General features: G+C 62.3%; 49 protein-coding genes, 4 tRNA genes and 3 pseudogenes (2 of these 56 running past the window's edge). 36 read left to right on the top strand and 20 right to left on the bottom strand.

The genetic code is table 11. The features are described from left to right. The 10 genes from E1B25_RS01290 to E1B25_RS01245 form a co-directional block, all read left to right on the top strand. A protein-coding gene (locus E1B25_RS01290) for an NADH:flavin oxidoreductase/NADH oxidase (protein WP_165937522.1) crosses the window boundary here: on the top strand, window positions 1–76 show its 3' end. 1088 nt of this gene lie to the left of the window's left edge; only the last 76 of its 1164 coding nucleotides appear in the window; its start codon lies off the left edge, out of view; it ends in the stop codon at window positions 74–76. A gap of 117 nt (window positions 77–193) precedes the next feature. Next, window positions 194–982 (top strand): ribose-5-phosphate isomerase RpiA, encoded by a 789-nt coding sequence (gene rpiA, locus E1B25_RS01285; protein WP_132826865.1) that lies wholly within the window; start codon window positions 194–196, stop codon window positions 980–982. Between the two features lie 12 nt (window positions 983–994). After that, window positions 995–2356, top strand: coding sequence for a glutathione-disulfide reductase (gene gor / locus E1B25_RS01280; protein ID WP_132826864.1), 1362 nt, complete (start codon window positions 995–997; stop codon window positions 2354–2356). 65 nt (window positions 2357–2421) lie between these two features. Next, complete coding sequence (gene hflK, locus E1B25_RS01275) at window positions 2422–3579, top strand: FtsH protease activity modulator HflK (protein WP_132826863.1); 1158 nt, start codon at window positions 2422–2424, stop codon at window positions 3577–3579. Continuing rightward, window positions 3579–4517, top strand: coding sequence for a protease modulator HflC (gene hflC / locus E1B25_RS01270; RefSeq protein WP_132826862.1), 939 nt, complete (start codon window positions 3579–3581; stop codon window positions 4515–4517). The genes hflK and hflC overlap by 1 nt, the downstream gene beginning before the upstream one ends. Continuing rightward, the gene (locus tag E1B25_RS01265; RefSeq protein WP_132827233.1) at window positions 4517–4726 is read left to right on the top strand and encodes a DUF2065 domain-containing protein; all 210 of its coding nucleotides are present in this window, start codon (window positions 4517–4519) and stop codon (window positions 4724–4726) included. Before hflC ends, E1B25_RS01265 begins: the two co-directional genes overlap by 1 nt. Window positions 4727–4888: 162 nt before the next feature. Next, window positions 4889–5338 carry an HU family DNA-binding protein gene (locus E1B25_RS01260; RefSeq protein WP_132826861.1) on the top strand — a complete coding sequence of 150 codons (450 nt, stop codon included), beginning with the start codon at window positions 4889–4891 and terminating at the stop codon, window positions 5336–5338. An 88-nt stretch (window positions 5339–5426) separates the two neighbouring features. Continuing rightward, window positions 5427–5501 (top strand) — tRNA-Val (locus E1B25_RS01255). A 318-nt stretch (window positions 5502–5819) separates the two neighbouring features. Next, window positions 5820–5895: transfer RNA gene (locus E1B25_RS01250), tRNA-Val, on the top strand. 619 nt (window positions 5896–6514) lie between these two features. Further along, window positions 6515–9058: a sensor histidine kinase gene (locus E1B25_RS01245; protein ID WP_132826860.1), complete on the top strand. Its 2544-nt coding sequence runs from the start codon at window positions 6515–6517 to the stop codon at window positions 9056–9058. A 196-nt stretch (window positions 9059–9254) separates the two neighbouring features. Here E1B25_RS01245 and E1B25_RS01240 read toward each other — a convergent pair whose 3' ends face one another. Both E1B25_RS01240 and E1B25_RS01235 read right to left on the bottom strand, forming a co-directional pair. Next, window positions 9255–9596: a chaperone modulator CbpM gene (locus E1B25_RS01240; RefSeq protein WP_132826859.1), complete on the bottom strand. Its 342-nt coding sequence runs from the start codon at window positions 9594–9596 to the stop codon at window positions 9255–9257. Beyond that, window positions 9593–10540 carry a DnaJ C-terminal domain-containing protein gene (locus E1B25_RS01235; protein WP_132826858.1) on the bottom strand — a complete coding sequence of 316 codons (948 nt, stop codon included), beginning with the start codon at window positions 10538–10540 and terminating at the stop codon, window positions 9593–9595. The genes E1B25_RS01240 and E1B25_RS01235 overlap by 4 nt, the downstream gene beginning before the upstream one ends. A 497-nt stretch (window positions 10541–11037) precedes the next feature. Between E1B25_RS01235 and E1B25_RS01230 the strand changes: the two genes are divergently transcribed. From E1B25_RS01230 to E1B25_RS01215, 4 genes are all read left to right on the top strand, one after another. Continuing rightward, a tRNA-Asp gene (locus E1B25_RS01230) sits at window positions 11038–11114 on the top strand. A gap of 53 nt (window positions 11115–11167) precedes the next feature. Then, a tRNA-Asp gene (locus E1B25_RS01225) sits at window positions 11168–11244 on the top strand. A 26-nt stretch (window positions 11245–11270) separates the two neighbouring features. Further along, window positions 11271–11513, top strand: a complete 243-nt coding sequence (locus E1B25_RS01220) for an RND transporter (protein ID WP_132826857.1) — start codon at window positions 11271–11273, stop codon at window positions 11511–11513. Between the two features lie 188 nt (window positions 11514–11701). Further along, window positions 11702–12445, top strand: coding sequence for a hypothetical protein (locus E1B25_RS01215; protein ID WP_132826856.1), 744 nt, complete (start codon window positions 11702–11704; stop codon window positions 12443–12445). 65 nt (window positions 12446–12510) lie between these two features. Here E1B25_RS01215 and E1B25_RS01210 read toward each other — a convergent pair whose 3' ends face one another. Next, a complete protein-coding gene (locus E1B25_RS01210; RefSeq protein WP_132826855.1) occupies window positions 12511–13905 on the bottom strand; it encodes a M20/M25/M40 family metallo-hydrolase in 1395 nt (464 codons plus the stop codon). 219 nt (window positions 13906–14124) lie between these two features. Between E1B25_RS01210 and hemA the strand changes: the two genes are divergently transcribed. The 4 genes from hemA (at window position 14125) to E1B25_RS01190 (ending at window position 19274) form a co-directional block, all read left to right on the top strand. After that, the gene (gene hemA, locus E1B25_RS01205) at window positions 14125–15348 is read left to right on the top strand and encodes a 5-aminolevulinate synthase (RefSeq protein ID WP_132826854.1); all 1224 of its coding nucleotides are present in this window, start codon (window positions 14125–14127) and stop codon (window positions 15346–15348) included. Between the two features lie 125 nt (window positions 15349–15473). Then, on the top strand, window positions 15474–16649 hold the full coding sequence (locus tag E1B25_RS01200; protein WP_132826853.1) for a helix-turn-helix domain-containing protein: 1176 nt from the start codon (window positions 15474–15476) through the stop codon (window positions 16647–16649). Between the two features lie 125 nt (window positions 16650–16774). Beyond that, window positions 16775–17908: a flavodoxin-dependent (E)-4-hydroxy-3-methylbut-2-enyl-diphosphate synthase gene (ispG, locus tag E1B25_RS01195; RefSeq protein WP_132827232.1), complete on the top strand. Its 1134-nt coding sequence runs from the start codon at window positions 16775–16777 to the stop codon at window positions 17906–17908. 304 nt (window positions 17909–18212) lie between these two features. After that, entirely contained in the window at window positions 18213–19274 is a 1062-nt protein-coding gene (locus E1B25_RS01190; RefSeq protein WP_132826852.1) for an Mrp/NBP35 family ATP-binding protein, read from the top strand. A gap of 91 nt (window positions 19275–19365) precedes the next feature. On the opposite strand, the gene E1B25_RS01185 is transcribed toward E1B25_RS01190, so the two are convergent. The 3 genes from E1B25_RS01185 to acs form a co-directional block, all read right to left on the bottom strand. After that, window positions 19366–19866, bottom strand: coding sequence for a flavin reductase family protein (locus E1B25_RS01185; RefSeq protein WP_132826851.1), 501 nt, complete (start codon window positions 19864–19866; stop codon window positions 19366–19368). 126 nt (window positions 19867–19992) lie between these two features. Continuing rightward, entirely contained in the window at window positions 19993–20712 is a 720-nt protein-coding gene (locus tag E1B25_RS01180; protein ID WP_132826850.1) for an adenylate kinase, read from the bottom strand. Between the two features lie 10 nt (window positions 20713–20722). After that, complete coding sequence (gene acs / locus E1B25_RS01175; RefSeq protein ID WP_132826849.1) at window positions 20723–22687, bottom strand: acetate--CoA ligase; 1965 nt, start codon at window positions 22685–22687, stop codon at window positions 20723–20725. Window positions 22688–23167: 480 nt separating this feature from the next. Between acs and E1B25_RS01170 the strand changes: the two genes are divergently transcribed. From E1B25_RS01170 to E1B25_RS01155, 4 genes are all read left to right on the top strand, one after another. Next, complete coding sequence (locus tag E1B25_RS01170; RefSeq protein ID WP_132826848.1) at window positions 23168–24184, top strand: C4-dicarboxylate TRAP transporter substrate-binding protein; 1017 nt, start codon at window positions 23168–23170, stop codon at window positions 24182–24184. Window positions 24185–24261: 77 nt separating this feature from the next. Beyond that, the gene (locus tag E1B25_RS01165; RefSeq protein WP_132826847.1) at window positions 24262–24891 is read left to right on the top strand and encodes a TRAP transporter small permease subunit; all 630 of its coding nucleotides are present in this window, start codon (window positions 24262–24264) and stop codon (window positions 24889–24891) included. Between the two features lie 4 nt (window positions 24892–24895). Beyond that, the gene (locus tag E1B25_RS01160; protein ID WP_132826846.1) at window positions 24896–26296 is read left to right on the top strand and encodes a TRAP transporter large permease; all 1401 of its coding nucleotides are present in this window, start codon (window positions 24896–24898) and stop codon (window positions 26294–26296) included. Between the two features lie 435 nt (window positions 26297–26731). Further along, entirely contained in the window at window positions 26732–27871 is a 1140-nt protein-coding gene (locus E1B25_RS01155; RefSeq protein WP_132826845.1) for a THUMP domain-containing class I SAM-dependent RNA methyltransferase, read from the top strand. Between the two features lie 37 nt (window positions 27872–27908). On the opposite strand, the gene hemN is transcribed toward E1B25_RS01155, so the two are convergent. Together hemN and E1B25_RS01145 are read right to left on the bottom strand one after the other, a co-directional pair. Beyond that, entirely contained in the window at window positions 27909–29264 is a 1356-nt protein-coding gene (gene hemN, locus E1B25_RS01150) for an oxygen-independent coproporphyrinogen III oxidase (RefSeq protein ID WP_132826844.1), read from the bottom strand. A gap of 51 nt (window positions 29265–29315) precedes the next feature. Continuing rightward, window positions 29316–30008, bottom strand: coding sequence for an NnrU family protein (locus E1B25_RS01145; RefSeq protein WP_132826843.1), 693 nt, complete (start codon window positions 30006–30008; stop codon window positions 29316–29318). Window positions 30009–30248: 240 nt separating this feature from the next. Here E1B25_RS01145 and E1B25_RS01140 point away from each other — a divergent pair, with 240 nt between their 5' ends. After that, the gene (locus E1B25_RS01140) at window positions 30249–30725 is read left to right on the top strand and encodes a hypothetical protein (protein WP_132826842.1); all 477 of its coding nucleotides are present in this window, start codon (window positions 30249–30251) and stop codon (window positions 30723–30725) included. 607 nt (window positions 30726–31332) lie between these two features. On the opposite strand, the gene E1B25_RS01135 is transcribed toward E1B25_RS01140, so the two are convergent. From E1B25_RS01135 to E1B25_RS01100, 8 genes and pseudogenes are all read right to left on the bottom strand, one after another. Then, window positions 31333–32103 (bottom strand): hypothetical protein, encoded by a 771-nt coding sequence (locus E1B25_RS01135; RefSeq protein ID WP_132826841.1) that lies wholly within the window; start codon window positions 32101–32103, stop codon window positions 31333–31335. A 180-nt stretch (window positions 32104–32283) separates the two neighbouring features. Continuing rightward, the gene (locus tag E1B25_RS01130; protein ID WP_132826840.1) at window positions 32284–35466 is read right to left on the bottom strand and encodes a helicase-related protein; all 3183 of its coding nucleotides are present in this window, start codon (window positions 35464–35466) and stop codon (window positions 32284–32286) included. Next, complete coding sequence (locus E1B25_RS01125) at window positions 35459–37303, bottom strand: phospholipase D family protein (RefSeq protein ID WP_132826839.1); 1845 nt, start codon at window positions 37301–37303, stop codon at window positions 35459–35461. The genes E1B25_RS01130 and E1B25_RS01125 overlap by 8 nt, the downstream gene beginning before the upstream one ends. Continuing rightward, window positions 37293–38555, bottom strand: a complete 1263-nt coding sequence (locus tag E1B25_RS01120) for a DUF6361 family protein (RefSeq protein WP_132826838.1) — start codon at window positions 38553–38555, stop codon at window positions 37293–37295. Before E1B25_RS01120 ends, E1B25_RS01125 begins: the two co-directional genes overlap by 11 nt. Then, window positions 38462–41608, bottom strand: a complete 3147-nt coding sequence (locus E1B25_RS01115; protein ID WP_132826837.1) for a UvrD-helicase domain-containing protein — start codon at window positions 41606–41608, stop codon at window positions 38462–38464. Before E1B25_RS01115 ends, E1B25_RS01120 begins: the two co-directional genes overlap by 94 nt. Continuing rightward, entirely contained in the window at window positions 41605–44199 is a 2595-nt protein-coding gene (locus tag E1B25_RS01110; protein ID WP_132826836.1) for a PD-(D/E)XK nuclease family protein, read from the bottom strand. The genes E1B25_RS01115 and E1B25_RS01110 overlap by 4 nt, the downstream gene beginning before the upstream one ends. Window positions 44200–44271: 72 nt before the next feature. Beyond that, window positions 44272–45426: a helix-turn-helix transcriptional regulator gene (locus tag E1B25_RS01105; RefSeq protein ID WP_245510576.1), complete on the bottom strand. Its 1155-nt coding sequence runs from the start codon at window positions 45424–45426 to the stop codon at window positions 44272–44274. An 11-nt stretch (window positions 45427–45437) separates the two neighbouring features. Further along, window positions 45438–45696: pseudogene (locus E1B25_RS01100) on the bottom strand (transposase); the annotation flags it as partial. Between the two features lie 232 nt (window positions 45697–45928). Here E1B25_RS01100 and E1B25_RS01095 point away from each other — a divergent pair. The 7 genes and pseudogenes from E1B25_RS01095 to E1B25_RS01065 all read left to right on the top strand — a co-directional run bounded on the left by E1B25_RS01095 (window position 45929) and on the right by E1B25_RS01065 (window position 48510). Continuing rightward, entirely contained in the window at window positions 45929–46339 is a 411-nt protein-coding gene (locus E1B25_RS01095; RefSeq protein WP_132826834.1) for a GFA family protein, read from the top strand. Between the two features lie 12 nt (window positions 46340–46351). Further along, a complete protein-coding gene (locus tag E1B25_RS01090) occupies window positions 46352–46597 on the top strand; it encodes a hypothetical protein (protein ID WP_132826833.1) in 246 nt (81 codons plus the stop codon). A gap of 191 nt (window positions 46598–46788) precedes the next feature. Then, a pseudogene (locus tag E1B25_RS01085) lies at window positions 46789–47010 on the top strand (transposase); the annotation flags it as partial. Between the two features lie 47 nt (window positions 47011–47057). Then, window positions 47058–47465, top strand: a complete 408-nt coding sequence (tnpA, locus tag E1B25_RS01080; protein ID WP_132826832.1) for an IS66-like element accessory protein TnpA — start codon at window positions 47058–47060, stop codon at window positions 47463–47465. Next, window positions 47462–47812, top strand: coding sequence for an IS66 family insertion sequence element accessory protein TnpB (tnpB, locus tag E1B25_RS01075; protein ID WP_132826831.1), 351 nt, complete (start codon window positions 47462–47464; stop codon window positions 47810–47812). The genes tnpA and tnpB overlap by 4 nt, the downstream gene beginning before the upstream one ends. Before the next feature lie 60 nt (window positions 47813–47872). Beyond that, window positions 47873–48130 (top strand): annotated as a pseudogene (locus tag E1B25_RS01070) (IS66 family transposase); the annotation flags it as partial. A 71-nt stretch (window positions 48131–48201) separates the two neighbouring features. Further along, window positions 48202–48510 (top strand): hypothetical protein, encoded by a 309-nt coding sequence (locus E1B25_RS01065; protein WP_132826830.1) that lies wholly within the window; start codon window positions 48202–48204, stop codon window positions 48508–48510. Between the two features lie 48 nt (window positions 48511–48558). On the opposite strand, the gene E1B25_RS22470 is transcribed toward E1B25_RS01065, so the two are convergent. Further along, window positions 48559–49728: a tyrosine-type recombinase/integrase gene (locus E1B25_RS22470; RefSeq protein WP_165937520.1), complete on the bottom strand. Its 1170-nt coding sequence runs from the start codon at window positions 49726–49728 to the stop codon at window positions 48559–48561. A gap of 250 nt (window positions 49729–49978) precedes the next feature. Between E1B25_RS22470 and dusA the strand changes: the two genes are divergently transcribed. Both dusA and E1B25_RS01050 read left to right on the top strand, forming a co-directional pair. Then, window positions 49979–50977: a tRNA dihydrouridine(20/20a) synthase DusA gene (gene dusA / locus E1B25_RS01055; RefSeq protein WP_132826828.1), complete on the top strand. Its 999-nt coding sequence runs from the start codon at window positions 49979–49981 to the stop codon at window positions 50975–50977. 122 nt (window positions 50978–51099) lie between these two features. Beyond that, window positions 51100–51924: a sulfite exporter TauE/SafE family protein gene (locus tag E1B25_RS01050; RefSeq protein WP_132827231.1), complete on the top strand. Its 825-nt coding sequence runs from the start codon at window positions 51100–51102 to the stop codon at window positions 51922–51924. 179 nt (window positions 51925–52103) lie between these two features. On the opposite strand, the gene E1B25_RS01045 is transcribed toward E1B25_RS01050, so the two are convergent. The 3 genes from E1B25_RS01045 to ccmI are packed head-to-tail and all read right to left on the bottom strand — an operon-like array spanning window position 52104 to window position 54057. Then, a complete protein-coding gene (locus E1B25_RS01045; protein WP_425358914.1) occupies window positions 52104–52343 on the bottom strand; it encodes a DUF1289 domain-containing protein in 240 nt (79 codons plus the stop codon). Then, window positions 52343–52825 carry a Holliday junction resolvase RuvX gene (ruvX, locus tag E1B25_RS01040; RefSeq protein ID WP_132826826.1) on the bottom strand — a complete coding sequence of 161 codons (483 nt, stop codon included), beginning with the start codon at window positions 52823–52825 and terminating at the stop codon, window positions 52343–52345. The genes E1B25_RS01045 and ruvX overlap by 1 nt, the downstream gene beginning before the upstream one ends. Further along, a complete protein-coding gene (gene ccmI, locus E1B25_RS01035) occupies window positions 52822–54057 on the bottom strand; it encodes a c-type cytochrome biogenesis protein CcmI (RefSeq protein ID WP_132826825.1) in 1236 nt (411 codons plus the stop codon). The genes ruvX and ccmI overlap by 4 nt, the downstream gene beginning before the upstream one ends. 169 nt (window positions 54058–54226) lie before the next feature. Here ccmI and E1B25_RS01030 point away from each other — a divergent pair, with 169 nt between their 5' ends. The 4 genes from E1B25_RS01030 to E1B25_RS01015 all read left to right on the top strand — a co-directional run. After that, a complete protein-coding gene (locus E1B25_RS01030; RefSeq protein ID WP_132826824.1) occupies window positions 54227–55471 on the top strand; it encodes a sarcosine oxidase subunit beta family protein in 1245 nt (414 codons plus the stop codon). After that, window positions 55471–55803: a TfoX/Sxy family protein gene (locus E1B25_RS01025; RefSeq protein ID WP_132826823.1), complete on the top strand. Its 333-nt coding sequence runs from the start codon at window positions 55471–55473 to the stop codon at window positions 55801–55803. The genes E1B25_RS01030 and E1B25_RS01025 overlap by 1 nt, the downstream gene beginning before the upstream one ends. A gap of 3 nt (window positions 55804–55806) precedes the next feature. Further along, entirely contained in the window at window positions 55807–56136 is a 330-nt protein-coding gene (locus E1B25_RS01020; protein ID WP_132826822.1) for a sarcosine oxidase subunit delta, read from the top strand. A 61-nt stretch (window positions 56137–56197) separates the two neighbouring features. After that, window positions 56198–57354 carry the beginning of a sarcosine oxidase subunit alpha family protein gene (locus E1B25_RS01015; protein WP_132826821.1) on the top strand. 1855 nt of this gene lie beyond the right edge of the window, so only the first 1157 of its 3012 coding nucleotides appear in the window; the start codon lies at window positions 56198–56200; its stop codon lies off the right edge, out of view.

Raw genomic sequence — 57354 nt, 5'->3', positions numbered from 1 at the left:
ATGGCCGGCACAATCGGGCTGGTGGCTGGCGGGGCGCGACAAGACCTCGGATTTCTATCAGCCGCAGCGCCCTTAGTGGGGCGCGCCCGGTGTCGGATGGGGGCTGGATGGGGGAAGAATGGCGACGAATAGCCCTCGCAGAAGTGGGGCGTATTGCCTATAAGTCGCCAGACCCTGTGACAAAGAGGCTGCCATGACCGGAGAACTGTCCCCCATCGACAAGGCCAAATTCGTCGCCGCCCGGCGGGCCGCCGATTTCGTCGAAGACGGAATGCGCGTGGGCCTTGGTACCGGCAGCACCGCCGCGTGGCTGGTGCGCTGTCTGGGCGAGATGGTGCGCGAAGATGGGCTGAAATTCAAAGGTGTTCCCACCTCCACCCGCACTGCGGACCTTGCCCGCGAGGTCGGCATCGAGGTGATCAGCCTCGACGAGGCACGCTGGCTTGACCTGACCATCGACGGCGCGGATGAATTCGACGGCGATCTGAACCTGATCAAGGGCGGCGGGGGCGCGCTGTTGCAGGAAAAGATCGTCGCCACCGCCTCGGACCGGATGGTGGTGATCACCGATATCGGCAAACAGGTGGAAACGCTGGGCGCCTTCCCGTTGCCGGTCGAGGTGATCCCCTTTGGCTGGCAGACCACGCAGGCGCTGGTGGAAGAGACGCTGATCTCGATGGATGTGCTGGGGCGCGACGCCACGCTGCGGATGAATGGCGAGACGCCGTTTGTCACCGACGAGGGCAATTTCATCCTTGATCTGCATCTGCACCGCATCGGCAATGCGCGCCAGTTGGCGCTGGTGCTGAACCAGATGCCGGGCGTGGTTGAAAACGGGCTCTTCATTGATATCTGTGACACCGTCGTGATCGGCTATGGCGATGGCCGGGTCGAAATGCGCGACATCAACGAGGGCACGATCGAACATGACAGGCTGGACTTTGTCGAAAGCGAGAACCTGTTCACCGATCTTTCTGACTGAGGGCTGGATTACATGAGCTTTGACTACGATCTATTCGTTATCGGTGGCGGTTCGGGCGGCGTGCGCGCCGCGCGTGTGGCGGCGGGAGATACCGGCGCCAAGGTCGCGCTGGCCGAAGAAGATCGCTATGGCGGCACCTGCGTGATCCGTGGCTGCGTGCCCAAAAAGCTGATGGTTTTCGCCAGCGAATATGCCGGTATGGTCGAAGACGCGCAAAGCTATGGTTGGAACATTGCGCCCGGTCGCTTTGACTGGACCGCGTTCCGGGGCAAGCTGGAGGCCGAGCTGGACCGGCTGGAAGGCATCTATCGCAACCTGTTGAAAAACGCCGGGGTGGACAGCTACGATCAGCGTGCGCGGCTGGTCGATCCGCATACGGTGGAACTTGCCGACGGCACCCGCAAGAGCGCCAAGCATATCCTGCTGGCGACCGGTGGGCGCCCGGTGAAACCCGATCTGCCGGGGGCCGATCTGGGCATAACCTCCAATGATATTTTCCATCTGCCAGAGCTGCCAAAATCGATCCTGATCGTTGGCGGCGGCTACATCGCTTGCGAATTCGCCGGCATCCTCAACGGGCTGGGGGTCGAGGTCACGCAATTCTATCGCGGGGCGCAGATCCTGCGCGGGTTCGATGACGAGGCGCGTGGTCTGGTCAGCGAAGAAATGCGCCAGCGCGGCGTGGATCTGCATCTGGGGACCAATATCCTTGAGATGGCCCGCGACGGGGATGGCGGCATTCGCATCAAGGCCACCAATGGCACCGAGCGGGTGTTCGGTCAGGTGATGTTTGCCACCGGTCGCACCCCCAATGCCGACGATATGGGGCTGGAGGCGCTGGGCGTCACGCGCGGCCGCAAGGGCGAAGTCACGGTCGACGACTATAGCCAGACCTCGGTGCCGTCGGTCTATGCGATTGGCGATGTGACCGACCGGGTCAATCTGACTCCGGTGGCGATCCGCGAGGGCATGGCCTTTGTCGAGACGGTGTTCAAGGGCAACCCGACGCCGGTGGATCATGACTTGATCCCGACCGCGATCTTCACCCAACCCGAGATGGGCACCGTGGGGCTGAGCGAGGAAGAGGCCGCGGCGCAGGAACAGATCGACGTCTATTCCACCAGTTTCAAGCCGATGCAGCAAAGCTTTGCCGGTCGCTCCGACCGGGTGCTGATGAAGCTGGTGGTGAGCAAGGCCAGCGGCAAGGTGCTGGGCTGTCACATCGTCGCCCCCGGGGCGGGCGAGATGATCCAATTGGCCGGGATCGCGGTGAAAATGGGCGCGACGAAAGAGGATTTCGACCGGACCGTGGCGGTGCATCCGACCATGTCCGAGGAATTAGTAACGATGAAAGTGCCGGTGCGTAGCGCTTGAATTGAGCGGCGGCGACCACAGGTTAGAGACAAGGCCGCGCAAGCGGCGTCAAAAGGGATAGATGAATGGCTGGCAATAGCGGTGGCCCATGGGGCAGCGGCGGGTCGTCCGGGGGCGGTGGCAACCGGGATGACAACGGAAACAATGGCGGCGGCGGTGGTCGGCGACCCGAGGGGGGCGGCGGACAGATCCCCGAGATCGACGAACTGATGAAAAAGGGTCAGGAGCAATTGCGCGTCCTGATGGGCGGGCGCGGCGGCAAGGGCGGCGGCACCAGCGGCGGCCCGGGCGGCGGCGGTCGGCCGATTTTCACCAAGGGCACCGTCGGGCTGGGCGTGGTTGCGGCCGCGATCCTGTGGGGCATGGCAAGCTTTTATACCGTCAAACCGGAAGAGCAGTCGGTCGAACTGTTTCTGGGCAAATTCTCGAGCATCGGCCAGCCGGGCCTGAACTTTGCCCCTTGGCCGGTTGTCACCGCCGAGGTGATCCCGGTCACCACCGAACAACGTGAAGACATTGGCGTCGGGCGCGGTCAGGATGCCGGTCTGATGCTGACCGGCGACGAGAATGTGGTCGATATCGACTTTCAGGTGGTCTGGAACATCAACGATCCGGCAAAATTCCTGTTCAACCTGCGCGACGCGCAAGCCACGATCCGGGCCGTGTCGGAATCGGCCATGCGCGAGATCATCGCGCAAACCGATCTGGCGCCGATCCTGAACCGGGACCGCGGTGTGATCGCCGACCGTCTGCTTGATCTGATCCAGTCCGCTTTGGACAGCTATGACAGCGGCGTGAACATCGTGCGGGTGAACTTTGACAAGGCCGATCCGCCAGAGCAGGTGATCGACGCCTTCCGCGAGGTCCAAGCCGCCGAGCAGGAACGCGACCGGTTGCAGAACGTTGCCGATGCCTATTCCAACCGGGTGCTGGCCGAGGCGCGCGGCGAAGCTGCGCAGCTTCTGGAAGAAGCCGAAGGCTATCGTGCCAGTGTCGTAAACGAGGCCGAGGGTGAGGCCAGCCGGTTCTCAGCCGTGCTGGAAGAATATTCCAAGGCCCCCGAGGTGACGCGCAAGCGGCTTTACCTTGAGACCATGGAAGAAGTTCTGGGCGGAATCGACAAGATCATCATTGATGAAAGCGTCGCCGGGTCTGGTCAGGGCGTGGTGCCCTATCTGCCTTTGAATGAATTGCGCCGAAGCGGCGATGGGGAGAGCAAGTGATGCGGAAATCAGCCTTCATCCTACCCGCTATCGTGGTTGTGGCGGTCGTGGCCTTGTCGTCGATGTATATCGTGGACGAACGTGAAAAGGCGCTGGTGCTGCAGTTTGGTCGCGTCGTCGCGGTCAAGGAAGACCCCGGTCTGGCGTTCAAGATTCCCTTGATCCAGCAGGTCGTGACATACGACGACCGTATCCTCAGCCGGGATGTGCAGCCATTGGAAGTGACGCCGCTGGATGATCGCCGGCTGGTGGTCGATGCCTTTGCGCGCTATCGCATCGCGGATGTGAACCGCTTCCGTCAGGCCGTTGGTGCTGGCGGTGTCGGTGCCGCGGAAACCCGGCTCGATTCGATCCTGCGCTCGCAAACGCGCGAAATTCTGGGCTCGGTGAGTTCGAATGATATCCTCAGTTCGGATCGCGCGGCGCTGATGCTGCAGATCCGGGACGGTGCGATCGGCGAAGCGCGGGGGCTTGGGGTCGATATCATCGACGTACGTCTGAAATCGACCGAACTGCCGTCGCAGAACCTTTCGGCCACTTTCGATCGGATGCGGGCCGAGCGTGAACGCGAGGCCACCGACGAACGTGCCCGTGGTAACGAGGCGGCGCAGCGTGTGCGCGCCCAGGCCGACCGTACCGTGGTCGAACTGGTCTCGGACGCCAAGCGCCAAGCCGAGATCATTCGCGGTGAGTCTGACGCCAAGCGCAACGCCATCTTTGCCGAGGCGTTCGGTCGCGATCCGGAATTCTTTGAATTCTATCGCTCGTTGACCGCCTATACGCGGGCTTTGAAGGGGGGGAATTCGACCATGGTGATGACGCCGAACTCGGAATTCTTCAACTACCTCAAATCGGCTGAGGGCGCCGGCAAGAGCGCGGTTTCCTCGCAGCCTGCTCAGCAGACCCAAAAGGTGCTGCCGGGCGTCGCGTCGGAGTGATCGCAAACGTCATTCTGGCCCTTGGGCTGGTCTTGATCGTGGAGGGGCTGGCCTGGTGGCTGGCCCCTTCTCTTATCGAACAACTGCTGGAGATGCTGCGTGCCCTGCCCGTGCCCGCACGGCGCCAGATCGGCGCGCTGGCGCTTGTTGCCGGTTTGATCCTGCTGTGGATCGCGCATCAGCTAGGGGCGGGGCAGGCGGCGTTCTGAGGCGCATGTCCCCAGCCCGAATGCGGTACGCAGCGCATCACACCCACGACCGTCTCATCGGACAGGAAAAACCAGCGCGCGGTTTCGGATGTCTGCACCGTCTAGCTTTCACCCCACCCGGGGACTAGGGTCGGACAGGTAAACAGGCGAGAGGGCGACCCCATGACTGAGAGCGATCCCACCGACGTCACCACTGACAGCAGCACCGGCATTGATCCCGTCGTTGACGCCGGGGAAAAGGGCGCCAATCCGGGCAGAACGGCCCCTGACGTGGCACCGCAGACCGCGCCGGTTGAACCCTATCTGGGTCAGACTGTCGAACCAGCCATTGGCGAGCCCGATCTACGCAAGAAAGAGCTGATCGCCGCGGTGCTGGCGCGCTGTGAGGTCAAGCGACGCGATGCCAAGCCGGTGATCGAGGCGATGCTCGCGGTTCTTGGCGAGACGCTGGCCACTGGCCGCGGCCTGAACCTGGAGCCGATGGGCAAGCTCCACATCAACCGCAGTGAGGAAAAACGGGGGCGTCGCATCGTGGTCTGCAAGCTGCGCCAAGGTCTGAACGTGCCCGCGTCGGACGAGCAGGACGACTCGGACGAGTTGGACGAACACTAGAAACGGATCATTTGATCCGGGCGGGGTAAATATTCTGTCGAACAGGGGCTTGCACGCGGCGGCAAGCTTCTGTAAATCCCCGTCGCACGGGTGATTAGCTCAGTGGTAGAGCGCTTCGTTCACATCGAAGATGTCAGGAGTTCAAATCTCTTATCACCCACCATTCCTTCCTTCTTTCTGGCTGTAAGATGTTGCGCACCGAAGTGTCGGATGTAAGCAAACCGGCCCCGAAAGACGCAATTCAGCGATAAGACCCCGGATGACCACAGGCGGCCTAGGCCGCCAACTTTCGTTGCGCCCTGCATGAGGGGGCGTCGAAGGTATGGGGGGACACCAGCGATACGACTGAAATTTATCTGGGTTATACTGCCTCTCTGAGGTGGATCCGCTGATGGCTTTGAACCCGCTGGACGCGCGGACGAAATTGACCCTGATACAGCCCTTGCGCAAGGCCGGAAGCTTCGGTAAACGCTGCCTGCAAGGGTGATTAGCTCAGTTGGTAGAGCGCTTCGTTTACACCGAAGATGTCGGGAGTTCGAGCCTCTCATCACCCACCATTTTCTTGCTACGGTCTGGAAATCTGACGTTCAGGCAGGGTCATTGATCTTGTGAACGTTTCAGCTGCGCCTGTGTAAAGGTCTCGCCTTTGGCTGCGTTCCGGCAAGCGGCTGCGGCAGACGTTGGGCGACGCGCCGCCCACGCGCGCCCTGGCACATCTGGACAAACCTCGCGGTTCCTGTCGGCTTTTCATGTGAGACAACAGGGCGAGCGCGCCACAGGGGCCGAATTTTCAGTTCATTGAGAGTATCCGCTGTGGTGAATTTAAGTCTCATCAGCGTGTTTTCGCCGCAACCTATAATGGATCTGGTGTATTTGAGATTCCCGTAAAGGGAATTTGGATGGGTGCGACACAGGAATTTTCCCTTCGCTCTTCTTTTGTCGAGGACTTTTCCCGGACCGACTTCAAAGAAGAATTTCCGTTTGGGACGCCGCTTTTCCTTTTGGGTCTGCTTCTACCTTACACAAAATAAGGTCGGCGCGGCACATGGCCGCCGCGACTGGACGCGTCGTCGTTCAGGTGGGGTTTGAAAATGATGGCTTTTCAAGGGATTTTCCCTGACATCTGCTGGAATCGGCTGAATTCCGCTCATATAAGTCTCCGTTGATCGGCTAGAAATGTCAGCTATGTTTCGAGCTTGGTTCTGGCCCGTGGGTGGTCAGACATTTTGGGTAGGTGACGTGCGGAATTTGAAAACGACCAACATATTTTACGGCCTGGCCACTTGCGTGGCGCTCGCTCTTTTTTTCTTTTGGCTTGAATCAAGCAGATACAAAAACTTCGTAGACACGGAACGGCACGAGGCGAAATTATTCGCCGAAGATCTGAGCGAAAACCTCGAACATGCGCTATTCGACTTTGAATTGCGGGCGAGGGGCCTGACCACGGCGATCGAGCTGAGCGGGGATATCGGCCAAGATCGATTTTCCCATCTTGCGGAACGATTCAAGGAACTGAACTCCTCGATCATGAATCTTGCCCTTGTCGATCACGGGATCATCAAACTCGTACATCCGCTTGAAGAGAACCGTGACCTGGTCGGGTATAACCTGCGCAACGACGAAAAACAGTGGCCTGCTGTGGCGCATGTCTACCAGACGGGGCAGGTCACCATGCAGGGGCCTGTTCTACTTTTGCAGGGCAAGCGCGGGATGTTGGTACGCACGCCGGTGATGGCATATGGCGCAAGCGCGTCGCAGTCCGGGATCACAAAAATCGTCACGGTCGCCGTGGACGCGGATGCCATATTGCAAGACATATTAAAGTTGAATTCAGAGCCGAACGAACTCCCTAAGAGGTATAACGAACTCTCTAAGGGGTATCAGGTTGCGCTGACGACCACGCAAACCGGCGGCGATATCGTCGGAGACAACGGGGTCTTTGAAAATGATCCCTTGATCGTATACGTTTCCATGCCGGGAACCGAATTGAAACTGGCCGTGGCGCCCAATGCGGGATGGACGACCGGGTATAGGGTCGCATGGCTGACCAACCTTGGGCTTTTGTTCGTTGTCTTTACCGCCGTGTATGTGACGTATGTGTTGCGCCGGCAACGCGCCGAGCACAACAAGGTGCAGCTTCAACTCAACACGGCAATAAAGACGCTCCCCGATGGGTTCGTACTTTATGATTCCGAGGATCGACTGGTCGTCTGCAACGAGAAATACAAGGAAATCTATAAAAAGAGCGCAGACGCTCTGGTGCCCGGGACGCGCCATGAAGATCTTTTGCGGGCCGGACTGAAAGTCGAGCAATACGCTGAAGCCATCGGGCGCGAGAACGAGTGGCTGGCGCAGCGATTGGCATCACATAAAGCCGCCGAGTCGACGATTGAGCAAAAATTGACCGATGGCAGATGGCTGCGTATCTTTGAGCGCAAGACACCGGACGGTGGCCGGGTTGGTATCTGGGTGGATATCACTGAATCGAAGCGACATCAGAGCGAACTTGAAGCCTCGAATGCCAGCCTGCGCCATGCCCTTGCTCAACGTGACATTGCAGAAAAGCGATTTTCCAACGTGGCGATGCTGAGCAAGGACTGGGTTTGGGAAGCGGATAAGGATCTACGCTTCACCTTTTTCTCGAACAGCATCCAAAAGAAAACGGCTGAGTTCTTGATCGGGAAAACGCGCCGAGAAGCTTACAAAGACTTCCCAGAAGTCCTGGAAAGTACGGATTTCAAGCGGCTTGAAGAGAAAGAACAGGCACGGGAGCCGTTCCGGGATGCAATATATCAGGCCATTGGTGCAACCAAGGATGACAAGTGGATTCGCACCAGTGGGGATCCGATATTTGACGAGACTGGAGCGTTTTCAGGCTATCGCGGCGTCAGTTCTGACATTTCGGATGTTTACAATGCCATGCGCGAAGCCGAGGCGGCGAATGCGGCGAAGACTGAATTTCTGAACGTGATGAGTCATGAACTGCGGACCCCCCTCACAGTTATTCTTGGTTTTAACGCCCTATTGGCCAAACCCGAGATATTGCCATCGGTAAAGGCCCTTGATGCCGGGATCAAGGACGGGAGTATGACCACAGAAAACGTGGGTCAGCAGGTTGATCTGATCAAGCAAGATATCGCGAAATATGCGAAGAAAATGGAGATTTCCGGAAAGCATCTTCTAAATCTGATCAACGATATTCTTGACCTTGCCAGGATTGATGCCGGAAAACTACAGATCGATTTGGGTGACGTTGCTCTTGAACCTGTGATTGCGTCTGTGGCCGATCAGTTGTCAGAAACGGCACGACAGAAATCATTGGATCTGAGGGTTGAGGTCGGCGCCGAAGTTGCTGTTGCCGACGAATTGCGTTTGCGCCAGATCCTGATCAATCTTGTGGGAAATGCATTGAAGTTCACCGAGCGTGGTCATGTGTCAATTCGCACGGAATCGCGGGGTGACACCGTCGCTATCCTTGTGGAGGACAGTGGCCGTGGCATTCCGAAAGAGAAGTGGGACTCCATTTTCGGGAAATTCGATCAGGTTGACCCGTCGTCTACGCGGGAAAAAGGCGGTACCGGCCTTGGGCTGTCGATCACACGGCAATTGATCGAATTGCAGGGGGGGGCAGTGTCGGTTGAAAGCGAAGTTGGTGTTGGCAGCACATTTACCTTCACTCTGCCTGCGGCGACGTCCGATGCCGCAAAGCACGCCAGTTGATGACGTCCTAGTCCGGCCGATCCCGGGGAGGCCGCGATGGATCGCCATGGGAATGACGGGAACGGAACGCCACGCTCCTCCAGCAGGGGCGTGCCGCCCCCCCTGGGATAAGCCCGAAGGACCGGGTCTTGGCGTCCTGGGGGAGGGCCGCACTGGCGGGGGCCGCATCAGAGGGGTAGGGCTGCAAGCCGGCGGATCAGTCGGCCGCGCCGATCTCCTGCAATCGCTGCGACAGGCGCATCTTGATCTCGGGGGGCTCTTCGCTGATCGCCTGCACCATCTGCTCAAGTCGGCTTTGCGCGCCGTGGAGTTGATCCAGCAGCGACATGATGATGACCAGCGCATCCTCGTTCACTTCGAAATCGTCCGTCAACTCGCACAGCAGCGTGATTCGGCGCACATCCAGCATGTGATAACGCGGCCCCTCGGAGGTGGTCACGGGGGTTACGATGCACAACCGCTCGAAAAGGCTCAGGCGTTCGGCGGTCAGGGCGGTGACCCTCTCGATCACCTGTTCCGGGGCATAGGCATGGGTCATGATCTCTCCTTTCCGGCGCGGGGATTATAGGCGTGATCTGCCCGCCAGCCTTCCATGAAGTGTTTCAATGCGTCGTCGATCTTTGGCGGGCTGACAATGCGCAGCGTCACCCGCTGGTCCCCCTTGCCGGAGCGTCCCTTGAGCCCGCGACCTTTGAGCCGCAGCACCTGTCCGGAACTTGCGCCGGGTGGCACCGACACATTCACGGCGCCGGTCACTGTGGGGACGGGAACTTTGCCGCCCAGAATCGCCTCGTCGATCGAGATTGGCAAGGTGACAAGAATGTCGTCGCCATCGCGTTCGAAATCGGGGTTAGGGGTCACATCCAACGTGATGAAGGCATCGCCGGGCCGACCGGCGCCAAAGCCCGGCTCCCCTTTGCCGCGCAGACGCAGGGTTTGACCATCGCGCGCGCCTTCGGGGATCGTCACCTCAAGCGCGCTTCCGTCTGGCAGGGTAATCCGGGTCTTGCTGCCCCGCGCGGCATCCAGAAACGGTACCGCAAGGCGATATCGCGTATCCTGCCCCGGCCAGTCGCCGGACGTCCCGCGGCCAAAACCATCGCCACTGCCGCCCCGGCTTCGAGCGAAATTGGCAAAGAAATCATCCGCGTTGACCCCCTCGCCGAACGGGTTTCCCCCGGAAGAGGTGCGGCTTTGCGTATAGGGGTTCTCTGGCCTGCGCGCCTCGTCGCGATAATAGCCGCGTGGCGCCTGTTCGGCGCCGGTAGCGTCAATCTCACCGGCGTCAAAGCGACGGCGCTGCTCGGGGTCTTTAAGCAAGTCATAGGCGCGGCCTGCATCCTTGAACCGTATTTCGGCCGCCGGATCGTCGGGGTTCAGGTCGGGGTGGTTGGTTCGCGCAATCTTGCGATAGGCTTTTTTAATCTCGTCTGGGGTGGCGTCCTTGGACAGGCCCAGAGCGGCATAGGGGTCTTGTGTCATTATTCGCTCCGCATCTGGTGAATAATCTATCGCAGGTGATACCGATTACTACGCCGCGCGACCATTGGAAAATTCTGGAAAGTGTCGCAGGGGCGATGTCACACCCTTTCATGGACCAAGGGCCCCCAACCCGCGCGATATCTGCGGGACACGCGCCGCGCCTTTTTGCGGGCGATCAAAACCCGCACCCTATCAAAACCCGTGTGCCATGCAGGGTGGGTGCGGGCCGTGAGGTCGCGTGGGTTTTGCTCGCCCGGCCTGTGGCCGGGCGAGCCTCCGGCGGGAATATTTGTAGCCAGAAAAAGCACGGATATTGACGCATCGTTTTCAAGGAGGTGTGCAGGCTGGGGCTTTAAGTGGGGCTGCGGTTCGCTCTGCGCGCGCGGGGCTGTCCCCGAGGATTGAAAAATCCTGCATAAATCAGCAAACCCTGCTTGACGGGGCAGGGACGTGGCCATAATACACCCCAACGCCCGGCACACCCGGGCGGGCAGTGAGCGGTTGTAGCTCAGTTGGTTAGAGTACCGGCCTGTCACGCCGGGGGTCGCGGGTTCGAGTCCCGTCAACCGCGCCATCGCTGCCAACCCCGGTTCGGGGGTTATCGAACCGACGACGAAAAGTATATGCGCGGTTGTAGCTCAGTTGGTTAGAGTACCGGCCTGTCACGCCGGGGGTCGCGGGTTCGAGTCCCGTCAACCGCGCCACTTTCGTCTTAAGGAGTTTCCTTGCAATGGGCGGTCTTCTTGACCGGGTGTCTTGGGGGTTGGCCTTCCTGCTGGCGGTCACGCTGGGGCTAGCGCCCTTCCTGCCCGAACCGCATATCCTGCAAAAGCTGCGTATGCTGGCCGACGGCTCGCTTGTGCGTCCGATTGATTTTTTCGATCTGGCGCTGCATGGCGCGCCATGGGGGCTGTTGCTGGCCAAGGCCGGGCGGGCTTGGAGGTTGCGCGCTGCTGCCTCGGATCGCCGTTAACGGTACAGTTAACGGTACGGCGGGCCCGTTTGTGGCCTAAGTACCGTATCACATTGAATAGACTTGACATATTCTGGCCGCATTCACGATTTATCCTTAACTCCGGGTCGGTTCATTCTATGGGCTGGCCGGGCTGGTTCAGAGGATGAGGTGTTCAGATTTTTGACGTAGGGATTAAAACGCGGCGTGTGATCTCTGATATGGCGCGCCTTCTGGGATTGTTTCTTCGGGACGATCTGGCGCGCAGGATGTCGATCGTGATGCTCTGCGCCACTCTGGCCATCATTGCGATCTTTTATGTCTCGGGGTTCTGGGACGCGCAGTCGCGGATCGCCCATGCCCTCCACCGCAATCTCGGGCTCGGCTGGGATGCGGGCCTCGCAGAGAGCTTCAATCACGGTATGGCCTTTGTGGCCGCCTTCCTGCTGCTGCTCTGCTATTTGCAGACGCGGGGGCGGGTCTTTGTGTTTCTGACCGCGCTCTATGCCTATATCTGGGTCGATGACTCCGCGCAGTACCATGAACGCGTGGGGGAAAAGCTGGGCGAGGCTCTGCAGATCCCCGAGATGTTTGGCATTGGCCGGCAGCAATATGGCGAATTTCTGGCCTGGGCCTTTGCGGGTGGGGTTTTGTTGCTGTTGCTGCTGTGGACTTGGCGGCGGCGGCGTCCGGGCGATGCCGGGATCCTGCTGTCGTTCTTCCTGTGTTTTGTCCTGCTGGTCGTTTGTGGCATCGTCGTCGACACGCTGCACGGGCTTGTGCCGGGGCGGTTTGACGAGATCATGCAGGTGTTCGAGGATGGCGGAGAAATGGTCGCGGTCACACTTGGCGCCGCGCTGTCTCTTGGCGTTTCTCGCAATCTTGCAGCCTATTATGCTGGCGCGGCCGGGGCAGATGAGCGGGCCCCCAGCACGGATAGGGGGCACGGATAGAGGGGGCGGCCCGCCCCTGAGGTCCGTTTCCGGGCCAGAGGGCGCGCCGCCGTCGTCCGGGCGTCTTAGCCCGCTTTTGTCAGCGCCTCCAGCACCCGCGCCCAGCTGCGAATGCCCTTGTGAAAGCTTTTCACGTCGTATTTCTCGTTCGGGCTGTGGATCGCGTCGTCATCATTGGCAAACCCGATCAGCATCGCGTCCATATCGAGGACCGATTTGAAGAACCCGGCGATCGGGATCGATCCGCCCATGCCGGTGAACACCGCCTCGCGCTCCCATTCGTCCGAGAGCGCGCCGCGCGCGGCTTCGAATTCCGGGCGTTCAATGTTCATCACCGGCGCGGGCGAGCCCTCCAGATCCTGATCCCAGCTGACCTTGGCGTCGGTGGAAAGATGGTCCTCCACATGCTTGCGGATCCGGCCGCGCAGCGCGTCGGGGTCCATGTCGCCCACCAGTCGGCAGGTGATCTTGCAATGCGCCTGGCTCGGGATCACCGTCTTGGACCCGGCCCCGGTATAGCCGCCCCACATGCCGTTCACTTCCAGCGTCGGGCGCGCCCATTGCTGTTCCAGCGTGGAATAGCCGGTTTCGCCATGCGGCATGCTGTAGCCCACGGAATGAAGATAATCCGCCTCGTCAAACCCGCAGCTCTGCCACTGGCGCAGTTGTTCGGCGGGCACCTCGTGCACACCTTCATAGAACCCCTCGACCGTGACCTTGCCGGTTTCGTCATCATAGAACGAGGCGATGATGCGGGCCATCTCGCGCAGCGGGTTGAGGCCGGGGCCGCCATAGTGACCTGAATGCAGGTCGATGCGCGGGCCGGTGATGGTGAACTCGTCTTTCAACATGCCGCGCAGTTGCGAGGCGATCGAGGGCACGCCGCGCGACACCATCGATGTGTCACAGATCAGCGCCAGATCCGCCTTCAGCTCCTTTGCGTTGGCCTCCATGAACGGAACCAGCGACGGCGACCCGGATTCTTCTTCGCCCTCAAAGAAAAAGGTGATCCGGCAGGGCAGGTTGCCGTGAATTTCTTTCCACGCGCGGCAGGCCTCGACAAAGGTCATCAGCTGGCCCTTGTCGTCGCTCGCGCCGCGACCGCGGATCACCGGGCCGTTGTCGGTGTCTTCGATCTTTGGCTCGAACGGCGGCGCGGTCCACAGATTCAGCGGATCGACCGGCTGCACGTCGTAGTGGCCGTAAAACAGCAGATGTGGCACGTCGCTGTCGGGATCGCCAACATGGCCGACAACCATCGGATGACCGGGCGTCGCGCGCTTTTCCGCTTGGATGCCGATGCTGTTCAGGTCCGCCACCAGCCAATCGGCCGCCTTGTCGCATTCGGACTTGAAGGCAGGATCGGTGGAAATGGACTGAATGCGCAGCAGGGTCATCAGCCGATCGGTGGCTGCCGGCAGGTCGGCATCGATTCGGGCTAGTACGGCATCAAGTGACATCGCATGTCTCCTATAGTGGAATTTGGGGCGAACCTATCAACGCGCGGCCCCCTGTCCAGTGCGATCCGTTGATTCAGATCAAGGTTGCGACAAACTAACCGGGGCTAACAGGTTGATCGAAAGATGCGTGATCTTTATGCATTCTAGAATACGGTTAACATGCAAGTCTATGAATTCGTCCATCCGGGCCCATTCGGACCAGCCAAAGGGGGAAAGCCGGTGACCTACAGCGAGAAGCTAGATGAGGCGCTCAAACGCCTGCATGATGAGGGACGCTACCGGACCTTTATTGATATCGAACGCCGGAACGGTCATTTCCCGCACGCGATCTGGACCCGCCCCGATGGCAGCCAGCGCGATATCACCGTCTGGTGCGGCAATGACTATCTTGGCATGGGGCAGCACCCGGTCGTACTGGAAGCCATGCACGAGGCGATCGACGCCGCCGGTGCCGGGTCGGGCGGAACGCGCAACATCTCGGGCACGACCGTTTTTCACAAGCAACTGGAAGCCGAACTGGCCGATCTGCACGGCAAAGAGGCCGCACTGGTTTTCACCAGCGCCTATATTGCCAACGATGCCACGCTTTCGACCCTGCCAAAGCTGTTCCCCGGCATGATCATCTATTCCGACGCGCTGAACCATGCCTCGATGATCGAAGGCGTGCGCCGCAACGGCGGAGCCAAGCGCATTTTCCGCCACAACGACATGGATCACCTGCGCGAACTGCTGGCGGCTGACGATCCCAAGGCGCCCAAGCTGATCGCCTTTGAATCGGTCTATTCGATGGATGGCGATTTTGGCCCGATCGAGGCGATCTGCGATCTGGCGGACGAGTTCGGCGCGCTGACCTATCTTGACGAGGTGCACGCGGTCGGCATGTACGGCCCCCGTGGTGCCGGTATCGCCGAACGTGACCGGTTGATGCACCGGCTCGACATCATCAACGGCACGCTGGCCAAGGCCTATGGCGTGATGGGCGGCTATATCGCCACCACCGCCAAGATGAGCGACGCCATCCGCTCCTATGCGCCGGGCTTCATCTTCACCACCTCGCTGCCGCCGACGATCGCGGCGGGTGCGGCGGCCAGTGTTGCGCATCTCAAGCACGATCAGGACCTGCGCGATCAGCACCAGACCCAGGCCAAGGTGCTCAAGACCCGGCTCAAGGGGCTGGGCCTGCCGATCATTGATCATGGGTCGCATATCGTGCCGGTGATCGTGGGCGATCCTGTCCACACCAAAAAGCTGTCCGACATGCTGCTGGAAAACTATGGCATCTATGTCCAGCCGATCAATTACCCCACCGTTCCGCGTGGAACCGAACGTCTGCGCTTTACGCCGTCGCCGGTGCATGGCCCGGGCGAGATGGACACATTGGTCCGCGCGATGGACGAGCTTTGGTCGCACTGTGCGCTGAATCGTGCCGAACTGGCCGGGTAAGATTGCGATTTCTATGCAAACAACTTGTGCTGTGGTAAGTTTGTCGCAAGAACAGGCATAGGGGAATCCCATGGCGATTCCCCTATGTGAATGTAAAAAGCGGCAGGCGGTACGGGGCGGCAGTGATGATTAGGCGCAAAACGCAGCGCAAGGCCGGGGCTGAACAGGCCGTCGAGATCAAAGGGTTCGACGACTTCGAACTCAAGCTCGGCGACCTTATGCGCGGCGAACGGGCGACCATGGGCAAATCGCTGCTGGACGTCCAGCGCGAGTTGCGGATCAAGGCGAGCTATATCGCCGCCATCGAGAATACCGATCCCGCCGCATTCGACACGCCCGGTTTCATCGCTGGTTATGTGCGCTCTTACGCGCGCTACCTGAACATGAATCCGGATCAGGCCTTTGGTGCCTTTTGTCTCGAAAGCGGCTTTTCGGTGGCGCACGGCATGTCGGAGCAGGCCTCTGTCGTCAAATCGCCTCGCCTGTCCGGGGTGCCTGTGTCAAAGGGGCCGCGTGATCCCTTTACTGCGCCCAACACGCCCTTTGCGCCTGAAAATGATGGAATATTCAGCCGGATCGAACCGCGCGCCATCGGCTCGTCGCTGGTGTTGCTGTTGCTGATCGGCGGCATCGGATACGGCGGCTGGGCTGTTCTGAAAGAGGTGCAGCAGGTGCAGGTCTCTCCAGTAGAGCAGGTGCCCGTGGTGCTCAGCGATCTTGACCCGCTGGCTGGTGCCGGGGCAGGAGCTTTCGGCGGCGGCATGAGCGCCCCCAGCGCCGAGGCGCTGGACCGGCTGTATCGTCCGCAGGCGTTGGATGTGCCGGTCTTGGTGGCCCGCGATGCGCCGATCTCGACCCTTGATCCGCGCAGCGTCGGCACCCTGCATGCGCCGGAGCTGCCGCAGATACAGACCGCCTCGCTGGCCTTTGGGCCGACCGCAGAATCGGTGCCGCAGGTGGTCGAGAATCTTGCGCCGAACCTGATGATGGTGGCTGTGCGCCCTTCTTGGGTGCGGGTGCGCGCGGCCGATGGGACCGTGATTTTCGAAGGCATCATGGAAAGCGGCCAGACCTACGAAGTGCCCGCCACCGAAGAGCCGCCGACGCTGCGGGCAGGTGAATCCGGTGCAATTTATTTTGCGCTGAATGGCAAGCATTACGGGCCGGTGGGCAACCGGGGTGTGGTCACGTCGAAACTTCCGCTCTCCTCCGAAGAGATCGCGGTGCGCTATCAGGTGGCTGATCTGGAGCAGGATCACGACCTTGCCCGTATGGTAGCCGAGGCGCAAACCACCGACTAATAATCGACTGGTAAAAACTGGGGCGCGACCGCCGATCTGCGGTCGGAGTCTATCGGGCCATTGCGGTGGCGCGACCTGCGGCCTATTTAGACCGTACCGGACAAGATCGAATGGACAGGCCCCTCATGTCGCTGAACCACGTGCGCCCGTGGCGCAATATCTATCGCCGAAAATCGCGCCAGATCATGGTTGGGGATGTGCCCGTCGGGGGTGATGCCCCGATCACGGTCCAGACCATGACCAATACGCCGACCACGGATGTGGCCGCGACCGTGGCACAGGTGCAGGCGGCGGCAGAGGCGGGGGCGGATATCGTCCGGGTCTCGGTACCCGACGAGGCCTCGTCGCGGGCCTTGAGAGAGATCGTCGCGGAAAGCCCGGTGCCAATCGTCGCCGACATCCATTTCCACTATCGTCGGGGGATCGAGGCGGCAGAGGCGGGGGCGGCCTGTCTGCGCATCAATCCGGGTAATATCGGCAACCCCGAGCGGGTGCGCGAGGTAATTGCCGCGGCGCGCGATCATGGCTGTTCGATGCGAATCGGGGTGAATGCCGGAAGTCTCGAAAAACACCTGTTGGAAACATATGGCGAGCCCTGTCCGGAAGCGATGGTTGCCTCGGCGCTTGAGCACATCAGGATATTGGAAGATAACGACTTTCACGAGTTCAAGATCAGCGTGAAAGCCTCTGACGTTTTCCTGTCTGCCGCCGCGTATCAAGGGATTGCCGAGGCGACGGATGCCCCGATTCACCTTGGCATCACCGAGGCGGGGGGGCTGACCTCGGGGACGATCAAATCGGCGATCGGCATGGGCAACCTGCTGTGGATGGGGATCGGGGACACGCTGCGGGTGTCGCTTTCGGCGGATCCGGTCGAAGAGGTCAAGGTCGGCTACGAGATCCTCAAATCGCTGGGGTTGCGCCATCGTGGGGTCAACATCATCTCTTGTCCGTCCTGCGCGCGGCAGGGGTTCGATGTCATCAAAACCGTTGAATCGCTTGAGAAAAGGCTGGAGCACATCAAGACGCCGATGAGCCTGTCGATCATCGGCTGCGTGGTCAACGGGCCGGGCGAGGCGCTGATGACGGATGTCGGGTTCACTGGCGGCGGCGCCGGGTCGGGCATGGTCTATCTGGCGGGCAAGGCGAGCCACAAGATGGGCAATGAGCAGATGATTGAACATATCGTGGAACAGGTCGAGAAGAAGGCTGCGGCGCTGGACGCGGCGGCTGCGGCAGAGGCCGAGGCGGCCGAGTAACCCCCGGACCGGGGAATTCTGGGGCTGTTTCGTACGGTTCAAGACCATCGCAATCCGGCGAAAACGCTGGAATGGTGAGATTTCGGCCTGTTTTGTACAGAGTCCCGGAATTGGCGCTGAAAACCCACCGCGGCGGCGGCCTGCGGCCTTGTTTCGCGCTGGGGGATCGTAGACCGAATGGGCGCGATTCCCTAAAGGCACATATCAGACTCGAAATTTGCCATCTGCGGCATTGCGGGGGCTGGCGGTGCTCGGCCCGCTGGGGCAGAAAGACGCTCAACACAGCGAACCAAGGAGCGGGCGAATGACCACGCGCGAAGCGGTACTGAAAGAGTTGAAGACGATAATCGACCCGGTGAGCGGTCAGGATATCGTCAGCGCGGGTCTGGTGCGGGCGCTGGCGGTCGAGGGCGACACGGTGCGCTTTGTGATGGAGATCGACCCGAAACAGGCCGGGCCGCTGGAGGTGGTGCGCACCGAGGCCGAGGCGCTGGTCGCGGCCATGCCGGGGGTGGCGAAAGCCTCGGTCCTGATGACGGCCCATACCGAGAAGGCACCGCCGGATCTGAAAGCCGCCGCCAAGCCGAAACCGGCCGGCCCGCAGGCGGTGCCCGGCGTCAAGCATATCGTCGCGATTGCCTCGGGCAAGGGCGGGGTGGGCAAATCCACCGTGGCTGCGAATCTGGCCGTTGCGCTGGCTGCCGAGGGCAAGAACGTCGGGCTGTTGGACGCCGATATCTATGGCCCGTCGCAACCGCGCATGATGGGGGTGACCAAACGCCCCGCCAGCCCGGATGGCAAGACGATCATTCCGTTGCAGGCGCATGGGGTCACCATGATGTCGATCGGGTTGATGATGCAGGAAGGGCAGGCGGTGGTCTGGCGCGGTCCGATGCTGATGGGGGCCTTGCAGCAGATGATGACCCAGGTCGCCTGGGGCGAGCTGGACGTGCTGCTGATCGATCTGCCGCCGGGCACCGGCGATGTGCAGCTGACGCTGAGCCAGAAATTTCAGGTCGATGGCGCGGTGATCGTCTGCACCCCGCAGGACGTGGCCCTGCTGGATGCGCGCAAGGGCATCGACATGTTCCGCCAGCTCAAGACTCCGGTGCTGGGCATGATTGAAAACATGTCGACCCATGTCTGTTCCAACTGCGGCCATGAGGAGCATTTGTTCGGTCATGGCGGCGTCAAGGCCGAGGCGGAAAAGCTGGGTGTGCCGTTGTTGGCGGAAATCCCGCTGCATCTGGATATCCGGCTTTCGGGTGATGCGGGCGAGCCGGTCGCGGCCTCCAAGCCTGACAGCGCACAGGCGGCAGCGTTCCGGGACGTGGCGCGCAAGCTGATTGATCAGGGCGTGGTGTAAGTGACTTTGACGGGGTGGGCTGAAGTCGGCCCTGTCGTGTCTGCGATGCTATGATGGACTCCCCGCGCGCGGCTTGCTCTGGTGATCGCCTCTAGTCCAGCCCGAAGAACCCGCCGAACTGGCCGCGTTTATAGATCAGCCCTTGGCCAGGGCGGTGCATGGCGTGCAGCACGCGACCGACAAGGATGCTGTGATCGCCGCCCGGGTGGCAGGCCTCGGCCAGGCAGTCAAAGCGCGCCAGACAGCCGGAAAGAATCGGGACGCCCTCGGCGTCCGGCACCCAGTCGATAGCGGAGAAATCGTTCCCGGTCCGGGCAAAATGGGCCGCGAGCGGCTGTTGCTTTTCACCGATCACATGGATGGCATAGCGGCGTGCGGTGGCAAAGCTGTCGTGGCGCAGAGAGTGTTTGGCGGCGCACCACAGCACGAGGGCCGGGTCGAGCGAGACCGAGGTAAAGGAACTGGCGGTGATCGCCATTGGCCCGGTCGCGGTGGCGGTGGTGACCACGGTGACGCCGGTCGCGAAACAGCCCAGTGCATCGCGAAAGGCGCGGGCGGTGTCGGGGCCGGGGATGAAACGGGTCTCGGTCATCTGCTTGCGCGCCTTTGTCACAGGACATCTGTCACAGGGGAGTCAGCCACGGACCGGCGCGATTGTCCATGCCCCCGGGGGGAGGAGGGGCCGGTCCGCGTTGGTTGCGGCCCGGCCCCGGATTGTTCAGGCGGTTGCGGCCTTGACGATCCCGGCCATGGCGGTGGCGATGGCGTCGATCTCGCCCATGGCGTCGATCTTTTTCAGCACGCCTTTGCCGTCGTAATAGGTGATGAGCGGGGCGGTCTGGTCGTGATAGGCCTCTAGCCGGCTGGCCACGGTTTCGGCGGTGTCGTCGGGGCGACGGGTCATTTCGGTGCCGCCACACTTGTCGCAGACGCCCGCAGTGGCGGGGGTCTTGAAGCTGTCGTGATAGCCTTCGCCGCAATTGGCGCAGGTGTAGCGCCCGGCGACGCGGGCGACCATGGCGTCGTCGTCCACCTCAAGGCTGATGGCGGCGTTGATCTTTTGGCCGCTCTCGGCGAGCAGATCATCCAGCGCCTCGGCCTGCACGGTGGTGCGGGGAAATCCGTCGAGGATCACGCCCTTGGCGCAGTCGGCATCGGCGAGACGGTCGCGCAGGATGGCGATGACGATCTCGTCGCTGACCAGCTGGCCGGCTTCCATCACCGCCTTGGCGGCCTGTCCTGCCTTGGTGCCGGCGGCCACGGCGGCGCGCAGCAGATCCCCGGTGGAGAGCTGCACAAGGCCGAAGCCCTGTTCCAACATGCGGGCCTGGGTGCCCTTGCCGGCGCCCGGAGGCCCCAGCAAGATCAGCACGGCGGGGATGGTGTTTGCGGTGGTGGGTGTCGCGGTGGTGGGTGTCACGGGTGTGGCTCCGTCCATCGAAGGCTCCTTACGTTTTGGCGCGATTGGCGATCAGCTCGTCGACCACCGAAGGGTCGGCAAGCGTCGAGGTGTCGCCAAGGGCGCCGTAGTCATCCTCGGCGATCTTGCGCAGGATGCGGCGCATGATCTTGCCCGAGCGGGTTTTCGGCAGACCGGGGGCCCATTGGATCACATCGGGAGAGGCGATCGGGCCAATCTCGGTGCGGACCCAGGTGCGCAGGGCTTTACGCAGCTCTTCGCTGGGCTCCTGATCGTTCATCAGGGTGACATAGCAATAGATGCCCTGACCCTTGATCGGATGCGGGTAGCCGACGACGGCGGCCTCGGCCACGGCGACATGCGCCACCAGAGCGCTTTCGACCTCGGCGGTGCCCATGCGGTGACCCGAGACGTTGATCACGTCATCGACGCGCCCGGTGATCCAATAGTCGCCATCGCTGTCGCGACGGCAGCCGTCGCCCGAGAAGTAGTAGCCTTTGTAGTCAGAGAAATAGGTCTTCTCGAAGCGGTCATGATCGCCCCAGATGGTGCGCATCTGGCCCGGCCAGCTGTCCTTGAGGCAAAGCACGCCCTCGGTTGGGGTTTCGTGGATTTCCTCGCCCGATTGCGGGTCGAGCACAACGGGTTGCACGCCGAAGAAGGGCTTCATCGCCGCGCCCGGTTTGGTCGCATGCGCCCCGGGCAGCGGGGTGAGCAGATGACCGCCGGTTTCGGTTTGCCACCAGGTGTCGACGATCGGGCATTTGCCCTTGCCGACAACGTCATTGTACCAGGTCCAGGCCTCGGGGTTGATCGGTTCGCCCACGGTGCCAAGCAGGCGCAGGGAGGACAGATCGCATTTTTCGACAAAGCCCTTGCCCTGACCCATCAGCGCGCGGATCGCGGTGGGCGCGGTGTAGAACTGGGTGACCTTGTGCTTTTCACAGACCTGCCAGAAGCGCGAGGCATCGGGATAGGTCGGCACGCCCTCGAACATCACGGTGGTGGCGCCATTGGCGAGCGGGCCATAGACGATATAGCTGTGACCGGTGACCCAGCCGACATCGGCGGTGCACCAGAAGACGTCGCCGTCGTGATAATCAAAGGTGATCTCATGCGTCATGGCGGCATAGACGAGATAGCCGCCCGAGGTATGCACGACGCCCTTGGGCTGCCCGGTCGAGCCGGAAGTGTAGAGGATGAACAGCGGATCTTCGGCGCTCATCTCGACGGGGCGGGAGTAGTCGTTGGCCTCCAGCACCATCTCGTTGTAGTCGTGATCGCGCCCGTCGATCCAGGTGGTCTGTTCGCCGGTGCGCTTGACCACCAGACATTTCACCGACTCCTTGCAATGCAGCAGGGCGGCGTCGGTGTTGGATTTCAGCGGCGAGGTCCGGCCGCCACGCGGGGCATGGTCGGCGGTGATCACCACCTTGGCATCGCAACCGTTGATACGGGCGGCCAGCGCGTCGGGGGAAAACCCGGCGAAGACGATGGAATGGATAGCGCCGATCCGGGCACAGGCCAGCATGGCATAGGCGGCCTCGGGGATCATCGGCAGATAGATCACCACGCGGTCGCCTTTGCGCACGCCCATGGTCTCAAGAATATTGGCCATGCGGCAGACCCGGCGGTGCAACTGGGCATAGCTGATATGCTCGGCCGCCTCGTTGGGGTCGTCGGGTTCAAAGATGATGGCGGTCTGGTCGGCGCGGGTCGCAAGATGGCGGTCGATACAGTTGGCGGCCACGTTCATCGTGCCGTCGCCATACCATTCGATATTGATGTTGCCGGGCTGGAAACTGACATTCCTGACTTGGGAAAACGGCTTGATCCAGTCGATGCGTTTGCCGTGTTCGCCCCAGAATGCCTCCGGGTCCGCGACCGAGGCGGCGTACATCGCGTCATACTTGGCGGCGTCCACATGGGCGTGGGCGGTCATCTCGGGCGAGGGCGGGAATACCGCGGATTCGCTTTGCGCAGGTTTGGTCATGTTGGTCTCCTCCCTGAGACGTTTCGATACGACGGCCTGCGCAATCTAAAACACGCATGGCCGAAGGATTCCACTCCGAGGCATATAATATCGGGGCGTGAAAATAATGGAATAACTTACCGAAAAGAAACGATTTGCTTGTAAATCCATTTCTGGAATTCCGGGATTCTTTGTAAAAAATTGTCGTTAAGGTTTATAAAATCTATTCTATTCCAATATGTTGATTGTCAAGTTTTCGATCCAGACGGCAAGGCGGCCTGCTGGGTTGGTCGGACTTTACGTAACTTTCGAACTGTTGCGTGCAGCCGCTGCGGTGTGACATTTTGTTTCGGCATGCGGTTGTGTACCATTTTCCGTGCGGCGGAAGATTGACCGACTCGGCCCGCGTCACGGGCCGGGGGTTGGCAGATGGCAAGGTTGCAGCTAGCCTTTCCAGTAAGCGGTCCGAAAAACAGACCGCAACTACGGGAGAGAGAATTCATGAGAAAGTTGATGTGCGGCGCTGCCGCCGCGGCGCTTTGCGTTGCCTTTGTGTCCGAAGCTGCGGCGACCGAGTGGAATGCCTCGGTCTGGGGCAAGCGGCGCGCCTTTACCGAAAATGTCGAGAAGATCGCGGAGCTGGTATCGGAAAAGACCGACGGCGCCTTCACCATCAATGTGAGCTATGGCGGGCTGTCCAAACCCAAGGAAAACCTTGATGCCATCTCTATCGGGGCGATCGAGATGGCGCAGTTCTGCGCCGGCTATCACCCGGACAAGAACCGGCTGATCACGGTGCTGGAACTGCCGTTTCTGGGGGTGAGCAATCTGGAGGAGGAGGTTGCGGTCAGCAACGCGGTCTATGCCCATCCGGCGGTGCAGAAAGAGATGGCGCAGTGGAATGCGCGGCTGTTGATGACCTCTCCGATGCCGCAATATAATATTGTGGGCACCGGCGAGCCGCGCGACGAACTGGCCGAATTTGACGGTATGCGCGTGCGCGCCACCGGTGGGTTGGGCGAGGCGTTCCGGGCCGTGGGCGGGGTTCCCACCTCGGTGCCTGCGACCGAGGCCTATAACGCGATGGAATCGGGGGTGGTCGATACCGTGGCCTTTGCCCAGCACGCGCATCTGTCGTTCGGCACCATCAACCGGGCCGACTGGTGGACTGCCAATCTCAACCCCGGCACGGTGAACTGTCCCATCGTCGTCAATACCGATGCCTATGACGCGCTGAGCGATGACGAGCGCGCGGCGCTTGACGGATCGGTCGATGAGGCGATTGCCCATTATCTGGCCAACTATGGGGAGCTGCTGAAGCGCTGGGACACCGTGTTGGAAGAAAAGGGCGTACAGAAGGTGATGATCTCGGACGAGGTACTGGCCCAGTTCCGCGACAAGGCCGCTGTGCCGGCGCGCGACAAGTGGATCGCCGAGATGGCGGCGCAGGGCCTGCCGGGGCAGGAGCTGTATGATCTGGTCGTGAGCACGCTTGAAAAGACCCGCGCGGGGAACTGACCCTGTAAGGGGGCCGGGGTCCGTGATCGGGCCCCGGCCATGTTCCATGATTTTCTGAAAAAACAAGGATCTGAACCATGGCCGGACATTCCCCGGTACTGGAGGACGGCTCTCTGCTGAGCCGGCTGGACCGGAAATTGCTGCGACTGGAACGGGTCTTTGGCCTGTTGAGTGGGCTGGCGGTGTTTTCACTGATGGTGCTGGCGGTGATTTCGGTGGGCGGGCGCAATTTGTTCAACGCGCCGCTGCCCGGCTATGTCGACTGGATCGAGCAGGCGATGCCGCTGATCGCCTTCATGGGGATCTCCTTTGTCCAGCGTGACGGCGGGCATATCCGGATGGATATCCTGATCGGGCAGTTGCGGGGCCGGGCGCTTTGGGCGGCCGAGCTGATCTCGGTGCTGATGATGCTGGCGCTGATGCTGGCGTTAGTTTGGGGCAGTTGGGCGCACTTCCAGCGCAGTTTCGATTTTGCAGCACCTTGGTGGAGCCGCGACAGCTCGATCGACATCGGGTTGCCGATCTGGCCGGCGAAACTGTTGGCGCCGGTGGCGTTTTCGGTGCTGTGCCTGCGGCTGTGCCTGCAGGCGTTTGGCTATGGCCGCGCGATGGTGCTGGGGCTGCGCAATCCGGTGGCGGTGCCGCTGATCCAGAACACGGCCGATCAGGCCGCGGCCGAGGCCGAACAACTCGACGGGCGGGGATAGGTTTATGGATTCGATCACAATCGGGCTTTGGGTGACGGCGGGCATGTTGGTGCTGGTGGTGCTGGGGATGCGGGTCGCCTTTGCAGCCGGTCTGGCCGGGCTGGTGGGGCTGGTGCTGGTCTTCTGGGCCAAGCGTGATTTCGGCGGCGAGCATCTGGGATGGGCGCTGACCGTGGCGATCAAGACCGCCGGGCAGGTGCCCCATTCCAAGGTCGCCAGTCAGGCGCTGAGCCTGATCCCGACCTTTATCCTGATCGGCTATCTGGCCTATTACGCCGGGCTGACGCGGGCGCTGTTCGAGGCGGCGAAACGCTGGATCGCCTGGATGCCGGGGGGGCTGGCGGTGTCGACCGTGTTCGCCACGGCCGGCTTTGCGGCGGTGTCGGGGGCCAGCGTGGCCACGGCGGCGGTCTTTGCCCGCATCGCGATCCCGGAGATGATCGCATGCGGCTATAACAAACGCTTTGCCGCCGGTGTGGTGGCGGCGGGGGGCACGTTGGCCTCGCTGATCCCGCCTTCTGCGATCCTGGTGATCTATGCGATCATCGTGGAGCAGGACGTGGGCAAGCTGTTGCTGGCCGGGTTCATTCCCGGCGCATTTTCAGCGGTGATCTATGCCATTTTGATCGTCGGCATCGCGGTGGTGTTCAAATCGGTCGGCCCGCCGGTGCGCGGCTTTACCTGGCGTGAACGCTTCGTGTCGCTGCCGCCGGCGCTGCCAATTTTCTTTGTCGTCGTGATCATCATCTTTTTTGTTTACAACCCGTTCGGCGATGCCTGGGGCACCCCGACCGAGGGCGGTGCCTTGGGCGCTTTCGTGGTGTTCCTGATGGCGCTGTATCGTGGCATGCGCTGGGGCGAGCTGAAATCGGCGCTGCTGGAGACGGCAAAGCTGACGGTGATGATCTTTACCATCATCTGGGGGGTGCTGATCTATGTGCGCTTTCTCGGGTTTGCCGATCTGCCGGGGGCGTTTTCCGACTGGATCACCTCGCTGCACATGCCGCCGCTGCTGATCCTGATCTGCATCCTGCTGGCCTATGCGGTGCTGGGGATGTTCATGGATGCGATCGGCATGCTGCTGTTGACCTTGCCGGTGGTCTATCCGGCGGTGATGGCGCTGAATGGCGGCGAATTTGTGAGCGCCGCTGACAGCGCCTTCGGCATGTCGGGGACGATGTGCGCGATCTGGTTCGGCATTCTGGTGGTGAAGATGGCAGAGTTCTGTCTGATCACCCCGCCGATCGGGCTGAACTGTTTCGTGGTGGCTGGGGTGCAGCCTGACCTGAGCGTGCAGGATGTGTTCCGTGGCGTGATGCCGTTCTTCTTTGCCGATGCGGTCACGATCGCGCTGTTGGTCAGCTTTCCGGGGATCGTGCTGTATCTGCCGTCCCTTGTGGGGTGAGGCGCGCCCGGAAATCGCTCCAGTGGAGCGATTTCAGCGCCGAACGGGCGGAGCCCCGGGATGTGCGCGCCCGGAAATCGCTCCAGTGGAGCGATTTCAGCGCCGAACGGACGGAGCCCCGGGGCAGGCGCGCCCGCGTGTTCCGAGGTGCGTGGCTACGTGCCCCGGGATGTGCGCGCCCGGAAATCGCTCCAGTGGAGCGATTTCAGCGCCGAACGGACGGAGCCCCGGGGCAGGCGCGCCCGCGTGTTCCGAGGTGCGTGGCTACGTGCCCCGGGATGTGCGCGCCCCCCCCCCAATCCCCTCGCTCCGCCTTGGGGGGGCGGGAGCCTCCGGCGGGAGTATTTTTACCAAGAAGAAGACGGGGCTGCGCGCGGCGGGGCCGACCTGACGAAACCCCTCGCTCCCTGCGCGGCATCGGGGTAAGCAAGCGCGATGGAACATACTGCGGATTTCGAGATCTTTTTGGTGGCCCTGCCGGGGCTGGAGCATGCGCTTTGTGACGAGGCGCGCGCGCTGGGCTTTGCCGGGGTGCGGATCGTGCCGGGCGGTGTGGCGCTGCGCGGCGGCTGGCCGGACGTCTGGCGCGCCAATCTGTGGCTGCGCGGGGCGACGCGGGTATTGGTGCGGATCGGTGAGTTTCGCGCCTTTCATCTGGCGCAGCTCGACAAACGGGCGCGCAAGTTTCCCTGGGGCGATGTGCTGCGCGCCGATGTGCCGGTGCGGGTCGAGGCGAGTTGCAGCAAAGGCTCCAAGATCTATCATGCCGGGGCGGCGGCGCAGCGGGTGGCGCGCGCGATCAGCGAAGAGCTGGGCGCGCCGGTGGTCGAGGCGGCGCAGGATGCGGTGATCCGGGTGATGCTGCGGATCGACGACAACCTGTGCACGCTGAGCGTCGACAGCTCCGGTGCGGCGCTGCACAAGCGCGGGCACAAGCAGGCGATGGGCAAGGCGCCGCTGCGCGAGACCATGGCGGCGCTGTTTCTGCGCCAGTGCGGATATACCGGGACGGAGCCGGTGCTGGACCCGATGTGTGGCTCGGGCACCTTCGTGATCGAGGCCAGTGAAATGGCCGCCGGGCTGGCGCCGGGGCGCGCGCGCGGCTTTGCCTTTGAGCAGATGGTCACGATTGATGCGGCGCGCTGGGCCGAGATGCGCGCGCAGGGCGCGATTGCGCAGGCGCCGGTGCAGCGGTTTTACGGCTCGGACCGGGATGCGGGCGCGGTGCGCATGGCGGGGGAAAACGCCGAACGCGCCGGGGTGGCGGACTGGTGCAGCTTTACCCAGATGTCGTTCAGCGATCTGGTGCCACCTGAAGGCCCGCCCGGTCTGGTGATGGTGAACCCGCCTTACGGCGCGCGGATCGGCAACAAAAAGCTGCTGTACGGGCTGTATGGCGGGCTGGGCGCGGTTCTGAAAGAGCGGTTCGGCGGCTGGCGTGTCGGGATGGTGACCAGCGAGCCGGGGCTGGCCAAGGCCGCCGGCCTGCCATTCGAGCCGGCGGGGCCGCCGGTGGTGCATGGCGGGTTGAAGGTGCGGCTGTATCGCAGCGCCACCTTGCGGAGTTCAGCGTGACCATCCTTTTGTGCACGCAGCGCCTCGCGGCGCGGCGTCAAGAGGCCTGACTGTAGCGCGCCCCCTCTGGCACATGAGCGTCAAACGCGCTGGCGATGATGCGGGTCAGGGCGCGGCCTGCGGGGTGGATTTTGAGCGCCGACCCGCTAAGCGAGACCAGATCCCCGAACTGATCCACCACGAGGGCGAGCGTTGGTTTCAGGCTATCGCTTGCGGCCCCGAACCCGTCGTGCAGCGCGTCGAGATCAAGCCGGAAGTCGCACATGATCATCTCGATCGCGCGGGCGCGCAGGCGGTCGTCATCGCTCAGGATATGACCGCGCGCGCCGGCCAGTTGCCCGGCTTCGATCCGCTGAATATAGGCGGGCGTGGCGGCGGCGTTCTGGATGTAGCCATCTGGCAGGCGCGAGATCGACGAGGCGCCAATCCCGATCAGCGTCGGGCAAGTGTCGTCGGTATAGCCTTGGAAATTGCGCCGCAACCGACCGCTGGTGGCGGCCATGGCCAGCCCGTCGTCGGGGCGGGCAAAGTGATCGATACCGATCGTATCGAACCCGGCCTCGCGGAACCGCAGGGCGGCCAGTTCGGCCAGTTGGTAGCGCTCTACCTCGCGGGGCAGGGCAGATTCGTCGATCAGTTTCTGGCGTTTCGACACCCATGGCACATGGGCATAGCCGAAAAGCGCAATCCGGTCGGGGGCGAGGGCAAGCACCTTTGAGACGGTATCGTCAAGCCGCGCGGCATCCTGATGCGGCAGCCCATAGACCAGATCGGCGTTGAGCGAGCGCACACCGGCGGCGCGCAGATCCTCGACGCAGGCGCGGGTGATGTCGAACGGCTGCAACCGCCCGATCGCCTGCTGCACCTTGGGGTCGAAATCCTGAATGCCGATGCTGGCGCGGTTCATGCCCTCGGCGGCCAGCGCGTCGATCTTGGGGCGGTCCACCATCGTCGGGTCGATCTCGACCGAGAATTCCCAATCCTCAGTAGGTGGGATCACTGCCTTGACCGCCTGTGCAAGGCGATGGATCAAGGCGGGAGGCAAGATGGTCGGCGTGCCGCCGCCCCAATGCATCCGCCCCATGCGCACCCCTTCGGGTAGGGTGTCGCGCAGCAGTGCCAGTTCCTGTTCCAATGTGCCGATATAGCTTTCCACCGGCGAGAGCGTTGTGACCCCCTGTGTCCGGCAGGCGCAGAACCAGCACAGCCGTTCGCAAAACGGAATATGCAGGTAGACCGAGACCGGCACGGTCGGGTCAAGCGCGGAAAGCGCCGCGACCTGTTGCGATGCGCCGACCTTCGGAGAAAAGACCGGGGCAGTGGGGTAAGAGGTGTAGCGGGGCACCCGGGCGTCAAAAAGGCCGAGGGATCTGAGGCGGTCGATCTGTTTCATGCGCCTAGTATGTCTGTTTTTCCCAAGCCCGACTTTGCGCCGGATCAATGTTCAGGCCGGAAAAGGCGATACCCCGATCACGGCGGTATGGAGGCTGAGCAGCGCCAAGCACAACAGCAGCGCGAGGGCGGTTCGGATCGCCAAGGCGCGGCCATTGGCCCGCAGCCATGCGCCGCGCAAGAGGGGCGCGAGGGACAGGATCGCGGTGCTGGCAAAGAAGCTGTCCGCCTCTGGCCCCAGTGCGCCGCGCGCCTTGGCATCAAAGGCGGGGATCGCGGCCAGCGCCATCACGACAAAACTGCCGAACAGGATGACATGTGCCAGATCGCCGTTCGGCAAGAGATGCACGGTCGCCCAGAGCGCCAGCGCCAGAAACACGGGGTGGCGGGACACGGCGGCAAAGCCGGGATTGGCCGGGTCGAATCGGGCCGTCCGGCGGCCCCCCAGCGTATAGGGCTGCGCTAGTCCGGCACCGCAGGTCGCAAGGATGACGGCGACCGGCATGGCGAGGTTCGCCAGCAACCGTGCCCAGGGCCTTTGCGGCCAGATCTCGACATAGGGTGCCCCAGCGGCGGCGGCGATGATCCAGGCCAGAAGCGCCAGCGACAACAGCCCGTAGGCGCTGAAGTAGATGCGCCGCCCGACGGCCTTGATCAGGCGTTCGCGCAGCCCGCCGATGCGGGGTAGAAAGTGGCTGGCGACGAAAAAACCCAGCGCCAGTGCGTAGTCGGTCCAGCCGGTCATGAGGCCTCCGCATGTTGTCTTTGCCAGATGATAGAGCAGGCGAACGCCCTTGTCGCGGGGGCGATGCCAAGGCCTCGGCGCGCTTTGGTTGGCGCGCGTCATTGTGTACAACTTTGTCGGTTCTTGATGTTGATGTATCAACTTAAAATTGACACCAGGAAGCTTTTACCTTTTCACTCCTTTCAAACCTTTGCAGGGCAGTGATTGCCAAGGTTGTTGCGAGTGTATCGGAGTGTTTGCGTGAATTTCGGATTTGATATCGAGGAGTCCGCATCGGTCTCGTCGCAGGCCAGAAGCGACATGATCGGGGTCTCTGTCATTGTCGTTCTGGTGGCTATTCTTGGATTTTTCGGCCGGCTGATCTTTGTTGTCTACAGGGGGCGTCTGGCGGGTCTGAACCCCTTGCGCGGGGTCTCGGGCTGGGGAATGATCGGCGTTGCCGCAGCGCTTTTTGCCGGTGTGCTTGTGATGACTGGAAAACAGCGCTCTGTGATCATCGGCTTCAAGGCGCGGCTTGTTGACCCCTTTGTCGTCTCTGTCCTGAAACGTGATAGCTGCGACGTTGCGGGCAAAAAATACTGTGTCGTCGTGTTCGAGGAGGATCGGGAGATTTTCGTGAACTGGTATGATCGCAGGGTATCCATGTTCCAGATCGTCAACAAACTGGACTTCAACCCGGTACGGGTGTCGCCCCATCCCATGGCGCGGGTGCGCTGACAAGACGGACTAATCCGGGCGGTCTGCGGTTGTGTTTGCAATCTTGAAGACGGGGGCACAGAGGGCGCAGACCTGCGTGCTATCCTGAGACATCTTCCTCCCGAGACATCTTCGGTGTCCATTCGGCGTGTCCAATTCGCCGTGCTCCAGCATTTGGATCCATTCCGATCTGGTCGGATCGCGCGTGAATGGCTATGTGCGGGGCAAACCGGATCGCGCGTTCGCAGGCCGCTGGGGCAGGGCTGTGGCGCGAAGAAACTAAGGTGTGTGTCAAGGCTATGAAACCGAACGTAAAAATGGCTTCCCGGCTTTCCGTCGCCCCCATGATGGACTGGACGCCATATTAAAAAATCACCTTATTTATATGGGAATTTCTTCACACGGGTTGGCTCTGTAGCACCAATGTAGCACCGGGACCGAACCACATCATCCTGATCCGAATATTGTAGCAGACAACAACACACTGTCCATCGGTCCTCGCCTCGGCGGGCCACTCTATACTTTGAGGGTGAGGCGGCGCTTCCACGGCACTTCGACACAGCGCGCTGGCGCCATCCCAAGGATGCTTTTCCGGTGAGCCAGATCACGAAAGCGTCAAATCGTGCAGTCAAAATTTCCGGGCAAACGAAAACGAACCCCTTTTACTTCCGCGGCCGATCAGCGCCGCCGATGGAAGAGGAAGTCCAATATGAACACCGTGATGATGCTGATGGTCGCCTACAACGGTCTGTCGCGCGCGAAGCAGTACCGTGAAGGCAATGGAACACAGCAATCCGACAAGCGACATGACGAACTTTGCAGAGGCAATTTTCATGAAATTCCTCATGGCTTCGTCCATTCCGTTGCCCGCATCCATTTGCGTTGCAAATTGATGCAAGGCCGCGACGAGGCCAAGGAACGTGAGAAGCAGGCCAAGTGACACGAAGGTGTTCGGCAGAATCCGGAACAAACCGGTGCCGAATCCGAGGTCCTCAACATTCAGGAAAGAGGATGGGCGAATTGAATTTCGCAGTCTTGCCGGGCCATCATCGATATCATCCAGAACAAGAGTTTCATTGAACTCATCCCAGGCCTCCCAGACTATGCTTCTCGGTCCCTTACGTCGGAATTTTTTCTTCAATACATGCTGAAAATCGGCATATCCTTCGGCGAAACTCTCTATTCCGTCAAATGAGCGGACGCGGCGATCAAGATCACTCACGGCATTAAGTTGACGAAACGTCCGGATAAAATAGACCGCCCCGAAAAATATGGTCGCAAATGCAAGCAGTGCCGCAATCAGCCCTGGGCGACTATCTGACAAGGTCAGGAACTCAGCCGTAGCGATGATGTTGTCTTTCAGTGCAAGGCCAAACTCATCTATAATTTCTTGCCACATGTCGGCCTCCGTCCTTGGCTCCGCACTACGCGGCTTTCAGTGCAATGGCTACCGTCCCGGAAGTCCAAGCTCAAGCTATCAACGTCAGATAATATTTTGACTTTCTGTAATATCTCCGGTGTACACAAGTCGTCTCCTCGGAGAGACGGAAAAAAGTGCATGGAGCTTCGAAAGGCCAAATCAGACCGGTCGAAGACTGATTTGAAGTGCGGAGAGATCGATATCTCCATGTCTTTTGTCGAGGCCTTCAAGAAATGACATCAGGTCATCTTGGCGTGGTTGGCCAAAAGCCAGTCGGTAAAGCGCGACCGAGCGTTTTAGCCAATCGAGGAGCGCGGCTTCGCGGCTGAACGGTAAGGAAAGCGCATATCGTTCGATTCGCGTTTCGCCGTCGAGCATCCAGAATGGTTCAATGTCACCCGGCCGTTTTGCTTCTGCGTGAGCGGTCTGAAACATGGCACGCCAGGGATCATCGATCCGAGGGCCATTTTTCAGCGCGCTCTCGAAATTGGTGGCGAGGTTCAACCGCACCGCATGGTTCTTGTAGCGATGGACGCGGCCTTCACGTTGTTCGAGATCGACGGGATTGGACGGGAGGTTCCAGTGCACGAGCCTGTGGCAGTAGGGATGAAAATCGAGACCCTCCTGCCCGACAGATGTCGAAGCGAGAACAAAGGGCCGAAACGGGGAGTTGAATGCAGTCCGGACCGTGTCCGTCCGCTGTGCACCTTCTTCTTGGGCTTGTTGCAGCAGTCTGGTCGCGAACCGACCTCGCATTCTCAAGGCGGAAGAGATTTCCAGGCGTTCCCCCTTCACGCGATACCGCTTGATTTCGATCTGTGCCGGCTTGAGCGATAGCACCTCGTCAATGGTTTGCGAAAGGACGGAGACGGCATGGGGCTGATCCGTGTCCATCAGTCCTTCGGACTCCAGCAAGACGTGTACATATTCGTCAAGCACGGACTGCAAATCATGATCGACGCAATGGTGAAGAACCGACTGCCAATAGAATTCCTCGGGGCCGGTCCGCAGCAGGGCCAAGCTTTCCGGTTGGTTGAAAAGGCCACGGAAGGCCATTCCGATGCGCGTCGCAGCGTTCAGCATGGCCGGATCGTTGAGATCAAGTTCGGGTGCCACGCGATGAAGGGCCCGAAGTGCGCAGGTCGCGGGGCTACCCAACGCAAGGTCCGTCAGGTGGTCAAGCAGACGCTCAGGATCGGGCTGCCCATGCAGCAAGTCGCTGCGGGCGGCTTCGCTGAGAGCATTGAGATGTTCGTGCCACGCGTCCTGACCGTCCTCTCGAAGGACGTCCGTCAGAATATTGCCTGCGGCCAGCCATTTGTCGAAGGCCACCGAACCGACGTCCAGGGCGGCGGCACAGGCCCAATCCCATGTCATCGCGCGTTCGGTTCCTTCGTCAGCCGGCTCCGCTTCGGTGTCTTGCCCGCGGGTCAGGTTTCCTCCACGTTGCACTGGGCGCAGGCGTGGCTCAATGGATGACGCCAGATCGCGCAACAGAGCGCCGGCGCGCGCGCGCATGTCAGAAACACTGGACAGAGGGCCAGCGGTTCGAAAGATCTCAAGCGGGTCAACTGCGGCGGCCAAGGTGGGAGACGGTATGACCAGCGGTAGCGCACGCAAGCCAGTCAGCCGCTCCTTATTGCGCCGGAAATTCAGCAATTGAGGGTGCCGGGCCGTATAGCTCCGCCCAGTCTGGCCCATCTCCATCTCTCGCTCGCTTTCGTAGGACAGGAGCGCGGCGATTGCGTCCGGAACCATCGTCCATTGCGAGAAGATCAGAAGTTTGCTCGCGGTTACGCGAGGGCCGAAATAGGGTAGGCTGGGCGGCATCCAGAGGCGTTTCGCCATGTCGTCGTTGAATGCGATATCCTTCAGCGCACGCATCCGGCCGTTGTTCTCCGGGATCAGGCGATAGGCTTCGATGGCATCGGTGTCGATCTGGGCGCTGTCGGCGGCCTTGATGGCATCCAAAAGCGCCTGTCCCGGCGCATCCTTGAGGTGGTCCAGCCGCTGACCCAGATTGTAGTCGCGCAGGAAGCTGAGCAGGTAGGGGGCGGATTTCCAGTATTCCACCGTGCCCGGGGCATCGGCGGCCTCGGCCACGCGCGCGACGGCACGCGCCTCGATCAGATCGGCCGGTTCCACAGTGACCGGAACGTCGATGTCGCGCATCATCGCGTCGCGCTCGGCTGTCTCGGACACGCGTTCCGTTCTGGCGATGACTCTTTTCAGCGTGCCTTCGATCCCGGTCTTGATGGCGCGCGCGTCATCGAAGCTGCCGGGAAGGCTCTGCATGGCCAGCCGATAGCGGCGCATCTCCAGTTCAAGCTCGGCTCGGACGGATGGTCCCTGTTCGCCGAACAGGAAGCTCAGGACATCGAGAAACTCTCGATAGTGGTCGCCTGCGTCCGCCTCGTCGTCGCGCAGGGACAACATCCGGTAAGGGGTGGCAGACAGCAGGAGGACCTTGGACTGGTTCCCGTCCGGATCGATAGCGTCAAAGAGCTTGCGCGCGAGATCCGCGGCCTCGCCCTCGCCATGCAGAAGCTCGGTGAAACGCTGGAATTCGTCAAGGACGATGAGATCGGGCTCCAGTGCCTCGGCGCTTTCCCGGGCGAGGATCGTGCGAAGCTGACCGACGATCGCTTCGCGCCTGCGGTTCAGGTCCCGGTCGTTCCCCCGCAAGCCCTTGTAGCACTGGGCGCAGTCCTCGAGGTCCTGCAATAGGTCGGGGCGGGCAGAGACGGCTTTCTGGAACCGTTCCACGATCTGGGGTTCGACCCGCTGTCTGTCGACCCAATCCCGAGTGCCGCGCCAGCCCGGCGCTCCGGCATAGCCTTGCAGCATCTTCGCAACGGCGCGTCGGTCTTCCAGTTGATCCCAAATGAGCCGCAGGATAAGCGCGCGTTCCGCCTTCATGCCGCCGCCCTGTTGCAGGTCGAGAGATGTGCCGGGCGTGAGGCTGAAGAAATTCACCCCTTTGCGCTTGATCCCGCCGGCGCGTCCCAACTCGATGGCCAGCATGGTCAACCGCGTGGGCAGGACGCGCGTGCGCTCGCCGCCCAGGACATTCAGCCGCGCCACATTCTGTTTCGCAATCGCGCCGTTCGAGCAGATGTAGACGATGTCGATCCGCGGCACACGGTCTTGCAGCGCCTCGATGGTGCGCGCGATCACGCCGCGCGCCACCATCGTCTTGCCAAGCCCGACCTCGTCCGCGACCAGGAAATGGCGCACGGCGTCGGGGGCGCTCAGCAGTCGTTTCGAGACATAGTCGACCGTCTTGCGCTGAAACGCTTTGAGCGGACGCAGCGCGTCCTCCGCGTTGAAACGATCATCCATGGCGTCTGTCCTCGCGGATCACCGAGCGAAAGGTCTCCCACAACTGCAGGAACTCTTCGGGAATGACCTCGCTTTGGCCGGTGTCAGGGTCGCTGAGGCGTGTCACCAGCCGTTCGATGTCGCGCAATTGTCGCCCATCGCCCGAAAGCGCCCGCACCATGTCTTCCAGGATGGGTGTATCTTTGTTGTTGCCGAACACGCCCGAGTGGCTGCCGCCTTGACCGGCCGCGAAGAGGGCCTTGGCGGCTTCGGACACATCCCCCAGAAGCAGGCGGATGTAGCGCAGAAAGGCGTCGCGGTTTTCGATCAGCGCGCGGAGGATCTCGGCGGTGCGGGCCTCGGGCAGGTCGGTCAATTCGGTGCCGAGGGTGAAATGCTGCTCCAGTCCGGTCGTCTCGTCACGCAGCCTGACGCCGACCCACCGCGTCACATCGCGGAGCGCAAGGCGGGCCAGAAGCTGTTCCTGCGCATTCAGAACCGTCACGTTGATCCCGTGCTCGATCCCCGCGACGACGGGCCATATCCGCAGGCTCATGTTGTCCGGGAGGGTCACCTGATCCGCCGCGGAGAGATGAAGCTGGATGCGACCGTCCTCATCCGCCTCGCAGCGCAGCACAAGCCTTGTGGCGGCAAGGGCGCGGTGGACCTGTTCCAGGCGGTGTTCGGCGGCGTCCTCCTGCGGCGACGTGACGGGCGCATAGGGCACAAATTCCCGCAGGAACCGGCCCAGCCGTTCCGGCGCCAACTGCGCCTCCACCGTACCGAGTTGGCTGGTGTAGCCGGACAAAGTCGCGAAAACCTCGACATTCTGACCGCCGATCAGGGCCGGCGCGGTCGCGTTCCCCGATCCTATGGTGATCTCGGTGCTTGAATACCGCTCCGTGATGAACGCCTTGGCATGCAGCCCGCGCGCCGGGACCGGGCCACGCGACGGCTGCTCGCTTTCTTCTCCGTCCTCGGTTTCGGCCATCTCGTCGAGGACAAGCGTTCTTCCGAACCGGGTCAGGGTTTCCGAGGCCAGCAGCGCCAGTTCCTCGCCCCGGCTCACGAGGGTGGCCGACGCGGGATCGACGCCGCGGCAGAGCGCTTGCAGGGCGCCATCCGTCACGAACGGGGATACGACGCCCAGAGTGCGGCCGATCTGCGGACGCCAGACCTGGTCGGTCAGACCGTTGACCGCGAAGCCGATCCTGCGAATATGCTCGGGATGCTCCCACGCCGCGCGCGACAGATCCTCGGCCAGCGCAGCCACCATGGTGGCCACATGATCCGGTGTCGGTCGTCCCGAGGCCAGGCCGGGCAGGGCGCCGACCAGATCGACCAACGGCGCGTTCTGGTCGTGGATGGCGCCGCCGACCGTGCCGTCCAGCGACAGCGACAGGTCCCAGGACGCATCGGTGGTCAGGTTGCGCGACAACAGCGCCAGCCTGAGCCGCGGCGCCCCATGCCCGCCGATCGGCACGAAGCGCAAGAGCCAGAGCTTAGGGTGAAAGGCACCGCCGCGCGGCGCGGTGACCTCGGTGATGGTGTCTTCCAGAAGGGCGGTTAGCCGGTTCGCCCCCTTCGGCACGGCCTTGATCCGCCCGGCCTCGCAGAAAATGGCAATGCGTGCAGAGAGCCGTTCCAACCCCTCGAGCAGCGCCAGCGGGGTTTCGAGCGTTTCCTGCCGGTTTTCCGCCGCGTGAAAGGCCAATGTCGCGGGAACCACCAGCGCAGTCTCGAAGTCCAGCGTGTAGGTCGTCGCCAACGCCGCATCGAGGTCATAGCCCGCCGGTGCGCGCAGGATTTCCGAATAGAGCGCCCGGTTTTCCGGATCGAGTGCCGCGTTATCCCGCATCGACAAGATCCTTCACGTGGTTTGCGACGACAGGTTTCCAGCGGAAATTTAGCGGCACCGTCCCTGACGCCCCGCTCCAACGCATCAAAGCTCCGTCATTGCGAAACCGGGATTTAGGGCCTTTCAGGCGCATCTCGCGGTCGCGAACCAAGGCGCGGGCGGCGGCTTTTTCCCGAACGTTCCCTTGGCTTTCCACCACGATATCGCGCCAGATTTCGATGAACCGACGACTGTGCGGTTTGACGTCGTGTATCGTGCCTTGCGACAGCATCCAGAGGTCGGCCAAGTCCCAACCTTCGAACAAATGCGTCGGGGTTTTCTGCGCCCACTCATCCAATTTCGCAGTATAAGTCGCGACTCGTTCATGCCAACTGCTGTTCTCCATGACCTGCATCTGCGCGGCCTTTTCTGACAGCATCAGATTGTAGAGCAGCGAGGCGCCGTGCATCAGCCCGGAAAACCGCTCGGCATGATCGACCACGATCCTGATCTGGTCCGGCCAGTCCGCGCGCGCCGGATGCTGCCAGATCATGTCGCAATTGGCGGCGCTTGTCTGGCGCGTGAGCCATGTGAACAGGCTCTCCGGCGATTCCTGCGCAAGGCGGTCGCGTAGAAAACCCGACTCTTCCTTGGTCAACTGGAAATCTGCAGTGCTGTCAGGGGACGACAGGAAGCCGTTCGGTGCCTGGGGCAACCCGGCGGCCCAGAGCTTGGCGGCTTCGCCCGGCGTGGCCTCCAGACAGGCGTTTCGACTGCCCTGAAAACGGCGGATGCCGAGGGTCAGCAGACCGGCCCAATAGACGTCGCTGGGCAGACGCTTCAGTTTTTCCCTCGCGGCGCTGCCGATGACATTCTGCGTTTCCCCGCCGCGTACCAGGGTGTCGATGAGGCGGATCTCCAGCGCGCGAGCCAGGTCCCGGCGGGCGTTGGCCACACCTCTTTGCGCCCCAGCCAACTGGTAGACCCAAGGCACGAAAAGCATGTAGCGCAACCGGGTCTGGATCGTCGAGGTGCCCGGGAACATCAGGTCCGCCAGGGCATCGCGCACCGATCCGAGCCCCAGCTCGTCGCGGCTGTCTTCCTGGCCGAAGAGATCCATGATCCGCCGTGTTCGGTCCCGATCAGCCTGGTCAAAATCGATCCATGCGAGAAACGACATCAGGCGGACTCCGTAATCGATGCGTGGGCGAGGCTCAGCTTGCCTTCGCTCATCCAGAGGATTGCGGTGCCGGTGACAGGTTTGTCGGGCCATTTTCTGTGGGCCATGTCGGCATATGCTTTCAGCTGGGGCTGGTAGCTGGCAAAGCGCGTGGCAGGATCTGGGCAGGGGCCGGACTTGTGGTCGACGATCAATAGCCCGTGCGGTCCTTCGGCAAGGCAGTCGACGATGGCATTGGTTTCCGACCCACCGGCCGCGATCTCTTGTAAGGGAAGTTCGAAGTGCAGCCTGTCATAACCCCGGTCAGCAAGCCATCTGGTCAGGGCCTGCGCCTGGGCGGCGATCTGGACGATGGTTTCTTCCGGGAGGCCGGTGGCGGCAGTGATCCGGTCGGTCAGATCAGGGCGTTCAGCCAAGACGCGGAAGGCCAGGTGCCATGCGGTGCCGCGCTTGGTGGCGCTGGTGGTGCGGGTCTCGACGACGCCTTTTACGAGATTGAAGGTCTCGAGCGATGCAGCGGGTGCTGGTTCAGGATCCACGCGCGTCGACGGACTGCGCCGCCATGGCGTGCGCGCGGTGTCAGGCAAGTCGCGTGGGGTGCCGAAGCGAAACCGCGTCTCGGTGGTGACTGCCTCGGGTGTTGCCGGTTCCTCCGGTATGCCGTCTGAAATACCTGCGGCAAAGGACTGCCCCGCAACCGTGAGTGTTGCTGTGTCGGTCTCGAAACCGGCGCGGTCGCGCAGCAGATCGACCATCGTCTTGGGGTGCTCCGGCGTGTTTCTGGGCGGGCGTGGTATGACGAGGATGAGCTGATCGCGCGCACGGGTCAGCGCAACGTAGAGCTTGCGGGCTGCGTCGCGTTCGTCCTCGGGGCGGCGGGCGTCGGTGAACGGTTCCTGCGATTCCGGAGCGACGAAGGCGGGCAAGTAGCCCAGTCCTGCGTGCTCAAGTACGTTATCGAGGTCATCGAAACCGTCGAATTCGGCCCGCAGTGTGCCGGGGCGTTCTGCAATCTTCTGGTCCAACCCCGCGACGACAGTGATTGGCCATTCGCGGCCTTTGGCGGCATGCCATGTGCAAATTTCGATCCCCGAGGAGGACCAGCCATCCGGGTCTGGATGGCGGTCCCATTCCTTGGCGGATTGATGTGCGATCCAGCCGAGGAAAACCTGCGCCCCGGCACCATGGAAGCCGGCGGCGGCGCGCAAGTCCTGCGCCATGGTGTCGAACTCCTGGGCCTCGGCCTCGAAGCGTGCAAGATCTGCGAGCGCCTGTGACGGGTGCGCCAGCCCTGCGGCCCAGTCGCGAATGCCGGTTGTGTGCAGGACTGCGGCCAGGGTCTCGGCCACGGGGCGGGTTTCGATCCCGTCGTTCAGGGCACGCAGAGGCTTGAGCGAGACATGTGTTTTCAGTACCCCGTCGATGGTGTTGCGAAGCGCGTCTTCCAGTGGAACGCGGGGCGGCCCAAGGGTCAGCCATGTCAGCGCGGCGTGGGTGTCCTCCAGATCGGCCGCGCACGCCAGCGCTGCGCGCGCGGCCCGCATCGCGGGTGCGGTCAGCCAACCGTCCTGCTGGATGCGCACGGGCAGGCCGTGCGCTTCGAGAGCGGCGGCAGCGGCGCTGGCCTTGGCATGGGTATAGGTTAGTACGGCAATGTCGCTTGGCCGGGCCGGGCGCATCTTCTTTTGGGTCTTGTCAAAGACCTGCGTCTTGGCCTCGAGGATATCGGCCACCCGGTTTGCAATGCACGCGGCCGTGGTGTCCTTGCGCCCCCCGGGAAGGTGCAGCACCTCGAGCGCGGTCTCCCCCGTTACCGCGCGCGGCTGCGGGGCCAAGGGATCGTAGCTGTCGAATAGCGTCGGGCCGAGTGCATTGACCATGTCCATGATCCGGGCCTCGGAGCGCCAGTTGCGGTCAAGCGGCGTGACGGTGTGTGGATGAGCGGCCTGCAATGCCTCGGACAGGCGCGGATCGGCGCCCTGGAACCCCATGATGGATTGCTTGGTGTCGCCCACGATCAGCGCCCGCTTCGCCCCCCGCGCCAGCCGCCAGAGTAAGGCGAATTGCACTGGGTTGGTGTCCTGAAATTCGTCGATTACGACGCAGTCGATCTCTCCGAGCGCAGCCCGCAAGATGTCGGGGCGGGTGCGTATCAGGGTTTCGGACTCGGCGATCATGTCGGCATAGTCGATCAGTCCGGCGCGGCGTTTGGCGGTTTGGTAGGCTTCCAGTACCTGCTGCGCGCCGGTGACAAGTGCGCTCAAACGCGCGCAGACATCTGAAAGAGGGCCGGGATGACGGGGCAGGGCATTCGCAGCGTCCATGACAGCTTGAGCGAGGGTGTCGTAGCCTTCGGGCGTGGGCGCCCCGCGTTTTGATAGCCGCAGGTTGCGCAATTTCTGCCATAGCTTCCAATCACGCCTGAGCGCATTCTCCCTCGCGGCGCGGCGCAGGTCCCTATGGTTTTCGGAGAACGTTTTTACGGCGGAGGCATTGCCTTCGAATGAGGGCGCCAGATTGCCCGGGAAGGCGTCCTGAAGGGCGCGTATTGCCCGGTGCAAAGCCGTCGTCAGGGCGTCGCCATCGGGCTCGACAGGACCGTAACCTTCGGTCAGGGCCGCCAGAGCGGGTTCCAGTATGTCCGGCGACTGCCCATGCGTGCCAAGGCTACGGATCAAGTCGACTGTTCGCAGGACATCGGCGCGAAATCCGTACTCCGCGCTGGTCTGGGCCGCATGGTTCCAACTGTAGCCAAAGCGCCCGAGGTCCTCCATCAGGGGCGCGAGCGCGTCGCAGTGCGCCATCTCGAGCCGAATCAGAAGGTCGCGTTCCGGTTCGCTCAGCAGGCGGCTTTCAGGAGAACGCCCGGTGGCGAAGGCATGTTCCGTCAGCAGCCGCTGCCCCAGTGCATGGATGGTTCCCATGTAGGCGCGGTCGATTTCGAGCGCGTCAGTCAGGCGGTCGCGTGCCATCAACTCGCCGCGCACGCGGTCGCGCATTTCGGCGGCGGCCGCCTCGGTGAATGTCACGGCGAGGATGCGACCCGGGGCGACTTCCCCGCTTTCGACCCAAGCCCCGAGCGTCTTCTGGATGTGATAGGTTTTGCCAGCACCGGCCCCGGCGGGCACAAGGGACAGTTGCGTCATTCCACGTCCTCCTCTGCTTGAGTTTCCGGCAGGCTGAAGGCCGCCACCAGCGGGTTGTCCAGGGCGTAGGCCTTGATCCCGCGCTCTTTGTCGAAGGCCATGGCGTCGCCGGCACGGTTCAGGCGGATAGTGCCTGCGCCGACCTCGGCCAGAACCTGCGTGAGGTGGTCCATCGCGTTTACCGATGCGTCTTCGCCTGCGGTTTCGACTCTCGGTACGTCGCCGCCCTGCGCATCCGATAGGACTGTCCCGTCGCGCAGCATGTGGTAAGCGGTGATGACCTGCGCTCCGCTTGCGACCAGCCGGGTCAGCGCGGTTTCCTCCGTGGGGCGTTCCAGCATGGCGCGGTAAAGCGCGACCTGAAGGTCCCAGCCCTTGGCCATGCGGTTGCGCCGGCCTCCCGCGCTTGAGCGTTTGTGATCAACCACGAGGATGCGCCCGTCGGGCAGCTTCAGCAGGCAGTCTGCTTTGCCATGCAGCAGCAGGCCACTGCGCTCGCCCGCAAGGGGGATCTCGTTGTGCAGGATCTCGGCGCCGGTTTCGCGCAAGAATCCCGCCCAGGCGGTGCAGATGTCGCGGGCTTCGCATAACAGGCTGCGGCGTTCCGTGGCCCAGGCGGCATTGGTCAGCCAGCCGGCATGACGGTGGATCGCCGTGTCGAGCGCGTCGGGAACAGTGCCCACGAGCGTACTTTCGTCCGGTATCGGGGCGCCTTCGGCAAAGACATCTTCGAGCACCTGGTGCATTAGCGTGCCAAGGGTCATCACGTCCAGAGTCTCGGGTGCCCAGCCGAGGTCCTTTGCGCCGAGTTCATCCAACAGCCAGCCGAGAGGGCTGATCAGCAATGTTTCCAGCCGCGACGGAGAATGCGGTAGCGGTGTGCCGTCCGGCGTCTCGCGCAGTCGCAGCAAGTCGACGCCGGGCCGTTCGCTGGTGCCAGGCCCGCGCTGGATGTGGAGTATGCCGCTTTCCGGCAGGGCAGGCGCGCCGCCAAGCGGGACAGGGTCGGGGCGGGTGGTTGTCACGGGTAATTCCCTGGGCGGGGCCGAGCGCAGGTCTTGGATCAGGTCGGCGGGTTCCTCGGCGCCCAGCATATGCGCTATCAGTGCCAGACCGGTCGAGGGAGACAGCCGTTCCCCGCGCAGATCCAGCGCCGGGACAAGCAGCGTCAACCCCTCGGTCGCGGCGCTCAGCTGACGGCGGAAGAGTTCCAGCCCTCGGGCGAGCCTCTGCTGGCGCCCCTCCAGTTGCAGGCCGCTGTCGCGGATCATTGCAATTTCGCCCTCGATGAAGAACGGGTCCGATCCCGGCAGACGGGGCCAGTGTCGCCCGGCCATGCCCAGCACGATCAACTGGCGCACCGGACGCCAAGGTGGGGCGGTCTCGGTGAACAGGGATACGCCCTCGACGAAGCGGTCATGCCCTTCCGGAGGAACGAGGTTCGGTGCGGCGAGGCGGCGCAGAAGCGGCCAGTCGACGGATTCGCCTGTGACGGCTTTAAGCGCTGTAATACGCGGGTGTAGCCTGGCTTCGGGTGCGGCGCGGGCAATGGCGCCCAGCCGGGCAAAAAGCTGTTCGGGGGTGCTGCAGGGGCGCAGGGCGTCCAACATGTCGCGCGCCGGGCCGGTCAGGCTTGAAGCCGTGCGCGACCATCCCCGGTCAATCACTTCGCGAGCCATCTTGCGCCCGGTTTCTGGCGGCCAGGGCATACCGGGCGCGACATACAAGGAGGCCATCGCCGTGCGCGGCGCCGGGCCGCTCAGAAGGACCAGCAGAAGCGACAGCACTTCGCCCGGCCCGTCACGTAGTGTCGATTGGGCGGGTAACCCGGATAGCGGTAGTCCGATCCGGTCAAAGGCCTCTTGCAGGGCCAGCGAATAAGCGGGGCCGTCCGGAGCCAGCAGGCCGATCTCGCCGGGGTGATCCACGCGGCCGTCGTCCATCTGTGATTGCGCCATGGCGGCGGCGCATTCGGCCTCCTCGCGCGGGTCTCGCAGACCATGGCAGGTGACGGACGAATCCGGCGTGACCTTGTCTGAGCGGCGCCCGAGGTGATCCTGAAGATGGCGCAGCGCCGTTCCGTCCATTGCCAAGGGCGGAGGCGCGATGGCATCCACGCGGCCATGATGCGCGCGAAGGGCCCTGGCCAGCGCGGTCTCGGCCGGGGACGCAAAGGCGCAGCCGTCGTCCACAAGTGACAACGGTTCCAGCGCGTCCGAGGCAGTGCCGTGCAGGACATGCCGCCAAGTGTTCAACGGACCGGGCAGGGTGCCGAGGTCGCACCACAGATCACGCAGCGCGGTCAAATGGGAGCGGGCACGCCCCTCTGGCAGAGTGTCGGGCACGACGTTCGAGGGATCGAGAAATGGCGTGGCATGGGCAAGCCCCATCAGTCCTGCCTTGACCGCCAACGCGGTCTCCTCCGGTGCGGCGGTGAAGCTTTCGGACCAAGGCGCGCCGGGGCCGAGATGCTTGAGGAGGTTTGGATCCGGCACTTGTGGGGCAAGGTAGACATCGGCCAACAGGTCGTCTGTCACGTAGCGCAGCGCGTCTGTTGCCGGAGAGCGTGTCATCAGGGGATCGATGCGCATGGCATACCTTTTCGAATCGTTCACGGTCGTCGGCCACAACGTGGCAGCGCGGGGTGGCAAAAACTGTCGGGGTCATGGCAGGGCCGGGAAGTCGGCGCGGCGATGCGGGGCGACCATCTTCCGGAGGGCGTCGGGGGCCAGAACATCGACTTGGTCGCCCCATTGATACAGGTACCAGGCCATCTCCAAATGGCCCGAGGCGGTGAACCTCACGGTAAGCGCGCCATCCGGTTCATCCGTCATCTCCTGCTCAGGGTGAAAGACGAACTGGCGTGCGACAATTGCAGCGGAAGGCGAGAAGCGCCATGCGACGGGGCTGTACTCCGCATCGGAGTGGAACGAGCCGAAAGCTTGCGCCGAAAAGCTGGCGAGGTTGAAATCCGGATCGCGGGCAAAGCTATGGCCCATGATGCGGACTTGGCGGACGCGGTCGAGTCGGAAGCGGCGCATCCTGCTGTTACCCGCGACGGGCCGCGCCACAAGGTAGCGCCGGATGCCCAGCAGTAGGCCATACGGTTCCAGTAGGCGCTCGGACGTGCTGCCATCCGCTGATACGTAGGTGACCTCAACGGTGAAGGGCGCACGAAGGGCCTCGGTAAGTACTCCGAGTAAGCGCTTCTCTGGCTCGACTCGCGGGCCGGGGCGCGTGGCAAAGCCCTGCGCTTCAAGAAGCGCTTCGGCGTCGGCCTCGGTGCGGCGAGCCAAGCTTGACGGCATGGCGGCCAGAAGTCTGTCGCGAAGTACCTTTAGGCGTTGCGCCTCGTCGGGGGCGCCATCGCGCTCGGCCCGTTTCGCAGCCAGCTCCAGCGCGGCCAATTCGCTGTCGCGGATGCCTTGGGCCTGCAACCAACGCGGGTCGTGTCGGGGCAGATGCCATCGGCGCCGCCGGTCCTCGTCATCGCGGATGTCGACTTGGGGAAAGACCGTCTCGAAGGACCGCATCATGCGTTGCGCGGTGCGATGATCGCAGCCGAACTCCTCGGTCAGATCCTGCAGCGAGATCCCGTCGAAGCGGGACATGGCCATCTCGGCAACGCGCAGAAGATCGGCGGCTTTGGCATAAGACATGCGAAAATTACCCTGCGATTCAATTTCTGGTTTTGCGAAATGTAGGTGACAGATTTTGCCATGCTGGGGGTGCATTATAGATTTGTCAACGAAACCGAGGCTCGGAGGGAAGGAAGTACCCCGGACAACGCCGCAATGAAGAGTTTTTTTCTCCTCCAAGAATCCGAACGGACAGCCAAATGTATCTTGCGCCATTGACGCCGCCCTTGAACACCATGCTTGCGGGCCTGCCATTCACCGTCGCCGAGGAATTTGATTCCGGTGCTGTCCGTTGCCCGGCAGTCGCCGCTTGCGGCGATGAGAGGGGACGAGCAGGTTGAGCGGCCCACCAGCACAGCGATACGGTATTTGAACTGCCAGTGTCTTCTGCCGACGACACAGGGTGGAAAAATCGGGCACCGGCCAATCAATGCCCGCCATCCGCTGCAGGCCCTTCGGGCGACGGGGGCGGTGGCATGCTGCGCCCGGCATAATGTCGTGGGAGGGCTGGCTGCAGTCGCCCGCAACTCCGCCGGCCCAGCCCAGGCGGAAGATCATGACGCTGTAGCCCCGCAAGGCAGCTTCGAGTCCCTTTTGACCGTGATCCAACACGCGGATACAACGGATCGATGAAAATGCGTTCGACTGCCGGCAGGGGGATTGCCTGTCGAGAGGAGTGTGAATGGACGACAATCCGGCCACCGGACAGTGCCTGTGTGGCGCTGTGACATTCCGCATATCGGGAGAGTTCCAGAGCCTCTTCCTCTGCCACTGCGCCCGCTGCCGCAAGGACAGCGGTTCGGCCCATTCGGCAAACCTGTTTTCCTCCACTGCGAGGATCACCTGGGTGACAGGCGAGGAGAACGTCAGGACATTCCGGCTTTCCGGTTCTCGCCACATGAAGAGCTTTTGCTCTGACTGCGGGTCCGCTCTGCCTGTTTCCCAGCCGGAGGTTGGTTTGCTTGTGGTGCCGGCAGGGTCGCTTGACAGCCGGATCGACATACGACCCAACGCGCATATCTGCTGTTCCAGTCGCGCGAACTGGGACAACGACCTGGCCTCCATCGAAAGGATCGACGGGCTTCCCGGCTGAACGTTCGAGCCGATGATGCATCTCGGACAACAGCCAGACGACAAGGACGCGGCCGTCGGCTTCGTTCACATTCCGGCCATCCAGCGAGCCGAAATGCTGCGCTTGCTCCAACGGCCGCTTGCGGAAGGCTGCATCGCAGCGCCAACGGTCGCGCCCAAGGTCCGCATTGGGCGGATTCTGTTGAAAATCTCATTGCGGAATCTGCAAACTTCGGAAAAGTGGGAAATCGTTCCCGGATATGCTGAGTGCGCCCAGTGACGCTGTTAAGATTTGAGCAAATACGAATTTTGTTCTACCAAATTTGGAGCCAACGCGCTGCATCAGAGTTTTTCAACACAATCGGCCGAATACAACACTCGGACAGGAAGGGCGTATTCCGTTGAAAAACTCTTGTTGATTTGAGCGCCAGTCGCTGATTCAATTTCCCTTATTCTGTGGGGGGAACTGCGATGTTGGGACCGAAGCAAGAGGCGCAAGGCGCACTGTTCTACGAGTTCTCAATTGAGGATCACGTCCCGCAGGACCACCTGCTGCGCTCCATCGACCGTTTTGTTAATTTGACCGAAATCCGTGCCTACCTCGCGGAGTTCTACAGCCACACGGGGCGGCCATCCGTCGATCCCGAGCTTCTGATCCGTATGCTGTTGGTCGGCTATTGCGTAAGGATCCGGCGGCGGCCGTCTGATCTCGGGATCGATCCGATGGTAAGTCCGGCCTTATGTCCGACTTTAATAACCGCCCTCAAATCGAAATTCTTTCCGCAGCCGATGGTGATCGCCGCCGGTATTGGTCAGATGATGATAAACTGCGCATTGTGGAGGAGAGCCTTATCGGCCACCGACAAGCAGCAGCCACAGCGCGGCGGCATGGCATTTGCCGGTCGCTCCTGACCACCTGGCGGCGGCAGTATCGAAATGGTGAGCTTGGGTCTTCTCGTCCGGTGTCGTTCGCGCCGGTGGCCGTGGCAAAGGGAGCTCCCGCGTCGCAAGCAAATCCGGTTGATCCGTGTCCGCCTCCGGACTGTCAGGTTGAGATAGGCTTGCCGAATGGGCGCCGGCTCATCGTGCCGGTAGGTGTGGAGCCCGAAGCGCTTGCCCGGATTCTGGCAGTGGTGGATCGGCAATGATCGCGTTTCCGGCAGGCGTGAAGGTGTGGATTGCGGGCGGCGTCACCGACATGAGGCGGGGCATGAACACGCTGGCGCTGCAGGTGCAAGAAGGGCTCGGCCGCGATCCCCATGCGGGCGAGCTCTTTTGCTTTCGGGGCCGCAAGGGCGATCTGGTCAAGATCCTGTGGCATGATGGCGTGGGCATGTCGCTGTATCTGAAGCGCCTGGAGGCGGCCAAGTTCATCTGGCCGGTGAGCCGGTCCGGCGAGGCGGTGCAGATCTCTGCGGCACAGCTGGGCTATCTTCTGGAGGGGATCGAATGGCGCAATCCTCGCTGGACGCAACGTCCTGCAAAAGCTGGATAAATTGTTCCATCGGGCCTGTTTTTATTGGCGCTCCTCGAGCCCGGATGATAGACATCCGCCATGTCGAATACCGCTTCCGAGCTTGCGAGATTACGCACCGCCCTGGCAGTTGCGGAGGCCCGCGCAGAGGTTGCGGAAAGCGAACTGGCACAGACCCGTGCCGTCGTGTCCTGTTCGGAAGCGATGATCCAGGAACTCAAGCTTGAGATTGCCAAGCTGCGTCGCGACAAATACGGCATCTCGTCGGAACGGCGCGCCCGGTTGATCGATCAGCTGGAACTACAGCTTGAAGAACTGGAAACGACGGTCGCTGAGGATACCGGCGGTGCTTGACGGCACAGGGTGTAAGTCCGGCCTGCTGGTCGGCCCCTCGTGCCAGGAAAACCATTATGAACAAGACCCTTTATGGCGGTGCCCCGCTTTTCGCTGCACTGGACATCCTGGATTTCCTGCGCCGCAACGGCGACAGCCTTTCTGAGTTGTTGGAAGGGATCGCGGGCGATCGAGGACTGGACCTCTATCTCGGGACCGATCGTCTGCTGGACAGCCAAAGCCCCGATCCGGCGCGTGTCGGAAAGGCACTGCGGGAGATCCGCGATCTTCTGGAGGCGGCTGGCGTTCCCGACGATCGCTTTGCGGCCCCTCTCAGGTGGCATTGGGCACGGCTGACCGATTTCGTGGCTCGGCTGCCTGGGTGAAGCATCATGGGCCCCGATCCGAAAATCGGGGCCCTTTCTGCAAAGCTATTACTTGGTAGACTTTTTCGTTTTGGTCGAACAGGCCGCCGTTTTAACTTTCCGTGCTGCGAGCCGCTTTTTGAGCGCATCAACCCGCTCTTGTGTTTCTGGCTGAGATACAACATCCCACCATTTCCAGCCTTCAAATCGGTCTCCGATTTTCTCAAGATTGGTGTAAATCTCGAGGGATGACCAGGAGCGATGACCAGACATCATTCGGACTTTTGCCGCTGACCAGCCCATCTCAAAGGCTCGAGATATCGCTTCGTGCCGGAGATCGTGAAAGTGTAGATCTTCAATGTTCTCGAAAAGTTCAACGAGACGAGTAAATGCAGTTGACAGGCTGTCAGATACATACGGGAAGACTTTGTCGTCGACTTTCGGCATTGACATGATGATCTGGAGCGCTTCGTCGCTGAGCAGAACCCAAACGTCGTTACCTTTCTTCTGCCCCGGATGTTTCATGTCACGAACGAGGACCTTCTTGTCTGCATAGTTCACGTCATCCCATCGAATTCTCGTGATTTCCGATAGTCTACGTGATGACGCGATGGCGAAGGCAATGATCTTGTGCAACGGGGCTGCATTGCTTCTCGCAGACCGAGCGAATGCCTCTTCCATCAGATCGTTCAGTTCTTGGAGTTTTGGCCGTCTGTCGCGCTTGTTGGCCTTGCCAACGATCTTGAGCCTTCGCAGCGTTCTCATCGCGCTTTGCATATCCTCGTATTTCAATGGGATTTTGTAAGCCGTTTCTGCTACGGTGAAGAGGCCATATAGATGCTGCATGTAATTGTTTACCGTCGCGGCGCACCGCCCCTCTTTTTTCAATACACGTGCGAGATCAATGAGAAATGTTGGATTAACCTCGTGGCAGCCAACTTTAGTCTCATCCATTCCCTCAAGGGTCCGGAGGCATTGAATCATCGTCTTTCCGACTTCTTTTTCGATGTCCATTCGGTAGCGCTTGATCAGTTCGGCGAAGGTGCCGGCTGGTGCAACGAACGAAAAGGTCCCGTCGTGCCAGGATTTCTCAGTGCGAGCGGCCCACTTCTCCGCCAGCTTACGCTGCGAAGAGGTTTCCGATTTCGAGAAGATCACCTTCCCGCTCTTCTTGATGCGCACCTGGGCAGTGAAGCTCGGTTTGCCGTTCGTTTTGTTTCGTGTCGTGATGGTTGCCATTTTCAGCCCTTTCCTTGTGGGAAGGACGATGGGTTCGACTGATTTTTCCCGGAAATCTGAGAGCGAAAAAATCTTGGTAGCGTCACCAGAGGTGGGTGCGTGACGTCTGTGAGCACCGGTGCTACAAGACGCTCTCCGAGTGCTACATTTGTAGCACCGGCTGCCGAAATCGTTGCGAATAGCGGCGAATGATCGCAAATCGTAGCCGCCATCGACGGAGGGCCAGCCAGTGAAACAAGGGATTCGCAGCATGACTGATGCTCCCCGTCTGTCCGTTGCGCCGATGATGGACTGGACGGATCGACACTGTCGCTATTTCCATCGCCTGCTGAGCCGGGAGACGCTGCTGTATACCGAGATGGTGACCGCGCCGGCCTTGGTGCGGGGCGGGGCGCTGCATCTGCTTGAGTATAATTCGCAGGAGCATCCGGTCGCCTTGCAACTGGGCGGCTCTGACCCGGTCGAACTGGCGCAGGCGGCGCGGCTGGGCGCGGCTGCGGGGTATGACGAGATCAACCTCAATTGCGGCTGCCCGTCGGACCGGGTACAATCAGGCGCCTTTGGCGCGGTGCTGATGACGCAGGCGCCGCTGGTGGCCGACTGTGTGGCGGCGATGCGCGCGGCGGTGGATGTGGAGATCACGGTGAAATGCCGCATCGGGGTCGACGAGCAGAGCCCGGAAGATATCTTGCCAGAGTTCCTGTCGCAGGTGGCCGCGGCGGGATGCCATCGCTTTACCATTCATGCGCGCAAGGCTTGGCTGCAAGGGTTGTCGCCAAAGGACAACCGTACCATTCCGCCGCTGGACTATGATCTGGTGATGCGGATGAAGGCGCAGTTTCCGCATCTGCATCTTTCGATCAACGGCGGTATCGCGTCGCTGGAGCAGGCGCGCGGCTTTTTGGAGGCCGGGCTTGACGGGGTCATGATCGGGCGGGCGGCCTATCACACGCCGGCCGATATTTTGGCTGCGGCGGACCCGATGATCTTTGGCACCGGCAAGGCCGTCGATCCGATGCAGGTGGCGCGGGACATGCTGCCCTATATCGAAGCCCATCTGGTGGCGGGCGGGCGGCTGCATCAGGTGACGCGGCACATGCTGGGCCTGTTTGCCGGGCGCCCCGGCGCGCGCGGTTGGCGGCGGGTGTTGTCGGAGGGGGGCACGCGCCCCGGGGCCGGCCCCGATCTGGTGCTAGAGGCGCTGGCGCGGATCGATGCGGCCGGGGCCGCAGGCGATGCTGCTGGTTGATAACAGTCTGAAGTAGCAAGCAGAAGCTGCCGGGCAAGGGGGGCTGGCCTAGGGTCCGGCGACGGTGTAAGTCGGCGCGCGGATCAAGTGAGATCACGAAGGAGAGCCCGATGGCCGGTCAGATGCCCGATACGACGCTGTTGTTACAGATGCTGGTGATGCTGATGGTGATCGGCGGGTTCGCCGGGGTGCTGGCCGGGCTGTTGGGGGTTGGCGGCGGAATTGTTCTGGTGCCGTCCTTTTTCTATGCCTTCCAGACGCTTGGATATGGTGGACCGCAGCTTATGCAGATGTGTCTGGCGACCTCACTTGCGACCATCATCGTGACCTCTGTCCGCTCGGTGCTGAGCCATAACAAGAAGGGTGCGGTGGTCTGGCCGATCCTGCGCAGCTGGGGCCCGGGCATCGCGATGGGGGCGGTGCTGGGCGTGTTGGTCGTGGCCTCGTTGCGCTCGAGCGTGTTGCAGGGGCTGTTCGGGGTGATCGGCATCGTGATCGGGCTGTATCTGGGGTTCGGAAAATCCGAGTGGCGGCTGGGTGAAGAGATGCCCAAGGGGATTCGGCGCGCGATCGTGTCGCCCATCGTTGGCTTTCTCTCGGTGCTGATGGGGATCGGGGGCGGCAGTTTCGGCGTGCCGCTGATGAGCCTGTACAACATCCCGATTCACCGCGCCGTGGCCACCGCCGCCGGGTTTGGCGTGATCATCGCGGTGCCCTCGGTTGCTGGGTTCATGCTGCTGAGCATCGACCCGGCCAACCGGCCGCCGTTTTCCGTGGGGGCGGTGAATCTGCCCGCCTTTCTGGTGGTGATCGCCATGACCTTGACCACCGCGCCATGGGGGGTGAAGCTGGCGCATGCGATGGACCCCAAGCCATTGAAGCGCATCTTTGCGGTCTTTCTGACGCTGGTGGCGCTGAACATGCTGCGCAAGGCGCTGGGCTGGTAACGCGGCCTGTCCATGTCCGGCGCGCAAAAGGGATTGAGTTTCTGACCGGGCCAAAGGCAAAGCGCGCACCCCCGGCTTCTTCTTGGCTCAAATACTCCCGCCGGAGGCAGGCGGCGCCGCAGGGGCCGCCACTTTGGGCATTCCTGCTTTGCTGTCAGCCCCTCGGCTCACCCCGCCCCTCAGCCCTGCGCCCCGCCTTTCAGCCGGGCGGCGCGGCCGCCGCGGCGTCGGGCCAGACGTGGGGCGCGTTCTGGCAGGCTTGCCGTGATGGTGCGGCGTTCCTCGGCTGTCATGCGGGACCACGCGGCGATTTCGTCAAGGCTGCGCAGACAGCCGGTGCACAGCCGCTCTTGCGGATGCACGACACAGATCTTGACGCAGGGGCTCTCGATCTCGTCGCGGCTCCAGACCTGCTCCATCACCGTTCGCCTTCCGTCTTCATGTGACGCATCCGATCCAGCGCCCCTTGCAGGATATACGAGGCGGCCACGTTATCGATCCGCTCGGCGCGACGCTTTCGAGACGTATCCGCCTCCAGCAGCGCGCGTTCGGCGGCGACAGAGCTAAGCCGCTCGTCCCAGAAGCCGATCGGAAGGTCGGTGAGCCGGGACAGGTTGCGGGCAAAGGAGCGGGTGGACTGGCAGCGCGGGCCTTCGCTGCCGTCCATGTTGCGCGGCAGACCCAGAACGATGCCGCCCACCTCGCGGTCGTTGATGATCTCCAGCAACCGCTGCGCATCCACGGTGAACTTCTTGCGCCAGACGGTTTCCAGCGGGCTCGCGGCCGCGCCGATGCGGTCCGAGACGGCGACGCCGATGGTCTTGTCGCCCAGATCCAGCCCGATCAGCGCCACCATCGGCGGCAGGGCGGTGACGAAGTCCTCGAACACGTTCACAATCACCCGCCGATCCCCGCCTTTTGCGCCGCGCCTTCGATCTGTTGCAGCGCGGCGGCGTCCTTGGCAAAGGTCTGTTTCGCCTCGTCATAGATCGCGCTGGCGCGCTCGGTGTCGCCCAGCACACCCAAGGCCCCGATCAGACGGGCCCATTCGGCGGGGCTGCCGCCCTCGCTGGCCAGCCGCTCCGACAGCCGGTCGACCATGCCGCGGATCATGTCCTGACGCCCCTCGGCCGTCATATCGGCGGCGGCCGCCACATCGTCGGAGTTGGGCCCGGCCAGCATCGGCGCGCTGCCCGCAGCGGGGGACAGGGTATACTCGATACCGGCAGTTGCGGCCATTTGTTCGATCTGGGCGCGGATCGGTTCGATCCAATAGGCGTCGGGCGGCCCGGCCCGCAGGGTTTCTTCCCAGATGCGAAAGGCGATGTCGGACCGCCCGGTCTGGGCCATCATCGCCCCCCAGTAATAGCGCGCCGGCCCGTTGCTGCGGTCGCGCTCCAGCGCGCCGGCCAGCGCGGCTTCGGCCTGTGGCGAGACATAGCCGCCGGCGGCCATGATCAAAAGCTCGGCATAATCCGAGAAATCCTGCGCGCTTGCCGCGTTCCCCTTGATCTTCAGCACCTGTTCCTTGGCCTGATAGGCGGCTTGAAAGTTGCCGCTGTTGGCCTCGTGCTGGGCCAGCAGATCGTGGCCCTGGGCATCGTCGGGGCGGGCGGCGACCGTGGTGCGCAGCTGATCGATCAGCGCCTTGTAGCTTTCTTCGATCTGGCGCGGCGGTTGCGTCGGCAGACCGGCCTCGGCGGCGCTTTGGTCGGGGCGGGTGCGGCGCGCCTCTTCGGCCATGGCCAGCCGGTGTTTCAGGCCCAGATCGCCATAGCCCGGCGCCCCGAGACTGCGATAGATCAGCGCCGAACCGGCCAACACCAGAACCGCCATCGCCACCGCGGTGACCACGGTGGCCGCCTGCGGTTGGCCCGATCCGCCCTGCGTCTTGTGGGTGGCGGCATCGGCGGCCAGGATCCGGCGCGAGACCTCGGCGCGGATCCGTTCGGCATCGGCCTCGCCGATCACGCCGCGCGCCAGATCGCGGTCCACTTCCTTGAGTTGGTCGCGATAGACCCGCAGGTCATAGGCGGCGGCAGGCCCGGCCCCCCCGCGTGCGCGCAGCAGGGCCAAGACCAAGAGCGCGGCCGCGGCCACCGCCATTGCTGATGTGATAATCCAGAACGACATGAGATCTCCCGTTTCGACCTGATCTATAGGCGTGGAGCGCTTGAAAAAAGGGCAAATCGCCACTTGGGGCTCACATGTCGCAACTGTGACCTATAACGGCGAATTGCGTCATGGCCCGTCTCTGGCTAGGGGGCATAGAAGAGAGCAGACAAACCGAACGGATTCGCCCATGAAACGATACTCCGCCTTTGCCGTCGCCCGCGAAGCTCTGAGCTATCACACCGGCTGGGGGCGGGCGTGGCGCGCGCCCGAGCCGAAGTCGCGGTATGACGTCGTGATCGTGGGCGCGGGGGGGCATGGGCTTGCCACCGCCTATTACCTTGGCAAGAATTTCGGCATCACCAATGTGGCGGTGCTGGAGAAGGGCTGGCTGGGCGGCGGCAACACCGGGCGCAACACCACCATCATCCGCTCCAACTATCTGCAGGATTCCTCGGCTGCGATCTTTGAAAAGGCCCGCGCGCTGTACGAAGGGCTGAGCCAGGATCTGAACTATAACGTCATGTTCTCGCCGCGTGGCTGCCTGATGCTGGCGCAAACCCAGTCCGAGGTTCGCGGCTATCAGCGCACCGCGCATGCCAACGCGCTACAGGGGGTTCAGACCGAATGGGTCGGGCCGCAGCGGGTCAAGGAACTGGTGCCGATCATCAATATCGACGGGCCGCGTTACCCGGTTCTGGGCGGGCTGTGGCAGGCGCGCGGCGGCACCGCGCGCCACGATGCGGTGGCCTGGGGCTATGCCCGGGCCTGTTCCGCCATGGGCATGGACATCATCCAGCAATGCGAGGTCACCGGCGTGCGCCGCGAGGGCGGCAAGGTGGTGGGCGTCGACACCAGCAAGGGCGCCATCGATTGTGGCAAACTGGGGATGGTGGTCGCGGGCCATTCCGGTGCCTTGGCCGAGATGGCGGGGTTCCGCCTTCCAATCGAAAGCGTGGCGCTGCAGGCATTGGTGTCAGAGCCGATCAAACCCTGCATGGACGTGGTGGTCATGGCCAACACGGTGCATGGCTATATGTCGCAATCGGACAAGGGCGAGATGGTGATCGGCGGCGGCACTGACAGCTTCAACAACTACACCCAGCGCGGCAGCTTTCACCATATTGAACACACGCTGGCGGCGCTGATCGAAACCTTCCCGATGGTGTCGCGGCTCAAGATGCTGCGGCAATGGGGCGGCATCGTCGACATGACCGGGGACCGCTCGCCGATCCTGTCGAAAACCCCGGTAGAGGGTATCTTCATCAACTGCGGATGGGGCACGGGCGGGTTCAAGGCGATCCCCGGCTCTGGCTGGGCCTTTGCCGAACTCATGGCCAAGGGCCACGCGCCGCTGGCCGATGACTTCTCGCTCGACCGCTTCACCGAAGGCCGCTTCATTGATGAGAGCGTCGCGGCCGGGGTGGCGCATTGATGGCCTACTCTGAACACATGGCCGAAACCATGCGCGCCGATCTGGGGGTCGAACCGGGCCTGTCCGAGAAAAAGATGTTCGGCGGCATCTGCCTGCTGTTGTATGGCAACATGATCGCCGGTCTTGGCAAGGATGGCGCGTTTTATCGCGTCGGCAAGCCGAACGAGGCTACGGCGCGAGCGCTGCCCGGCACCGACCCGATGGTCATGGGGGGCCGTCAGATGGGCGGCTTTGTCCGCCTCGATGAGGACGGTTTTACCGAGGACGCCACCCGCCTGAAACTCACCGAGATCGCGCTGGCGTTCACCGCCAGCCTGCCGCCAAAGGAATAGCCCATGCTGATCCTCACCTGTCCCTGTTGCGGCGTCACCGCCGAGGAAACCGAATTCGCCGCCGGCGGCGAGGCCCATGTCAAACGCTTCGGCCCCGGTGCCTCGGACGAGGAGTTCCGCGACTATATCTTCGCCCGCGAGAACCCCAAGGGGGTGCATTTCGAACGCTGGCGCCATGCCAATGGCTGCGGCAAGTGGTTCCATGCCGCGCGCTGCACCATAACGTTGGAGGTGTTCGGCACCTATTCCGCCCAGACCACAACGCCGCCAAAGGCGATCTGCGCGGCGATCACCGCCAAACGCCCCGGCTGGACATGGAGGGACTTCGCATGACCCTTCTTCTTGTTGCAAATACTCATAGGGCGCCCGTCGCCCCGTGCGAAAGGGTCTCGGCATGAGCACACGCGTCGCCACAGGGGGTCGCCTGATCGACCGCGCCCGTCCCGTCCGGTTCACCTTTAACGGCAAGTCCCTGACCGGCTTTGCCGGTGACACGCTGGCCTCGGCGCTGCTGGCCAACGATCAGATGCTGGTCGGGCGCTCGTTCAAATATCACCGCCCGCGCGGCATTGTGGCAAGCGGCGCGGAAGAGCCGAACGCGCTGGTCGGGCTGGGGCAGGGGGCGCGGTTCGAGCCGAACCAGCGCGCCACCACGACCGAGTTGTTTGACGGGTTGAGCGCCGACAGCCAGAACCACTGGCCCAGTCTGGAGTTTGACGTCGGCGCGGTGAACAGCGCCTTTGCCCGCTTCCTTCCGGCGGGGTTCTATTACAAGACCTTCATCCATCCCCGCCCGTTCTGGAAACACATTTACGAGCCGTTCATCCGCCAGTCCGCCGGACTCGGGAAGGCGCCGAAAGAACGCGACGCCGACAGCTATGAGCATTTCTATTTCTTCGCCGACGTGGTGGTGATCGGCGGTGGTGTGGCCGGGTTGGCGGCTGCGAAATCCGCCGCCGAGAGCGGTGCCAAGGTGCTGCTGGTCGAACAGGGCGCCCATTGGGGTGGTCGTGCCCCGGTTGATGGCGGCGAGATCGATGGGATGTCGCCCGAGGACTGGATCGCGCAGACCCTCGCGGCGCTGAAATCCATGCCCAACGTCACCCTGCGCGCGCGCTGCATGGGCGCGGGGGTCTATGACCACGGTTATGTGCTGGGCTACGAGCGGTTGAGCGACCATGCGCCGGGGGGCGAGGGGCCGCGCCATCGGCTGTGGCGGATCCGCGCCAAACAGGTGATCACCGCCACCGGCGCGATCGAAAGGCCGCTGTCCTTTGCCGGCAATGATGTGCCCGGCGTGATGCTGGCTTCGGCGATGCGCGACTATGTGGTCAATTTCGGGGTTGCGCCGGGGCAGAAGGTCGTGGTCGTCACCAATAACGACGACGCCTATCGCACAGCCATCGCGTTGAAACAGGCCGGCATTACCGTGCTGCGGGTGCTGGACGCGCGCAGTGCTGGCGGTGGCGCGCTGATGGAAGAGGCACGGGCGCTGGGCATCCGCATTGATTGCGGGCGCGCCATCGCCAAGGTTTCGGGCGGCAAGCGTGT

The organism is Antarcticimicrobium sediminis, assembly GCF_004348975.1.
Taxonomy (GTDB): Bacteria; Pseudomonadota; Alphaproteobacteria; order Rhodobacterales; family Rhodobacteraceae; genus Antarcticimicrobium; species Antarcticimicrobium sediminis.
The sequence above is the reverse complement of the archived record's forward strand: the minus strand, read 5'-3'. Positions and strand labels throughout refer to the sequence as shown.

Coding starts and splice junctions, on each gene's coding strand:
- rpiA (WP_132826865.1), top strand. CDS start 194: ATGACCGGAGAACTGTCCCCCATCGACAAGGCCAAATTCGTCGCCGCC.
- gor (WP_132826864.1), top strand. CDS start 995: ATGAGCTTTGACTACGATCTATTCGTTATCGGTGGCGGTTCGGGCGGC.
- hflK (WP_132826863.1), top strand. CDS start 2,422: ATGGCTGGCAATAGCGGTGGCCCATGGGGCAGCGGCGGGTCGTCCGGG.
- hflC (WP_132826862.1), top strand. CDS start 3,579: ATGCGGAAATCAGCCTTCATCCTACCCGCTATCGTGGTTGTGGCGGTC.
- E1B25_RS01260 (WP_132826861.1), top strand. CDS start 4,889: ATGACTGAGAGCGATCCCACCGACGTCACCACTGACAGCAGCACCGGC.
- E1B25_RS01245 (WP_132826860.1), top strand. CDS start 6,515: ATGTCAGCTATGTTTCGAGCTTGGTTCTGGCCCGTGGGTGGTCAGACA.
- E1B25_RS01240 (WP_132826859.1), bottom strand. CDS start 9,596: ATGACCCATGCCTATGCCCCGGAACAGGTGATCGAGAGGGTCACCGCC.
- E1B25_RS01235 (WP_132826858.1), bottom strand. CDS start 10,540: ATGACACAAGACCCCTATGCCGCTCTGGGCCTGTCCAAGGACGCCACC.
- E1B25_RS01220 (WP_132826857.1), top strand. CDS start 11,271: ATGGGCGGTCTTCTTGACCGGGTGTCTTGGGGGTTGGCCTTCCTGCTG.
- E1B25_RS01210 (WP_132826855.1), bottom strand. CDS start 13,905: ATGTCACTTGATGCCGTACTAGCCCGAATCGATGCCGACCTGCCGGCA.
- E1B25_RS01200 (WP_132826853.1), top strand. CDS start 15,474: ATGATTAGGCGCAAAACGCAGCGCAAGGCCGGGGCTGAACAGGCCGTC.
- ispG (WP_132827232.1), top strand. CDS start 16,775: ATGTCGCTGAACCACGTGCGCCCGTGGCGCAATATCTATCGCCGAAAA.
- E1B25_RS01190 (WP_132826852.1), top strand. CDS start 18,213: ATGACCACGCGCGAAGCGGTACTGAAAGAGTTGAAGACGATAATCGAC.
- E1B25_RS01185 (WP_132826851.1), bottom strand. CDS start 19,866: ATGACCGAGACCCGTTTCATCCCCGGCCCCGACACCGCCCGCGCCTTT.
- E1B25_RS01180 (WP_132826850.1), bottom strand. CDS start 20,712: ATGGACGGAGCCACACCCGTGACACCCACCACCGCGACACCCACCACC.
- acs (WP_132826849.1), bottom strand. CDS start 22,687: ATGACCAAACCTGCGCAAAGCGAATCCGCGGTATTCCCGCCCTCGCCC.
- E1B25_RS01170 (WP_132826848.1), top strand. CDS start 23,168: ATGAGAAAGTTGATGTGCGGCGCTGCCGCCGCGGCGCTTTGCGTTGCC.
- E1B25_RS01165 (WP_132826847.1), top strand. CDS start 24,262: ATGGCCGGACATTCCCCGGTACTGGAGGACGGCTCTCTGCTGAGCCGG.
- E1B25_RS01160 (WP_132826846.1), top strand. CDS start 24,896: ATGGATTCGATCACAATCGGGCTTTGGGTGACGGCGGGCATGTTGGTG.
- E1B25_RS01155 (WP_132826845.1), top strand. CDS start 26,732: ATGGAACATACTGCGGATTTCGAGATCTTTTTGGTGGCCCTGCCGGGG.
- hemN (WP_132826844.1), bottom strand. CDS start 29,264: ATGAAACAGATCGACCGCCTCAGATCCCTCGGCCTTTTTGACGCCCGG.
- E1B25_RS01145 (WP_132826843.1), bottom strand. CDS start 30,008: ATGACCGGCTGGACCGACTACGCACTGGCGCTGGGTTTTTTCGTCGCC.
- E1B25_RS01135 (WP_132826841.1), bottom strand. CDS start 32,103: ATGTGGCAAGAAATTATAGATGAGTTTGGCCTTGCACTGAAAGACAAC.
- E1B25_RS01130 (WP_132826840.1), bottom strand. CDS start 35,466: ATGGATGATCGTTTCAACGCGGAGGACGCGCTGCGTCCGCTCAAAGCG.
- E1B25_RS01125 (WP_132826839.1), bottom strand. CDS start 37,303: ATGCGGGATAACGCGGCACTCGATCCGGAAAACCGGGCGCTCTATTCG.
- E1B25_RS01120 (WP_132826838.1), bottom strand. CDS start 38,555: ATGGCCCGACAAACCTGTCACCGGCACCGCAATCCTCTGGATGAGCGA.
- E1B25_RS01115 (WP_132826837.1), bottom strand. CDS start 41,608: ATGACGCAACTGTCCCTTGTGCCCGCCGGGGCCGGTGCTGGCAAAACC.
- E1B25_RS01110 (WP_132826836.1), bottom strand. CDS start 44,199: ATGCGCATCGATCCCCTGATGACACGCTCTCCGGCAACAGACGCGCTG.
- E1B25_RS01095 (WP_132826834.1), top strand. CDS start 45,929: ATGGACGACAATCCGGCCACCGGACAGTGCCTGTGTGGCGCTGTGACA.
- E1B25_RS01090 (WP_132826833.1), top strand. CDS start 46,352: ATGATGCATCTCGGACAACAGCCAGACGACAAGGACGCGGCCGTCGGC.
- tnpA (WP_132826832.1), top strand. CDS start 47,058: ATGTCCGACTTTAATAACCGCCCTCAAATCGAAATTCTTTCCGCAGCC.
- tnpB (WP_132826831.1), top strand. CDS start 47,462: ATGATCGCGTTTCCGGCAGGCGTGAAGGTGTGGATTGCGGGCGGCGTC.
- E1B25_RS01065 (WP_132826830.1), top strand. CDS start 48,202: ATGAACAAGACCCTTTATGGCGGTGCCCCGCTTTTCGCTGCACTGGAC.
- E1B25_RS22470 (WP_165937520.1), bottom strand. CDS start 49,728: ATGGCAACCATCACGACACGAAACAAAACGAACGGCAAACCGAGCTTC.
- dusA (WP_132826828.1), top strand. CDS start 49,979: ATGACTGATGCTCCCCGTCTGTCCGTTGCGCCGATGATGGACTGGACG.
- E1B25_RS01050 (WP_132827231.1), top strand. CDS start 51,100: ATGCCCGATACGACGCTGTTGTTACAGATGCTGGTGATGCTGATGGTG.
- E1B25_RS01045 (WP_425358914.1), bottom strand. CDS start 52,343: ATGGAGCAGGTCTGGAGCCGCGACGAGATCGAGAGCCCCTGCGTCAAG.
- ccmI (WP_132826825.1), bottom strand. CDS start 54,057: ATGTCGTTCTGGATTATCACATCAGCAATGGCGGTGGCCGCGGCCGCG.
- E1B25_RS01030 (WP_132826824.1), top strand. CDS start 54,227: ATGAAACGATACTCCGCCTTTGCCGTCGCCCGCGAAGCTCTGAGCTAT.
- E1B25_RS01025 (WP_132826823.1), top strand. CDS start 55,471: ATGGCCTACTCTGAACACATGGCCGAAACCATGCGCGCCGATCTGGGG.
- E1B25_RS01020 (WP_132826822.1), top strand. CDS start 55,807: ATGCTGATCCTCACCTGTCCCTGTTGCGGCGTCACCGCCGAGGAAACC.